Below are 55,448 nucleotides of genomic sequence, written 5' to 3' on the forward strand. Positions count from 1 at the left end.
ATCGAGAACATCACCATGAGGTACGCCACGAAGGCGAAGGTGATGAAGATGAACCACACAATGTCCCAGAACGACATCCCAGATTCCTTTCGTGTGACGAGAGACCCCCGTAACCGAAGTCTCGCCTTATGCCCGCACGGCCGCCTCATCTCCAGCGGATGACTCCACGGGCACGAAGGTCAGCAGCTGTCGGCCACGGCCGAGCCGAGCTCCTGGACCGCGGTGCCGAGGGCGCTGAGGTCACCGCGGACGTCGGCCAGAGCGGCGGCCGAGGGCGTCTCCGCGGTCGTCTTGATGCCCTCCCTCAGCTCGGTGGCGCGGGAGCGCACCTGGCTGATCTGCTCGGAGTACTCGTCCTGCGCGTCCTCGCTGAGCTGGTCGAGCTCGCTGCGCATCGTCTGCAGCTCGGTCGTGATGGCGTCGAGCCCGTTCTCGCCGAGGTTCGCGGACTGGAGGTTGTCGAGGGAGGCGCGCAGGGCGTCGACGTCGTCGCAGACCGCGGGCGAGTCGCCGCAGGCCGTGAGGCCCGCCGCGAGGGCGAGCAGGCAGGACAGGGCGGCCGTCGTACGTCGAGCTCGTGTCATGGGAGCCAGGCTGCGCGGTGGACCAGACATCCCGCATCCCCCTCGGAGGACGAGTGGTGCCGGCGCTACGCGGTCACGATCGAGTTGACCTGCATCACCACGAACAGCGCGATGACGGCCTCGCTGACCACCCACGCGTTCGTCTGCATCCAGTCGCGCGTCGCAGGCAGCACGGTGTCGGCACGCCTGCCCATCAGCAGCAGGACCAGGAGCGGGGAGCCGATCAGCAGCGCCGTGAGGCCCAGGAACCCGGCGGAGTGCCACAGCGCGAGGTCGTGGCCGGCGAGGTACGCGCCCACCGTGAACTCCATCATGATGTCGGTCGGCATCAGCAGGAACAGCAACAGTCCCAGCCGGAAGGCGCCGCCGGGGGACTCCCCCTGGAGCTTGCTCATCCACGCGGGCGGGTCCGACGTCTTCCGTCCGGTGAAGACCATCACCGCCGCGGCCAGCAGCACGACCAGGAGCACCCAGTCCACCGCCGTGTGCGAGGCTCCCCCGCCGGCCGCGAGCCCGAGTGCCCGAGCGAGGAAGAAGAACAGGCAGGTGTTGAACACCGCGGCCAGCATCGCGCCGCCGACGTACCCGGACGAGTTCGCCCGGGGCCGAACGCTCGTGGCGAGCATGATGGCCGTGATGATCTGGGGTCCCGCGACCATCACGACCGCCAGCGGCAGCACCTTCAGAAAGTCCGTCATCGGCCACCTCGCAGGGCACCTCGGCAGGGCACGTCGGCAGCGCCCGCGTCGTCGACCCTGACCGCACGCGGGGGACGGCGCATCATCCACCCCGGACGAGTGCGCGGCGCCACGCGTCACGGGCCGGGCCTGCACGCCGGTTCACCCCGGACGGGGGATGCGCCCCCTCCCCCGGACCAGTTGGGTGAGGCCATGATGACCGAGAAAGTCACCCACCCCTCGGCTGCCGAGACGCGCGCGCGTCTGGGCGCCCAGATGCGCACCCGCGTCCCCGCCGAGACCCACGCGGAGCTCAACACGACCGGTCGCCCCGACCCGGTCCAGGTGCTGGCCGACGAGACCCCGTCGCGCCTCCAGGAGCTGGTGCCGCTGCGCCACAGCCGCATGCTCACCTCGCCGTTCGCCTTCTTCCGGGGCGGCGCCGGGGTGATGGCGGGCGACCTGGCCCGCCAGCCCAACACCGGTCTCACCGCCCAGCTGTGCGGCGACGCGCACCTGTCGAACTTCGGCATGTTCGCCTCCCCCGAACGGCACCTCCTCTTCGACGTCAACGACTTCGACGAGACCCTGCCCGGCCCGTGGGAGTGGGACGTCAAGCGGCTGGCGGCGAGCCTGGCCGTCGCCGCCCGGCAGAACGGATACGCGGACAAGCAGGCCCGCAAGATCGTGCTCGCCGCCGTACGTCGCTACCAGCTCGCGATGCACGCCTTCGCCGAGCTCGGGAACCTCGCCGTCTGGTACGCACGGGTCGACGTGGACGAGCTGCAGGCCGAGCTCGGTGCGGACCTCTCGAAGACGATGTCCAAGCGGCTCGACCGCACGGTCAAGAAGGCCCGGGGCCGGGACCACCTCCGCTCCCTGAACAAGCTGACCGCGGTCGTCGACGGCCGGCGCCGCTTCGTCGCGGACCCCCCGTTGCTCGTTCCCCTCTCCCAGGTCGTGACGGACCGGTCGGAGGAGGAGGCGGCCGCCCAGGTGAAGGGCATGGTCCGGCAGTACTCCGGCACGCTCCCGCCCGGCCCGCGCGAGCTGGTCCGCTCCTACGACTTCGTGGACATGGCCCGCAAGGTGGTCGGGGTCGGCAGTGTGGGCACCCGGTGCTGGGTGATCCTGCTGATCGGACGCGACGAGAACGACCCCCTCTTCCTCCAGGTCAAGGAGGCCGGGGCCTCGGCGCTGGCGCCGTTCCTGCCCCGGGCGAACTCGGGGAGCCAGGGCGTGCGGGTGGTGACCGGCCAGCGGATCATGCAGGCCACCAGCGACATCTTCCTCGGCTCCCAGACCGTCGTCGGGATCGACGGCGTCAGCCGGGACTTCTACCTCCGCCAGCTCCAGGACTGGAAGGGCTCCCTGCCGGTCGAGGCGATGATCCCGAAGGGGATGCGGCTGTACGGCGAGCTCTGCGCCTGGACCCTGGCCCGGGCCCACGCCCGTTCGGGGGACCGGATCGCGATCGCCTCCTACCTCGGCCACGACGACGCCTTCGCCCACGCCGTCGAGGCCTTCGCGCAGGCCTATGCGGACCTCAACGAGCAGGACTACGCGCGGTTCGCCGCCGTCGCCCGCCGCGACCTCTTCCTCGGCCGTCCACACCCCGACGCACCGTCCGACGCGACGCCGGAGCCGCTGACCCAGTCCTGAAGCCGCGGCCGACACGGCCGGCCAAACCCTTGCCGTCTCTCCCCAACTCGGACATTCTGACCGGGAACTACTCGGCTCCAGCACGTCCACTTCTCGGGAGACGGCATGACAGAGACCCGGACCACCCCTGCCCGGGGGACCGACGAACGACACCGGCTTCCGGTCAAGACGCTGGTCGCGGCCAGTGTCGGCAACGCGGTCGAGTGGTACGACTGGACGGTCTACGCGACGTTCTCGATCTACTTCGCCACGCAGATCTTCCCCAAGGAGAACGAGTCGCTGGCGCTGCTCAGCACCTTCGCGACCTACGCCCTCGCCTTCTTCTTCCGTCCGCTCGGCGGCTACCTGCTCGGCCGCTACGCCGACCTGCGGGGCCGCAAGAAGGCGATGATGCTCACCATCACGCTGATGGCCGGCGGGTCCATGGCGATCGCGCTGCTGCCGACGTTCGACCAGGCCGGCTGGCTGGCGCCGATCCTTCTGCTGGCCGCGCGGGTCGCGCAGGGGATGTCCCTCGGCGGTGAGGTCTCCAACGCCTCGGCGTACCTGGCCGAGATCGCCCCACCGGAGCGGCGCGGCCGCTACTCGGCGTTCTTCTACACCTCGACCGGCAGCGCCGTGCTGCTCGCCTCGCTGCTCGGCGCCGTCCTCGCCAGCCAGATGAGCGACGACGCGCTGGCGAGCTACGGCTGGCGGATCCCGTTCGTCGTCGGCGGCCTGCTCGGTCTGGTCGGCCTCTGGCTGCGCCGCGACATGGCCGAGACCGAGCACTTCGAGGAGAGCAAGGAGAAGGCGGAGGCGCTCAAGCACCCGCTGAGGACCACGCTGCGCGAGCACCCCAAGGCCGTCGCGCAGCTCATCGGCTTCACGATGCTCTCGACGCTCTGCTACTACACGTTCTTCTCGGCGCTGGCGCCGTACGCGGTGAAGTCCCAGGGCGCCGACGACGGGCAGGTGTTCACCGCGCTGTCGATCGCCACCGCGCTGTTCGTGGTGCTGCAGTACCCCTTCGGCTGGCTCTCGGACCGGTTCGGCCGCAAGCCGCAGATGCTCGTGTGGACCGCCGGGATCGCCGTGCTGATCGTCCCGCTGTCGACGGTGGTCTCCCCCGGCGTCGGCATGGGCGGGCTGCTGCTGGTGTTCTGCACCGGGCTCGGGCTCTACAGCCTGCTCAGCTCCATCGCCCCCGCGATCATGAGCGAGCTCTTCCCGACCGAGCTCCGCGGCCTGGGCATCGGCGCCTGGTACAACCTCACCGTCGCGGTGTTCGGCGGCACCGCGCCGCTGGTGATCCAGGCGCTCAGCGACGCCGGGCACGCGAGCTGGTTCTTCTGGTACGTCGCCGCCGGGGCTGTGATCGGCTTCCTCACCGTGCTCACCCTGCCGGAGACCAAGGGCTCGGACCTCCGATGACCTCCGAGGCCGTGGCGCTCCTCGCCGACCTCGTCCGCGCACGGTCGGTCGCGTCCGGGGAGGGCGAGCTCGCCCGCTCCTGCGCCGGTCTGCTGGAGAAGGCGGGGCTCTCCACCGCCCTGGTCGACTTCGAGGGCGGCCGCGAGCAGCTCGTCGCGAACCTCGGCGACCGGACGGCGCCGCTCACCCTCACCGGGCATCTGGACACGGTGCCGGCCACCCCGGCGGACTGGTCGGTGGACCCCTGGTCCGCCGCGCGGGACGGCGACCGGATGGTCGGCCGCGGCACCAGCGACATGAAGTCCGGAGTGGCCGCCGCGCTCGTGGCGGTCACCCGTCACGGCGGCCGCCCCCACGACTGCCGCGGGGTGCAGGTGGTGCTCACCGCGGGCGAGGAGACCGGCTGCACCGGGGCGCTCCGGATCCCCCGCACGGCACTGCGCACCGGTGGCCCGCTCGTGGTCGCCGAACCCACCCGGAACCGGCTGGTGCCCGCACACAAGGGGGCGCTGTGGCTGCGGCTCACCGCAGCGGGCGTGGCGGCTCACGGCTCGGCGCCGGAGCTCGGCGACAACGCCGTGGTGCGGCTGGCCCGGGCCGCGGTCGCGGTCCACGACCACGCCGGCTGGCCCGTCCAGGACGGGTTCGGACCGGTGACGGCGAACGTCGGTGTGCTCCGCGGCGGCGTCCAGCCCAACGTCGTACCCGACAGCGCCGAGATGTACGTCGACCTGCGCACCGTGCCGTCGGTGGACCCGCAGGCGCTGCGTGACCTGGTCGGCTCGCTGGCCGGCCCCGGCGTGACCGTGGCCGACCACGTGGACCTGCCGCCGCTGGACACCGCACTCGACGACCCGTTCCTGGCGCTGGTCGCGGAGTCGCTGGAGGCGGTGGGCCTGCCCGCCGAGCCGGCTCCCCCGGCCCGCTACTTCACCGACGCCTCCGCGCTCGGGCCGCTGCTGGCCGAGCAGGGCTCGAGCGTGCCGACCGTGGTGCTCGGACCCGGCGAGCCCGAGCAGTGCCACGTCGCCGACGAGTGGTGCTCGGTCAGCCGGGTCGACGAGGCCGTCGCGGTGTACGCCGAGCTGCTCGACCGCTGGTGTGGTCTCGGCCATTGACACCCCGTCCCGGCGGACCTCCGGAGCCGCGCGAGGTACGTTCTCGCTCGTGAAGATCTGGACCAGGTACGTCGCCCTCGGCGACTCGTTCACCGAGGGCATGTCCGACGCCGACCCGTCGCACCCCGACCGCTACGTCGGGTGGGCGGACCGGCTCGCTGCGCTGCTCGACGAGCGGGCCGCGGCGGCCGGACGGGACTTCGGCTACGCCAACCTCGCCGTGCGTGGCCGGAAGCTCGACGACGTGGTGGGCCGCCAGCTCGACGAAGCGCTGCGGCTCGACCCGGACCTCGTCTCGGTGGTCGGCGGCGGCAACGACATCCTGCGGCCCCGCGCCGACGTCGACGCCCTCGCCGCACGCCTCGAGCGAGCCGTCGCCACCCTCCGCGCGACGGGCGCCGACGTGCTGATGGTGACCCCGGTGGACCCGAAGGGTGCCCCGGTGATCAGGCACACCCGTGGCCGGGTGGCGACGTACACCGCGCACATCCACTCGATCGCCCGCCGGCACGGCGCCTACGTCGTGGACCAGTGGGGCATGACCGCGCTCCAGGACTGGCGGATGTGGGCCGAGGACCGGCTGCACCTGACCGGCGAGGGACACCGGCGGGTGGCGCTGCACGCCTTCAGCGTCCTCGGCCACACCCCGGAGGGGACGGACTGGGCGGAACCGCTGCCGGCCGCCGCGTCGCTCCCCCGCCGCGACGCGGTCCGGGGCCACGTCGAGTGGACGCGCGACCACCTCGGCCCGTGGGTGGTGCGGCGACTGCGCGGCCGGTCGTCGGGCGACCTGGTCCAGCCCAAGCGGACCGTCCTGGGCCCGGTGCGGCAGCCCGACTGACCCCGTTCTCCCGGCACGGCCGCGCCGCGTCAGCGCATCGAACCCCTGCGGTGGCAGGCAGCGCGTGCGGGCGCGTGGATCGGGCACCGCGCCGTGGCCGGTACGGCGCCCTGCGGCGTGGACTAACCTGACACCTCGTGCCCCGCCGTGGGCGGACCGCGAGAGGCGGACCGTGATGACCGATGACGCCGCCGAGCCGGGCCGCGACACCCACCCCTTCCGGGTGGCGTTCGCCCCCGGGGTGACCCCCGGGAAGTGGGCGCGGACCTGGGAGCAGCGGCTGCCCGGCACCCCGCTCGAGCTCCTGCCGACCCCTGCCGAGGACCAGCTCGGGGTGCTGTACGACGGGCGCGCCGACATGAGCTTCGTCCGGCTACCGGTGGACCGCGAGGGGCTGAGCCTGATCCCGCTCTACCACGAGGTCCCGGTGGTCGTCGTCCCCACGGACCACGTCGTCGCGGCGTTCGAGGAGGTGTCGGTCGAGGACCTCGCCGACGAGCACCTGCTGCAGGACCCCGACGACGTCCCCGAGTGGCGTGACGTGGCCACCGAGCTCCGCGACGGCAGCCGGCTGCCGCTCCCGGACATGACGCTGCGCGAGGCGGTCGAGGTGGTCGCGAGCGGCGGCGGGATCGTGGTCGTGCCGATGTCGCTGGCCCGGCTGCACCACCGCAAGGACGTCACCTACCGGCCGGTGACCGGTGTCGCCGAGTCGCAGGTCGGCCTGGCCTGGCCCGCGGACGCGACGGACGAGCGCATCGACACGTTCATCGGCATCGTCCGCGGACGCACCGAGCGCAGCTCCCGCGCCGCGGAGCCCGCCGCACCGACGGACCGGGCGTCGAGCGGCAAGGCCGCCGCGAGGGGCGGCGGGACCAAGGGCGGGAAGGCGGGCGGGAGGTCGGCCCGGCAGACCGGCTCCCGGTCTGCCGGCAAGCGCCCCGCCGGCGGAGGCCGCAGCGGTCGCGGCGGCCGGCGCGCCGGGGGCCGCTGACCCGGGCGACCGGTCACCAGAACGAGGTGCCCTGCTCCCCCTTGAACGGGCCGACGACTGCCGAGGTGATCCAGCCGCCGTAGAACCCGCCGGGCTGCGGCACGACGGTCTCGCCGTCGACGAGGCAGCGGTCCATCAGCCCGGGGTAGACCGCGACGTGGCCGATCAGCTCGGCGAACGCCGCCGTCGGCTGCGGGTAGTGCCAGGCCGCCCGCTCCGCGACGACGTCGCCGGCGAGGACGTCGAGGTAGGACGCCGTGCCCTTCCACTCGCAGAACGACCTTCCCTCCGCCGGGCGCAGCGCGCCTTCGACGAAGGAGGTGGCCGGCAGGTAGTAGGTGGGCGGGTGGCTGGTCTCCAGCACCCGGAGCGGCGTGCTGGTGCGCGCGACGGTCATCCCGCCGAGCACGACCTCGACCGTCGCCCGCGAGCGCTCGATCCGCGGCGGGCGCGGGTAGTCCCACACCGACTCCTGGCCCGGGCCCGGCGGCTCCGGCTGGGGACGACGCATCGAGCTCCTCCTCAGGCGAGCAGCGTGCGCAGCCGCGCGGCCTGCCGACCCACGCTACCCGGCGGCTTCCGGCGGTGACCAGGGTTGCCCGCCTCACCGACCTCGACCTCGTGCGTCGCAGACCGGTCAGCGGGCGAGCTGCTCCTCGAGCCAGGCGCCGAGGGCGCGGGCGCTCGCCGCGACCGCCGAGGGCCAGTCCAGCGCGGACTCGTCGGCGTTGTCGGAGACGTGCTTGACCAGCCGGACCGGCACGCCGTACTGCCGGCAGGCGTAGGCGACCGCGTAGCCCTCCATGTCGACGAGGTGCGCCCGGGCGGCGAGCGCGGCCCGGACCACGGGGTCGGTGACGAACACGTCGCCCGACGCCAGCACGGTCTCGTCCCCCTCGTCGATGACCAGCAGCTCCTGGGGGTCGTACCCGAGGGCGCGGACCGCGTCGGCGTTCATGTCGTGGTTCAGCGCGGTGCCGGGCAGGTGCAGCCCGCTCAGCCCGTCCCGGAGGGCGCCGGCGGTGCCGATGTTCACCACCAGCGTGCGCTCGGGGTCGCGCTCGGAGAGGGCGCGGGCGGTGGCGACGGCCGCGGCGGTCTTCCCGAGCCCGGTCACCACGAGCGGCAGGTGATCGGGGACGTGGGCGGCCTCCGCGTGGGTGGCGGCGACGACGAGCGGCTGACGGTTCACGCGTCGCAGCCTATGAGATGCGCCCGGGGCCGGCCCGTCGTCCCGCCGCGTCGGGACGAAAAACACTCCCGGGGGTGTCCCCGAACCCCTACCGTGAGGCTGTGGCTGGCATCGCGGCACAGGCGGTGGTCGTGCTCCACCTCGGCTACCTGCTCTTCGTGCTACTCGGTGGGTTCCTCGGTCTGCTCGACGTGCGCTGGCTCGTCCCGCACGGGCTCGGCGTGATCTGGGGCGTGGTCGGCACCGTCGCGGCTCGCGCCTGCCCGCTGACCCTGCTCGAGAAGGACCTGATCGAGCTCGACGGCGGCGCGCCGTACGCCGGCACGTTCATCTCCCACCACGTCGCCGGCGTCTACTACCCCGCCGAGTGGCAGGAGGCGGTCTGGCACCTCAGCGCGGTGGTCGTCCTGACCTCGTACGTCGTCGTCGCGGTCCACCACCTGGGGCGCCGCGCCGACCGTCCCGCGCTCCCCCTCTGAGCCGTCCGCACCCCCGCCCCGGACGGCCGGGTGACGTGAGTGGCCCCACACACGTTTGGATACCACCGGTACGTGGGTAAGCCTAGGAGGCTGTGCCTGGACCCAGCCGCCGCGAGGACCGCGCCGGGGCCGGCACCGCCCAGGAACTCGACCACCACGAGAAACGGAGGGGCGCCGCGACGCGGCGTCGACACGCAGTGGCGATAGACACCAACACACAGACCGATCCGACCGGGGAGCGCTCACCGAACGACGAGCCCCACCCCGCGCTCGATGCGCCCGTGAACGAGACCCGCGACCGCCACTACGGCAAGGTCGACAAGGTCGTCTTCGGCGTCACCGCAGCCCTGGCCGTGGGCTTCCTGCTGTGGGGCTTCCTCAGCACCAAGTCACTGGCCTCGGCCTCGTCGACCTCGCTCGACTGGACCGTGCACAACATGGGCTGGCTGTTCGTCGTGCTCGCCTCTGGCTTCGTCGTCTTCGTAATCTGGCTGGCGGCCGGCCGGTTCGGCAGCATCCCGCTCGGCACCGACGACGAGGAGCCGGAGTTCAGGACCGTCTCCTGGATCGCGATGATGTTCAGCGCCGGGATGGGTATCGGCCTGATGTTCTACGGCGTGAGCGAGCCGCTCACCCACTTCGTGACCCCCCCGCCCGGGACCGGCGGCGCCGGCAACCCCGAGGCCGTCCAGACCGCGATGGCCACCACGCTGTTCCACTGGACCCTGCACCCGTGGGCGATCTACGCCGTCGTCGGCATCGCCGTCGCGTACGGCGCCTTCCGCAAGGGCCGCTCACAGCTCATCTCCTCCGCCTTCATCCCGCTGATCGGTGAGCGCCGCGCCAAGGGTGGCGCCGGACGCGTCATCGACATCCTCGCGATCTTCGCGACGCTGTTCGGCTCGGCCGCCTCGCTGGGCCTCGGCGCCCTGCAGATCGGCAGCGGCCTCGAGATCGTCACCGGGCTCGGCAAGGTCGGCAACTCCCTCCTCGTGATCCTCATCGTGGCGCTCACGATCGCCTTCATCGTCTCGGCGGTCTCCGGTGTCGCCAAGGGCATCCAGTGGCTGTCCAACATCAACATGGTGCTCGCCATCGCGCTCGCGGCGTTCGTCTTCGTCGCCGGCCCGACGGTGTTCATGCTCGACCTGATCCCGACCGCGGTCGGCAGCTACTTCCAGGACCTCGCGATGATGTCCGCCCGGACCGACGCCGCCGGCGGCGACGGCATGGCCACCTGGCTCTCCGGCTGGACCGTCTTCTACTGGGCCTGGTGGATGTCCTGGACGCCCTTCGTCGGCATGTTCATCGCCCGGATCTCCCGCGGCCGGACCATCCGCCAGTTCGTCACCGGCGTGCTGCTGGTGCCGAGCCTGGTGAGCCTGGTCTGGTTCGCGATCTTCGGTGGCGCGGCGATCCACATCCAGCGCGCCGGCACCGACCTGGTCGGCGACGGGTCCGCCGAGGGCCAGCTGTTCTCGATGCTCGGCGAGCTGCCGCTGGCCACCATCACCAGCGTGCTCGTGATGGTGCTCGTGGCGATCTTCTTCGTCTCCGGCGCCGACGCCGCCTCGATCGTGATGGGCTCGCTCTCCGAGCGGGGCACCCACGAGCCGAGCCGCAAGACGGTGATCTTCTGGGGCGCCGCCACCGGCGGGGTCGCGGCGGTGATGCTGCTCGTCGGCGGCGACTCGGCGCTGACCGGGTTGCAGACGATCACGATCGTCGCCGCCCTGCCGTTCGCGCTGGTGATGATCGGACTCGCCGCCGCGCTGGTCAAGGACCTGCGCAACGACCCGATGATGGTCCGCAAGCGCTACGCGGCCGAGGCGATCGAGCAGGCCGTGGTCACCGGTGTCACGCTGCACGGTGACGACTTCGCGCTGACCGTGGAGCCGAGCGACGAGTCGGTCCTCTCCGGTGGGGACACCACGCCGAGCAGGGCCGGCGACATCGTCCGCTGACCCACCGCTCGACACCCACGACGTCCGGGTGAGGGTGCGCTACGGCGCACGCTCACCCGGACGACTGGTGTCCGGGGGTCCCCGAGATCACCAGCCCGAGGGCAGCGGCCGTCCCTCGTGGAAGCCGGCGGCCGACTGCACGCCGATGACGGCCCGGTCCTGGAGCTCCGCCAGCGAGCGGGCCCCGGCGTAGGTGGCCGCGGAGCGCACGCCCGCGCAGATCTGGTCGATCAGGTCCTCGACGCCCGGCCGCTCCGGGTCCAGGTACATCCGGCTCGAGGAGATGCCCTCCTCGTACAGCCCCTTGCGGGCGCGGTCGAACGCGGTCTCGGTGCTCGTCCGGTTCGCCACCGCGCGGGCCGAGGCCATCCCGAAGCTCTCCTTGTACGCGCGGCCGTCGGCGTCGACGTGCAGGTCGCCCGGCGACTCGTAGGTGCCGGCGAACCAGGACCCGACCATCACCGCGGACGCACCGGCGGCGAGGGCCAGCGCGACGTCACGCGGGTGGCGCACTCCCCCGTCGGCCCACACGTGCTTGCCCAGCTCACGGGCGGCCTCCGCGCACTCCATCACCGCGGAGAGCTGCGGACGGCCCACGCCGGTCATCATCCGGGTCGTGCACATCGCACCCGGTCCGACCCCGACCTTGACGATGTCGGCGCCGGCCTCGACCAGCTCGCGCACGCCCTCGGCGGAGACCACGTTGCCGGCGGCGACCGGGACCTGCGGGTCCAGCGACCGTACGGCGGCCAGCGCCTCGACCATCCGGTCCTGGTGACCGTGCGCGGTGTCGACCACGAGGCAGTCGACGCCCGTGGCCAGCAGCTCCTCCGCCCTGGACCGGACGTCCCCGTTCACGCCGACCGCAGCCGCCACGCGGAGGTGCCCGGCGGCGTCGACCGCGGGGGTGTAGAGCGTGGAGCGCAGCGCCCCGGTGCGGGTCAGCACGCCGACCAGGCGGCCGTCGGCGTCGACCACGGGGGCGAGCCGGCGGCGGACCTCGTCGAGCCGCTCGAAGGCGGTGCGGGGGTCGACGTCGTCGGGCAGCGTGACCATCTTGGCGGTCATCACCTCGTGCACCTGGGTGAACCGGTCCACGCCGAGGCAGTCGTCCTCGGTGACCACGCCGACCGGCCGGCCGTCCTCGACCACGATGGCGGCACGGTGGGCGCGCTTGGGCAGCAGCGCGAGGGCGTCGCCCACGGTCAGATGGCGTTCGAGGGTGATCGCGGTGTCGAAGACGAGGTGGCGCGACTTCACCCACGACACCACGTCCGCGACGACGGGCAGCGGGATGTCCTGCGGGATGACGGAGATGCCGCCGCGGCGGGCCACGGTCTCGGCCATCCGGCGGCCCGAGATCGCGGTCATGTTGGAGACGACGAGGGGGATCGTGGTCCCGGTGCCGTCGGAGGTGGAGAGGTCGACGTCGTACCGCGACCCCACGTCGGAACGACGCGGGACCATGAAGACGTCGTCGTAGGTCAGGTCGTAAGGGGGCCGGGACTCGTTGAGGAAGCGCACGAGCTCAGGAGTCTACCCCTCGGCGCGGGCGCACGTCCCGGCTCGCTGCTCACAGGGTCCGCAGCGCGGCGAGGGCCTCGTCGGCGTGCACGTCCATCCGCCACTCGCTGGCGACGACCCTGTGCACGACCCGGTCGGTGCCGATCACGAAGGTGGCCCGCTTCACCGGCGTGAGGTACTTGCGGCGCACGCCGTACGACGTCGCCACCGCACCGTCGGGGTCCGACAGCAGCGGGTAGCCGAGGTCGTGCGCGCGGTCGAACTCCCCCTGCCGCTCGACGCTGTCGGCGCTGATCCCGACCCGCTGCGCGCCGGCCGCGGCGAACTCGGCGGCGAGGTCGCGGAAGTGGCAGCTCTCCTTGGTGCAGCCCGACGTCAGCGCCGCGGGGTAGAAGAACAGCACGACGGGCCCCGCGAGGAGCAGGTCGCTCAGCCGGACCGGCTTGCCGTCCTGGTCGGGCAGCTCGAAGTCGGGCGCCGGGGAGCCTTCGGTGAGGGTCTTCATGGGTGCTCTCTCCTCCTGGGTGGCAGCGGGACGAAGCCGCTGGTGCGACGGACGTAGTCGACGTAGCCTGGCCGGCGCTCGGCCATGTCCTTCTCCAGCAGCGGCTTGCCGGTGCCCTTCGCGAGCAGCCAGGTCATCACCACCGGCGACAGGACGGTGAGGATCCCGGGCCAGGCGTCGAAGGCCACCAGCGAGATCCCCCACCAGACGCAGGCGTCGCCGAAGTAGTTGGGGTGCCGGGTGTAGCGCCACAGGCCGGTGTCGAGCACCTGGCCCTTCGTCGCGGGGTCGGTGCGGAAGCGGTGCAGCTGGTGGTCCCCGACGGTCTCGAACGCGAAACCGAGAGCCCACACCCCGACGCCGATCCAGGCCAGCCGGCCGGGCCCGACGGTCTGGAACATCGCCAGCTGGACCGGGAGGGAGACGAACCACATCACCGCGCCCTGGGTGAGGTAGACCTTCCGCAGCGCGTAGAGGTTCGGGTTGCCCGGCGCCTTCGCCATCAGCGCGGCGTAGCGGGGGTCCTCCCCGTGGCCGCGGGAGCGGCGGGCGATGTGCCAGGCCAGCCGCAGGCCCCACACCGCGGTCAGCGCCAGCACCAGGGTCCGGCGGACGCCGTCGCCGTCCCCGGCCGAGAGCAGGTACGCCGTCGCGGCGACCGCGACGAACCCCAGCCCCCAGGCCACGTCGACCACCGCGTGCCGGCCGACCCGTAGCGCGACGGCGAAGGTCACCCCGAGCACCAGCACCACGGTCAGCGCCGTGAGCGGGAGCGCCGCCAGGAACGACCCGGTGTCGAGCTCCACCATCACACCTGCCGCACCGGGTGGAGCCCGCTGCGCCCGTCGGTGGACGGCCGGACCGCGAGGATCTGGTCGACGCCCATCCGGCCCTCCTCGAACGCGAGGGCGCCACCGACGAGGTAGAGCCGCCACACGCGGGCCACCTCCTCGCCGACCAGGGTGACCACGCGGTCCCAGTTCTCCTCGAAGGTGGCGTACCACGCGTCGACGGTGCGGACGTAGTGCTCGCGCATCGCGTGCACGTCGCGGACCTCGAGGCCGGCACGCTCGAGGAAGCCGACGGTCTCGCCGACCGGGCGCATGTGCATGTCGGGGGCGATGAACGCCTCGATGAAGGGGCCGCCGCCGGGTCGGGTGGTCCGCGACATCTGCTGGACCAGCATCCGCCCGCCGGGGCGGAGCAGCCGGTGGATCTGCGCGGCGTACACGGGGTAGTTCCTCTCCCCCACGTGCTCGCCCATCTCGATCGAGGAGATCGTGTCGAACGGCTCGTCGGGCACGTCGCGGTAGTCCTGGAGCCGGATCTCGACCCGGTCCTCCAGGCCCCGCTCGGCGATGCGCGCGTCGACGAAGGCCTTCTGCTCCCGGGAGATGGTGACGCCGACCACCGAGACGCCGTACTCCTGCGCCGCGTGCAGGGACAGCGAGCCCCAGCCGCAGCCGATGTCGAGGTGCCGGCCGCCGGTCTCGAGGCCGAGCTTGCGGCAGACCAGGTCGAGCTTGTCGCGCTGGGCGTCCTCGAGCGTGTAGCCGGGGTCCGCGCTGGTGAAGTAGGCGCACGAGTAGGCCATGTGCGGGTCGAGGATCAGCGCGTAGAAGTCGTTGGAGAGGTCGTAGTGGTGCGCGATCGCGTCGCCGTCGCGGCGCAGGCTGTGCAGCCGGCCGCGGAGCCGGGCCTGCGAGCGCGGCGGCGCCGGGGGCAGGCCGACCGCGCCGAGGCGGAAGGCGGTCCGCACGCCGGAGGTCACCGCGGCGGGGTTGAGCCGCGGGGAGGCGCCCTGCTCGCGGGCGGCCCGCCACACCCGGCGGAAGCCGTCGAGCAGGTCGCCCTCGACGTCGATCTCCCCGGTGACGTAGGCCTGGGCGAGACCGAGCTCGCCGGGGGCGAAGACGAGCCGGCGCAGCGCGGCCGGGTCCTTCACGACGACGGTCGGGGCGTCCTCCGGCCCGACGCTGCTCCCGTCCCACGCGCGCAGACGCAGCGGCAGGGTGCCGCCGAACAACGGCAGCAGGACCGCGCCGAGCTCGGCGGCGACGGAGCCGGTGTCCGGGGTGCGGTCGGTCCGGGTGGGGGGCGTGGTCGGGGTCATCTCGGCCCTTCTGGCAGGTGGCGGCGCTCGGTTCGGGTTCGTCCTCCGCGGTACCCCGGATTGGTCACGGCTCACCTGCTCGCGGCCCGGGCTACCCGAGAAGCCCGCTGGTGCCGAACATCGCCGCGGTCTCCCGCGCGCTCGGCGTCCCGGCGTCCGGGTCTGCGCCGGCCGCGACGAGGGCGGCGACCACCTCGGGCTCGGCCTTGAACACCGCGCCCGCGAGCGGGGTCTGGCCCCGGTCGTTGGCCCGGTCCACGTCCGCGCCGAGCCCGGCGAGCACCTGCACGGTGTCCGTGTGCCCGTGGTACGCCGCGAGCATCAGCAGCGTGTTGCCGGACGCGTCGGTGAGGTCGACCGGGACCCCGGCCCGGACGTAGGCCTCGAGCTGGTCGGCCTCACCGGCCCGCGCAAGGTCGAACATCTGGTGCGCGAGCTCCACGAGCCGCTCGTCGGGTCCCTCGGTCTCCTCTGCCATGGACCGATTCTCGCAGCCGTCGCGCGGCCCGGTCACACCCCCGGTGGACACGTGCGGACCGCTCGTCGTACGCCCGTAGAGTGACGCGCATGAGCATCGAGCACGTGGCCGCCGGCGACCCCGGCGAGATCTCCGACGCCCTGACCACGCGGTTCACCGCGCTGCACGGCCGCGCCCCGGTGGGCGTGTTCGCGGCGCCCGGGAGGGTCAACCTGATCGGCGAGCACGTCGACTACAACGACGGCTCCTGCCTGCCGATGGCGCTGCCGCACGCGACGTACGCCGCCCTCGCGGTCCGCGACGACGACCGGGTCACGGTGAGCAGCGTGCAGCAGGAGTCCGGCTGGGCCGGCACGCTCGGCACGCTCCGTCCCGGCCGGGTCGACGGGTGGGCCACCTACGTGGCCGGCGTGGTCTGGGCGCTGCAGCAGGAGGGGTGGACGTTCCCGGGGCTCGACGTCGCCGTCGACTCCCGGGTGCCCGTCGGCGCCGGCCTGTCGAGCTCCGCGGCCCTGGAGTGCTCGGTGGCGCTCGGGCTCGCGCACGTCGCCGGGGTCGAGGTGGACGACGAGGTACGACGCACGCTGGTCCGGGCGTGCATCCGGGCCGAGGTCGAGGTGGCCGGGGCACCCACCGGCGGGATGGACCAGACGGTCGCGATGTTCGGCCTCGCCGGGCACGCGCTCCTGCTCGACTGCCGCGACTGGACCACCACCCAGCTGCCGTGGGACCCCGCCGCGCACGACCTCGAGCTCCTCGTCGTGGACACCCGGGCCTCCCACGAGCTGACCGACGGCGGCTACGCCTCGCGGCGGGCCGACTGCGAGGAGGCCGCGCGAGCGCTCGGCGTCTCCTCGCTGCGTGAGGTCGAGGACCGGGACGGCGCGCTCAAGGGGATCTCCGACGAGCGGGTACGGCGTCGCGCCCGCCACGTGCTCACCGAGATGACCCGGGTCGACGAGGCCGCCGAGGTGCTGCGCGCCGGCGACTACGCCGCGCTCGGCCGGCTGTTCGAGGCCTCCCACGAGTCCATGCGCGACGACTTCGAGATCTCCTGCGACGAGCTCGACGCGGTCGTCGACACCTGCCGCGCGCACGGCGCCCTCGGTGCCCGGATGACCGGCGGCGGGTTCGGCGGGTCCGCGATCGCGCTGCTCCCCCGGGCGGGGGTCGACGCCGCGGCGGCCGCGGTGGCCGAGACGTTCGCGACCCGCGGCTGGCCGGCACCCGGGTTCCTGCACGGCGTCCCGAGCGACGGCGCGCGCCGGCTCAGGTAGCGGTCACGCCGCCGATCTCACCCTCGCGGAACGCGTCGACGAACAGGCTGTGGTCGCGCCGCGCCTTGGTGGCGTAGGAGAGCGCGAACTCGGTCACGTCCTCGGTGAGCTCACGGCGGCGTCCGTCGAGCACCCGGGCGATCGCGGCCTCCACCTGGAAGTCGACGAGGTCCTGGTCGCTGTCCTCGTCCGAGGCGCAGTGCACCTTCGCGGTGGCGCGGCCGAGGCTGTCCACGACCATCGCCATCTCGTCGGGCTCGTTGATGTCGGACCAGTCGAGGTCCACCTCGTAGGGCGACACCTCGGAGACGACGTACCCGACGCCGTCCATGCTGGTGTAGCCGAGCAGCGGGTCGGTGTGCACCTGCAGCGCCCGCTGGCTGACCACGGTGCGGTGCCCCTCGTGGTCGAAGAACCGCTCGACGTCCGAGGTCTCCACGAAACGGCTCAGCGCCGGGACGTTGGCCTGCTTCATCGACAGCACCACGTCGTTGTCGAGCGCCTGGCTGTAGCCCTCGACGAGCACGTTGTAGGCCGGCAGCCCGGCGCTGCCGATCCCGAAGCCGGACTTCCCGACCACGTCGCGCACCTCGTAGAACAGCTCCCGGTCGAACTTCTTCGACTCCGGGATCGTCGCGAGATAGTCGTCGAACGCCTTGAGAACCGTGCGCTCCTCGGCCTTCCCGAGCCGCCGGGTGGTGGCGTCCTCGCGGAACACCCGGGACTCCTCCTCCATCCGGGTCACCTTGTCGAGCAGGCCGGCCCGCCGGTAGCCGCGGGCCTTCACGAGCCGCTCGTGCACCGGGCCCTCGGTGTTGTGCAGGTACAGCGCGAAGTCGTCGTCGGTCTCGGAGGTGACGTAGTGGTCGACCTGGGCGAGGTAGGAGCGCACGTACTTGCCGATCAGCGCCCGGATGTCGCTCTCCGGCAGCGCCTTCTGCCAGCCCATCAGCGCCAGGCTCGCCGCGAACCGGCGCAGGTCCCAGGAGAAGTGACCGATGTAGGCCTCGTCGAAGTCGTTGACGTCGAAGACCAGCCGGCCGTCGGAGTTCAGGTAGGTGCCGAAGTTCTCCACGTGCAGGTCGCCGTGGATCCAGATCGCGTCGGCCTGGTCGTCGGCGAACCGGTCGCGCATCTTCGTGACGTCGGCGTAGAACAGGCACGCGGTGCCGCGGTAGAAGGCGAACGGGTCGGCCGCCATCTTCCGGTACTTCACCCGGAAGGCATGGGGATCGGCCTTCATCAGGTCCGCGAAGGCGTCTTCGAGGACGTCGATGATCAGCCGCTTGCGGGACTCGTTGCTCTCCATCCCGCGATGCTAGCGGGGTGCGCTCAGCGCCCCATCGCCGCGAGCACGTCGCGCGTGGCGTCGGCGAACGTCGAGGACCAGACGAAGTAGGCGACCAGAGCACCCAGCGTGGTGAACGGGATCTTCATGACCCCAGCGTGGCCGACCCCGTGGGACGCCGGGTGAACGCCGGGTGGCCGTTCCCCCAGGGCTCGGGGACGGGCGTACGGCGTCGCGCGTGCACCGTCCGCGGGCGGGCCGCTCAGCCCAGGTGGTCCGGGTGCGCCCCGGTCCGCCCCTCGCGGTCCAGCGAGGCGAGCACGGCCATGTCGTCCTCGTCGAGCGCGAAGTCGAAGACCGCGATGTTCTCCGCGATCCGGGCCGGCGTGACCGACTTCGGGATGACCACGTTGCCGAGCTGCAGGTGCCACCGCAGCACGACCTGCGCCGGGGTCCGCGCGTGCTTGTCGGCGAGGCCGAGCACCACCCGGTCGGCGAGCAGCTCCCCGCCGCGGGCGAGCGGTGCCCACGCCTCGGTGAGCAGCCCGAGCTCCTCGTGCGCGACGCGCAGCTTCTCCTGCTGCAGGTAGGGGTGCAGCTCGACCTGGTTCACCACCGGCACCACGTCGGTGCGGTCGAGGAGGCGGCGCAGGTGGTCGGGCTGGAAGTTCGAGACGCCGATCGCGCGGACCCGTCCGTCGCGGTACAGCTGCTCCAGGGCTCGCCAGGTGTCGACGTACCGGTCGAGCCGCGGCACCGGCCAGTGGATCAGGTACAGGTCGAGCACGTCGAGCCCGAGCCGCTCCATGCTCGCGTCGAAGGCACGCAGGGTGGCGTCGTACCCGTGGTCGTCGTTCCAGACCTTGCTGGTCACGAACACCTCGTCGCGCGGCAGCCCGGACTCGCGGACCGCCTCGCCGACCCCGCGCTCGTTGCGGTACAGCGCCGCGGTGTCGATGTGCCGGTAGCCGGCCGCGAACGCGGTGAGGACCGCGTCGCGGGTGGCGGCCTCCGGGATCTTGTAGACGCCGAAGCCGAGCTGCGGGATCCGGACGCCGTTGTTGAGTACGAGCGGGTGCACGTCGTGGCTCATGCCGCCCACCCTAGCCAGGCGACGCAGCGGGACGCCGGGCTCAGCCGAGCAGCGCCCCGAACAGCTCGACGTACTGGATCAGGTGACGGTCGCCGAGGAACTCGTCCTGCACGCGCACCCGCGCGGCCTCGCCGAGCCCGGTGGCCAGCACCGGGTCGCGAACGACGCGTGCGAGGGCCTTCGCGAACGCGTCGAGGTCCGTGGGGTCCTCGAGCAGCAGCCCGTGCACCTCGTCGTCGATCTGGTCGAGGATGCCGCCGACCGCGGACGCCACGACCGGCTTGGCCTTCCACATCGCCTCGGTGACGGTCAGCCCGAACCCCTCCACGAGGCTCTTCTGCACCACCACCGTGGCCCGGTGCTGGAGGGCGTTGACCAGGCGGGCGTTCTCGTCGACGTCGCCCATCGGCAGGCACACCAGGTGCACCCGGCGGCGGGCCTCGTCGGGCAGCGCCTCCCACAGCGCCCGGCACTCCTCGAGGACCTGGGCGCCTTCGGGGTCGTCGCTGACGCCCGACGTCTCGGGGCCGACCAGGGCCAGGTGCACGTCGTCGGGGAAGATCGCGAGGTTGTCGACGAACCCGGCGAGCACCCCGACCATGTCCTTGAGCCGGTCCCACCGGCTGACCTGGACCGCGAGGCGTACGTCGCCCGGGATCGGTCCCGAGCCGAGCACCAGGCCACTGTGCGTGCGCAGCCGGCCGGTGGAGCCGTCGCGGCGGGTGAACTCGAGGTGCTCCTGGCTGTAGGCGGTCTCCACGAGGCCGGCCTGGCCCAGGGCGGCGCGGGTCTCGGCGTCGGTGAGCCGGATGTTCTTCGCGCTGAACGGGTCCACCGACGGTGGGATGATCACCACCCGCTGGTGCGGGACCCAGTCCGGGACGTAGGCCTGCCGGGAGAAGATGAACCCGTCGGCCCGCTCGAGGTGGGGGCGCAGGAACGCCCACCCGCGGTCGGTCAGCTCGGTGGTGGTGTCCCGGCCGACGTGGCAGCGCCACACCACGTTCGCGCCGAGCTCGCGCAGGCCGTCGACCATGCCGGCGGTCTGCGGGTCGTGGAGCAGCACGATGTCGCCGGGGCGGACCACCCGCTTGGCCATCGGCAGGTTGTAGTCGAGCAGCCGGGTGTAGTGCTCGTGCTCCTTCTCCCCCAGCTCGCCGCCGTCCCCCGGCGAGCCGTGCAGGTAGTTGTGCAGCCGCTTGGTGATGGCGAAGAAGTCGGAGTCGCCGTCGAGGACCAGCCACCGCGTGTCGACCTGGGCGCCGCGGCCGTAGGCGAGCAGCGTCTGCAGCATCTCCGCGACACCGCCGCCCCGGCCCGTGGCGTTGATGTTCCACACGGTCCGGTCCCGGAGCAGGTGGCGCGCCCGCTGGGCGTACTTCTCCAGCCGGTCCGCCCGCTGGGGCGACAGCAGGTCCGCGAGCCGCTCGAGCGGGACCGGCTGGATCTCGATCTCCCACATGAGGCCATGCTCCCGCCTGGCGGGCGCCCTGTCAGCGATGTGGCCGGTTCAGCGGTCCGGGACGCTCAGCCCGCTGTCACGCAGCTCCAGGGCGGCCAGCGCCCGCACGACCTCCGGCTCCTGCCGCCGCCAGGCGCCCGCCGGGTCGTCGCTGATCCGGGCCAGCCGGTGCATCGGCTGCCGTGCCATCGCCCGGAGCGCGAACAGGTCCAGGTCGTCGACGCTGTCGATGAACCGACGGCCCGCGGTGGCCTCGCGCACGAACCGCCAGCGCAGCGGCAGGTACACCGCGAGCGCGATCAGCACGGGGATCGCGCCGACCGCCAGACCCAGCCAGAACGCCAGGTCCTGCACCGCGGCCACCTGGGCGTCACCGGCCGCGGCGAGGCGCTCGGCCGCGGAGCCCGCCCCGTCGAACGGGCCGCGGACCTCGTCCCCCACGAGCGGGACGTTGGCGACGGTGTCCCCCGCCTCGCGCAGCCGGTCCGCGAGCCCGCCGCCGGCGTCGGAGATCTCCTCCCCCGGCCGGGCCAGGGTCAGCGTGGCGTCGTGGACGACGGACGCGACCTTCACCCAGGCCCAGATCCACAGGAGCAGGAGCAGGTCGCCGGTGACCTGGCGGGCGCGGCGTACGGGCGCGTCAGCGTAGAGCTTCATGCCCCCACGTGTACCCCGACTCGTTGAGAGGTCACTCGTGCGGTGTCGAGAGGTCACTCGTGCGGCGACGAGACGCCGCCGAGCGGGGGTACGGCGTCCGCGCGGACGCCGTACCCCTCGTCGGCTACTTGAGCTCCGCGGAGGTCTTGCCGAGCAGGCGTCGCGCCACGATCAGCTGCTGGATCTGCTGGGTGCCCTCGAAGATGTCGAGGATCTTGGAGTCGCGCGCCCACTTCTCGAGCAGCTCGTGCTCCGAGTAGCCGATGCTGCCGGCGAGCTCGACGCAGCGCAGGGTGATGTCGCTGCCGACCCGGCCCGCCTTCGCCTTGGCCATCGACGCCTCGAGCGAGTTGGGCCTGCGGTTGTCGGCCATCCACGCCGCCTGGAGGGTGAGCAGGTAGGCCCCCTCCCAGTCCGCCTCCATCTGCAGGTACGTCGCCGCCGCGGCCGACTGCACCTGCGCGGGACGGTCGTAGTCGATCGCGACCCCCGCCTTCTCGAGCAGCTCGCGGGTCAGCTCGAGCGAGGCGCGGGCGCAGCCGACGGCCATCGCCGCGACCAGCGGGCGGGTGTTGTCGAAGGTCGCCATCGCGCCCGCGAAGCCCTGCTTGACGTCCACCTCGGGGCTGCCGAGCAGGTTCTCCTTCGGCACCCGGCAGTCCTCGAACCGGATGGTCGCGGTGTCGGATGCCTTGATCCCGAGCTTGTGCTCGAGACGCTCGACGTTCATGCCCGGCGTGCCCTTCGGGACCACGAACGACTTGATCGCGGCGCGACCCAGGCTCTTGTCGAGGGTCGCCCACACGACGACGGCGTCGCAGCGGTCACCCGCGGTGACGAAGATCTTCTCGCCGTTCAGGACGTAGTGGTCACCGTCGAGCACCGCAGTTGTCTGGATGTTGGCGGAGTCCGAGCCGCAGCCGGGCTCGGTAATGGCCATGCTCGCCCAGACACCGTCGAAGCGCTTGTGCTGCTCCTCGTTCGCGACCGAGGCGATCGCGGAGTTGCCGAGGCCCTGCCGGGGCATGGAGAGCAGCAGGCCGACGTCGCCCCAGCACATCTCCGTGATGGAGAGCACGGAGGCCAGGTTGGAGCCGTTCTTCGTGCCGGCGGCGGCCTCGTCCGGCGTACCCTCCTCGCGCCGCACGCCGGAGGCGCCCGCCCCGCTCGCGGCGCCGGACTCGCTGAGCCCGTCGATCATCGCCGCCAGCATGTCGAGCTCCTTGGGGTACTCGTGCTCGAACTGGTCGTACTTGCGGGAGTTGGGGCGGAGCAGGTTCATCGCGACCTGGTGCGCCTGGCCGACCAGCGGCCGGAACTTCCTGGGTGTCTCGAGATTGATCATGACGGGTGCCTGTCGTGAGCCGAGGCTCAGACCAGGACGCCTCCTTCCATCACACCGATGGCCCGCAGGTCGCGGTACCACCGTTCGACGGGGTGCTCCTTGACGAAGCCGTGGCCGCCGAGCAGCTGGACCCCGTCGTTGCCGATCTGCATGCCGCGCTCGGCGCACAGCTTCCGGGCGAGCGCGACCTCGCGGTCGAACGGCTTGCCCTGGGCGGCGCGGCTGGCGGCCTTGTAGGTGACCAGGCGCATGGCCTGCAGCTCGATGCCGATGTTGGCGACCATGAACGCGACCGACTGGCGGTTGCTGATCGGCTCCCCGAACGCCTGGCGCTCGTTGACGTAGGGGACGACGTAGTCGAGGACCGCCTGCGCGGTACCGAGCGCGAGGGCGCACCAGCCGAGGCGTGCGAGCCGGACGCACTCGGCGTAGGCCTCGCCCCGGGTGTCCCCGAGCAGCGCGATCGGTCCGACGCGTACGTCGTCGAGCAGCACGCGGCCGAGGCCGGCGGCGCGCACGCCCATCGACGGCTCCGACTCGATCCGCAGGCCCTCGGTCGACGACTCGACGAGGAACAGCGCGGGCGCGCCGTCGAGCAGCGCACCGACCACGAACAGCTCCGCGTCGGCGGCCCGCGGCACGAGGGACTTCACGCCGTTGAGCACGAACCCGTCGCCGTCCCGGACCACCGTGGTCTCGGGGGCCAGGGCGTCGTACAGGGGGCGCGGCTCGGTCAGCGCGAGCGCCGCGGCGGGGACGTCGTCGCCGGTGAACGCGGGCAGGTACGTCGCCTGCTGCTCGTCGCTCCCCCACAGGGACAGCGCGGTGCTCACGGCGCCGGGGGCCAGGCACGCCACCGCGAGGCCGAGGTCGCCCTTCGCGAGCGCCTCGGCGACGAGCGTGCCGGCCATCGCCGAGCGCTCCGTGGAGATGCCGCCCAGGTCCTCGGGGACACCGAGGATCGGCAGCCCGATCTCGAGGCTGGAGCGCAGCAGCTCCTCCGGGGCGGCGCAGGCCTCGTCGGCCTCGGTCGCGGCCGGACGGACCACCTCGGCGGCGAACTCGCCGACCACGTCGACGAGCATCTGCTCGTCCTCGGTCGGGGTGAGGTCGAAGCGACCGGTCGCGGCGGCCGCGGGCAGGCGGACCGGCGTACCGTCGCTTCGGCCCTTGCGGGCGAAGGCGCGGCTGACGTTCCCCACGGTGCGGAACCCCGCGCGGGTCGTCTCGAACACCACCCGCTCGGTGGGTCTGCGCAGGCCGAACCGGTCGAGCGCGGAGGTCTGGGCGAGCTTGTTCAGGACCGCCACGGCGATGCCGATCGGGTCACGGCTGTCCGCGGACGTGACGCCGTGCCGGCTGCGGGAGCCGCCGGGTGCCGTCGCGTCGCGGGTGCTTCGGGTCGTGGACATGCGGTAACTGTAACTGCGAGTTACACATTCGGCCACAGGTGCCCGGCGTGGCCCGGGTCACGCCTAGGATGTCCGGCATGCCTGATGCCGAGCCGAGCGTCCCCTCACTGCTGCCGAGCGGCGGCACCGTCCGCCCGATCACCCGCTGGGGGTCGCCGGTGATGCACCGGACCCAGGAGCCGGTGACCGTCTTCGACGAAGAGCTGCGGACGCTCGCCGCGGACATGGTGGCCACGATGTACGCCGCCGACGGGGTCGGTCTGGCCGCCTGCCAGATCGGCGTGGACCGCTCGATCTTCGTCTTCGACTGCCCCGACGAGCAGGGCGTGCACCACCAGGGCGTGGTCTGCAACCCCGAGCTGTTCCTCCCCGAGGGGCGCGACCGCCGGCTGGACGAGGACGACGAGGGCTGTCTGTCCCTGCCGGGCGCGTTCGTGGACTGCGCCCGGCCCGACTTCGCCCGGGTCGAGGGCCAGGACCTCGACGGGAGCCCGGTCAGCTACGGCGGACGGGGCCTGCTCGCCCGGTGCCTGCAGCACGAGACCGACCACTGCAGGGGCACGGTCTTCGGCGACCGGCTCGGGCGACGTGCCCGGAAGAAGCTGTTCAAGCAGGCCGACGACCTCGCCGACCGCTTCCCGGAGACCTGGCCCGCGACCTGACCGCGCGGGTCAGCGGCGGGCGACCACGTAGCAGGCCACCGCGGTCGCAGCCGCGACGTTGAGCGAGTCGACGCCGGCCGCCATGGGGATCACCGCGCGTACGTCGGCGGTCTCCATCCACCGGCGGGACAGCCCCGGCCCCTCCGAGCCCATCAGCAGGGCCACCCGGTCCCGTCCGGCGACGGCGTCCTCGATCTCGACGGCGTCGTCGGCCGGGGTCAGTGCGACGGTCGTGAAGCCCAGCCGCGACAGCGTCGTCACCCCGTCGTACCAGTCGTCCATCCGGGCGTAGGGGATCGTGAACACCGCGCCCATCGCGACCTTGATCGACCGGCGGTACAGCGGGTCGGCGCAACGCGGCGAGAGCACGACCGCGTCCACGCCGAGGGCGGCCGCGCACCGGAAGATCGCGCCGACGTTTATGTGGTCGAGTCGCGCAAATCAGATCCACTAGCCCGGGCACTCCATCCCCTACACTTCCTGAGGCGAATTCGAGCCATCGGTCGACCACGGAGGATCTGTGTCGGAGCACCAACATCTCCTCGAACAGTTGCGGCTACCGTCACGCTTCGAGTCACTTGTGGCTGCGATCGGCCCGGAAGTAGCCCAGATTTTGGTCGCACCGGAGGATCACGTACTCGATGTCTTTCGAGAGTGTGCGCTCCACATCAAGGCCCGGGGTAGGGGCTTGTTCCTTCCGCTTTACGCGCGCTCGGGCACCGGAAAGACCACCCTGGTCACCAGCGTCGGGTCCTGGCTGCCTGAGGAGTTCGGTCCTACGGCCCGCCTTGCCGGGGGTGACGTTTCTGCGGATCGACTCCGGCAGATCGCGGAAGCACTGTCCGACGATCACGGTCTCCCGGCGAACGAGAAGCGTGTCTTGGTAATCAACGTCGATGACCGCGAGAGCGACCCTCCCTCGGATAAAGAATTGAGCCAGATCAAGTCGTTCCTGCGAGAGAACGGCGTGGGTTCACGTTCACTTGTTGTTTGGCCCGAGACCTCCTTAACGACCGCGACGAAGATGGCAACTGACTTCGAGGAACGGGCCGGCAAGTCGCCTGTCTCGATCCCGGCGCGGGTCTCCGGACCGCCTATCGAGTCCTGGCAGGACACCGCCGTCGCGACCCTGAAACTAGTCAATGGCCTCGACAGCCTCGAGGAGTTGGGCGTCGACCCGCGGACTTACGACCCGTGCACCGAGAAGACATTGGGCGACTTCCTGGACCGGATCGGGAACGACTTCGTCGCTCTACTTGCCAAACTGCTGGCTGAAACCCGCAAGCCCTTGCGGGTAATCATCGGGATGGCCAGCGAGAGCGGAAAGGCTGGCGTACTCGGCGAACTGACCGGTAGTTCTCGTTATGGTTTCTTGGACGCGGATAAGTTGCTTGGAGCGACCCCCAACAGCGTTATTGGGAAGTGGTGGTCGACTCGACGAGGCCTGCTTGTGCAGACCATCGTTCGGCTCGACGCGAGAATCGTGCACCTATCCCCATCCCTGACTGTGCCAGTCGTGAGGCGTTTCGGACCAGAAGCCGCATCGTCCGTGCTTGAGAAGCTGGGGATCAACTCCCGTCCGCCGAGTGACATCACCAACTACTTCGAGAGGGCCGATTTCGGCCGGCTACTGCTCGGTACGGATTCGGCGACCGCGGAGATCCGCGGGAATCCGGCGCACGATGCACGCGCAGCGTTCGAACTCCTTGCCGAGGACTACGGCTTCGGCTCAGGAAACGACAAGAAGCTCAACCAAGCGCTGGGCGACTACCTGACGCAGGGAAAGCCGGACCTGGGCGAGGTGTTCATCGAAAAGAAGTTGCCGTACATGCCTCTCATCCCCGACATAGCAATCGATACAGAAGAGCTTGTGACCGGCGTCGAGTTGCATTGGCGATCGGGCGACTTCTTGACCACCGCGAACAGGTCAGAAATCGCGCAGTACACGCTCAGGAAGTTGAAGGCCTACGCCATCGAGTCCGGGTGGGCATCCGACTAGCCGTGTGATCGCAGGCCGCTACTCATCTGATGCTCTGCCCCGCCCGTACGGGTCAGCCTCGTCCCAACGACTCCGGAGGATTCGGAGTTCGTCGTTCGCTCGGTCTAGCTTCCGGCGCAACAGATCGAGGTGCTCGACAACATCGCTGGCCTCGCGGCGCAGCGGTGCGGCCCGCCGGATGGCCGACCGCGCACGCTGAAACGCCATGGAGCAGTCTTCGAGAGCGGCGTGCACTTGGCGCGCGTCCTCTGGAGTTAGCCTCGCGCGATTCTCAGCCCACAAGCGCCTACGCGCCGCGATGCGGGCGCGTACCTGGTCGATGGCATCTTCGAGGGGATGCCTTGTGGACATGACTTATGAGTCTATCGACTCATAGTCTGTTGCGTGTCTACCGTCACCGTTCGTGACTGCCGACCCCCAGCAAGCCCGCGAGTGGCAGGAAGGCTTCGGTCATCGACTGCGCACACTCCGCAAGGAGAGTGGCTTGTCGCAGATGGCCCTAGCCAACGCCGTTGGGCTTCATCCGACCTACATCTCGGAGATCGAGCGCGGCCAGCGGAACGTTTCGCTGGTGAACATTCGAGCCCTGGCCGCGGCCCTGCGGGTCCCAGTCGGGTCACTCTTCGACTGAGCGCCCACTGCGCCAGTATCCGTTTCTCAGAGCCCAGTCTGGTTGACGCCATAGGTGGCCTGCTCCGTGGTGAAGCCCTCGTACTTCAACTGATCGATCAGACCGGAACGGGAGTAGGCGCTGTAGTCGAGGTAGTCCTTGGCAGACGCAGCGGCCTGCACCTTCCAGTCGACCTTGATGTGATCGACCGCGAACGTGGCGTCCTTGGCAGAGAACCCCTCGTACTTCAACTGGTCGATGAGGCCGGAGCGGGAGTAGGCGCTGTAGTCGAGGTAGTCAGCCGCCAAAGCAATCGCGTTCTCCTGCGCGACGGAGTACTGCGGGGCCTCCGGCTCGTTGGCCTCCTTGACCTCGCCGCTGGGCTTGTCCTTCGACTGCGCGGCCTGCTGCTCCTTGACGACCCTCTCCGCGTGGGTGGTGCCGTCGTCCTCGGGAACCTCGCATGCACCGAGCGCGAAGACGAGAGCGATGACGGTTCCGATGACGAGCTTCTTCTTCATGGACGGATCTCCTTCTATCTTTTCTTGTGCTGTTGGGCCTGTCCTTCGGGCATGACAGATCACCCGAGAGGGAGGGAGGGAGAGACAATCGTCCCCCCCGGAGAGGACTCGGGGTGGGAGAACTCGAAAAGTTCTTAGACCAGTCCGGCGCACGCGGAGCCGATGCCCCGCTCGATGGACGTGCGTCCGTCGCCTTGCAGGTCAACCCCGGCACCTGTGGCCTTGCCGTCGGGAGACCGATAGGCGAGGAACTCCACACGAGGAAGTAGACCGAGTCGTCAATTGTTGCGCCGGACTCACACTGGCTCGACGGGTATCAAACCCTTGCAGGCACGCGGGACGCCCATGGGAATCAGCGGGTGGCGTAGAAGGCGACTGCCGTTGCAGCGGCAACGTTAAGGGAGTCGACACCGGCAGCCATTGGAATGCGAACACGCAGGTCTGCCATGGACGCTGTCTCTGGGGTTACCCCCGAGCCCTCGGTGCCGAACACAAGAGCCAGTCGCTCCGGTTCCATCGAAACCAGTTCGTCGAGGTCAACCGCGTCCTTGGCGAGCGTCATCGCGACGACAGTGAACTCGTGCTCCATGAGTGCTGCGAGGCCATCAGGCCACGGGTCAACCCGCGTCCACGGGATCTGGAGAACCGCCCCCATGGATACCTTGATGGCCCGACGGTAGAGCGGATCGGCACAGCGAGGCGAGAGCAGAACACCCTCAACTCCAAGTGCCGCGGCATTCCTGAAGGCGGCTCCAACGTTTGCATGGTCAACCAGATCCTCAAGCACGGCGATCCGCCGTCGAGTGGGGGGCAGTCTAGTGAGCCCGACGTCGGTGTGGTCCACGACGTCCTCAGGCACGACCACGGTCCGGGCACCGGCGACGACCTCCTCGACCGAGCGCAGCGGCGTCCGCTCCAGCGACGCCAGCGCTCCGCGGTGCACGTGGAAGCCGGTGACCGCCTCCGCGAGGTCCTCGCTGACCACGTAGCAGGGCGCGTCGCTCGAGGCCAGCACCTCCTCGAGACCGTCGAGCCAGCGCGGCGCCATCAGGAACGACCGGGCGGCGAACCCGCCCTCCACGGCGCGCCGCACCACCTTCTCGCCCTCGGCGAGGAACAGCCCGTGCTCGGCCTCGAGGTGCTTGCGCAGCTCGACGTCGCGCAGGTCCCGGTAGTCGGCCAGGCGGGGGTCGTCCGGGTCCGTGACCTCGATCAGCGCTGCCACGGGTACCTGTCCGGGTTGGCCACCGCGACCACGTCGCCGACCACGACGATCGCCGGCGGGCGGACCTGCTCCCGCTCGATGTCCTCGGCGACCTCCGCGAGGGTGGACAGCACGGTCCGCTCCCCCGGCATCGTGCCCTCGCAGACCACCGCGACCGGGGTCCGCGGCGAGCGCCCCGCGGACGTGAGCCGGGCCGCGATCGCCGGCAGGTTCTCCACGGCCATCAGGAGTACGACGGTGCCGCGCATGCGGGCCAGGGCGTCCCAGTCGACCAGCGAGGTGTCGTGGTCGGGTGGCACGTGGCCCGAGACCACGGTGAACTCGTGCGCGACGCCGCGGTGCGTCACCGGGATCCCGGCCACCTCGGGCACGGAGATCGCGCTGGTCAGGCCGGGCACGACCGAGCAGGGCACTCCCGCCTCGGCGCAGGCGATGACCTCCTCGTAGCCGCGGCCGAACACGAACGAGTCGCCGCCCTTGAACCGGACCACGCGCTTGCCCGCCTGCGCCCGCTCGACGATGACCCGGTTGATCTCGTCCTGGGTGGCGGACCGGCCCCGGGGCAGCTTCGCGACGTCGATCAGCTCGACGTCCGGCGACAGCTCGCTGAGCAGCTCGCGCGGGGCGAGCCGGTCCGCGACCACCACGTCGGCCTCGCTGAGCGCGCGGCGGGCGGCGACCGTGACCAGCTCCGGGTCACCGGGGCCGCCGCCGACGAGGATCACGCCGGGCGTCTTGTCGCGGTGCGCGGTGGCGTCGAGCACGCCGTCGCGGAGCGCGGAGATGATCTCGTCGCGCAGGGCCGAGGACCGCTGCGGCTGCCGGTTGCCGAGGACCGCCACCGTCGCACCGGCGTGCCGGCCGACCGCGGGGGTCCACGCGGTGGCCCGGGTGGCGTCGTCGGCCCGGACGCAGAAGATCCGGCGCCCCTCGGCCGCGGCGCTGACCTGCTCGTTGACCGCGGTGACGTCGGTCGCCGCGATCACGTACCAGGCGCCGTCGAGGTCGTCCGGCTCGAAGCCACGCTCCCGCCAGGCGACCTCACCGGAGCCGACGAGCCCCTCGATGGCCGGGGTCACCGCCGGCGAGACGACCAGGACGTCGGCGCCCACGGCGAGCAGGGCGGGCACCCGGCGCTGCGCGACGTGCCCGCCGCCGACCACGACCACCCGGCGGCCGCCCAGCATCAGTCCCGAGGGGTAGGGGGCGAAGCCGTCGCTCATCGCCGGCCGTCCTTCCGTGCGACGCCGGCGGAGTCGAAGGTGGCCATCTCCCGCAGGGTGGCCCCGGCCGCCTGGACGATGGGCAGCGCGAGCACGGCGCCGGTCCCCTCACCGAGGCGGAGGTCCAGGTCGACGAGCGGACGCAGCCCGAGCCGTTCGAGTGCCACGGTGTGGCCCGGCTCGACGCTGCGGTGGCCCGCGAAGCAGTACCCGACCGCGTCGGGCGCGAGGGCCTGGGCCACGAGCGCGGCGGCGCCGGCGATGACCCCGTCGAGGATCACCGGGACCCCCCGGGCGGCGCCGCCGAGCACGAGGCCGGCCAGCCCGGCGTGCTCGAACCCGCCGAGCGACGCGAGCGTCTCGACCGGGTCGTCCCCGACCGGGCGGGCGCGGAGGGCGCGGCGTACGACGTCGACCTTGCGCTCGTGCGTCGCGTCGTCGACCCCCGTCCCGCGACCGGTGACCGCGGCCGCGTCCGCCCCGGTGAACGCGGCGACGAGCGCGGCCGACGGGGTCGTGTTGCCGATCCCCATGTCACCGGTGAGCAGGACGTCGTGGCCGCGGTCCACGAGCAGGTGGGCCACCTCGATCCCGGCGGCGAGTCCCCGCTCGGCCTCCGCCCGGGTCATCGCGGGCCCGGTCGCCAGGTCCGCCGTACCCCGGCCGATCTTGCGGTCGAGCAGGTCGGTGCCCGGGTCGAGGTCGGCCGCGACCCCCATGTCGACCACGAGCACGTCGGCGCCGACCTGGCGGGCGAGCACGTTCACCGCCGCCCCGCCGGCGCGGAAGTTGGCCACCATCGCGGCGGTGACCTCCTGTGGCCAGGGGCTCACGCCCTGGGCGTGCACCCCGTGGTCGCCGGCGAACACCGCGACGACGGGGCGCACGAGCGGACGCGGCGGGCAGGTGCCCTGGATGCCGCACAGGGCGAGGGAGGCGTCCTCGAGGACGCCCAGCGCGCCCGGGGGCTTGGTGAGCTGGGCCTGCCGCAGGCGGGCGTCGGAGATCGCGGCGGGGTCCGGGGGGACGACGGCGGCGACCGTCCGGCGGAGCAGGCCGCTGTCGGCGGAGGAGGCGCTCATGTCCCCCATTCTCCCGGCCCCGTCCGGGTCCCTGGAACGCGCCCACAGAGCGGACTAGGGTGCGAGAACGCCCACCACAGGAGGTACCGCATGAGCCTCGACCGTCCGGTCAGCCCGAACCCGTACGAGCTCCTCCCGTCCGTCCCGTCGTTCACGTTGACCAGCACGGACGTCCGTGACGGGGAGCCGCTCGACGCCGCCCAGGTCGCCCACGAGGGCAACACCTCGCCGCAGCTGTCCTGGTCCGGGGCTCCGGAAGGCACCAAGAGCTTCGTGGTCACCTGCTTCGACCCGGACGCTCCCACCCCGTCGGGGTTCTGGCACTGGGTGCTCGTGGACCTCCCGGCCGACGTGACCTCGCTCGACACCGGCGCCGCCTCCCGTCACCTGCCCGGCAAGGCGTTCCACTGCCGCAACGACGGGGGCACCATGGGCTTCATGGGTGCCGCCCCGCCGCAGGGCGACCAGCCGCACCGGTACTTCTTCGTGGTGCACGCGGTCGGCGAGGAGACGCTCGGCGTGGACTCCGACGCCTCCCCCGCGGTGGTGTCGTTCAACCTCGCGTTCAAGACGCTCGGCCGCGCCATCCTGCACGGCACCTACCAGCACTGACCGCGACACCCGGAGACACCCCGACCCGCCGCATCCCGCTGCCAGGACGCGGCGGGTCGGCGCGTCGACCCCGCCCAGCACGACGGGTCAGCGGAGCATGCCGCGGTAGGTCTCCGAGTCCAGGAACAGCGGCAGCACGTGCTGCGCCGACAGCGCGAGGTCGAGCTCGCGGCGCCGGATCCGCTCGGGGTCGACGAACACGATCTGCCGGCCCTCGCCGAGGGTGATCTCGTGGTCGGTCAGCTCGGTGCGGGCCACCCAGATCTGCCACCGGTCCGCGAGGTGTGAGGAGCTCTTCGGAGAGTGCTGGACGATCTCGTCGAACCACAGCTCGTACCCGTCCGCGCGGACGCCGGTCTCCTCCTCGACCTCCCGGTGCAGCGCGGCCTCCCAGGTCTCCCCCTCCTCGAGGTGCCCGCCGACGAGCCCCCACTGGTTAGGGGACACGCTCGCGTGCTCGTCGCGCTCCTGGAGCAGGACCCAGCCGCGGGCGTCCACCAGCAGGGCGCTCGCGACCCGGCAGTTGCGGTCGAAGCAGGGGGTCTCGTCCTCGACGGGCGCGGCGGCGTTGCTGCGGGTCACGGGGCCTCCGGTGGTGAGGGGGGTCGGTCGCTTGGCAGAACGCCAGGGCGTGCTGCACACTAACCAACCACAAAACCACACAACGGCTCACCCACTCCCCCGGTCGGCGCGACCTGGGGTTTCTTGCGTGCGCCCACGTGCCGACGAGCTCCAGGGGGACCCGTGCTGTACGCCGCGATCGCCGCGCGTGCCTTCCGGCGCTACTCGACGTACACCGCGGCCACCCTGGCCGGCATCTTCACCAACTGCGTCTTCGGCGCGATCATCACCTTCGCCTACATCGCCGTCTGGAGGCAGAACCCGACCGCCGGCGGGTACGACGTCACCGACGCCGTGACCTACGTGTGGCTGGGCCAGGCGATGATCATGACCGTCGCGGTGTGGAACGGCGGCGCCACCGACGACCTCGCGGCCCGGATCCGCACCGGCGACGTCGCGATCGACCTGTACCGGCCGGTGAGCTTCCTCGGCTGGTGGCTGGCCTCGGACCTCGGCCGCGCACTGTTCCACCTGCTGACCCGGGGCGTCGCGCCCACCCTGGTCGGCGGGCTGCTGTTCGACCTGCGCTACCCCGCGGGGCTCACGGCCTGGCTGCTGTTCGCGGTCTCGGTGCCGCTGGCGGTGGTGGTCAGCTTCGCGATCCGGATGCTGGTCAGCGCGAGCGCGTTCTGGCTGCTCGACGACACCGGTGTGCGCAACCTCCAGGCGGTGTTCGCGATGTTCTTCTCCGGGCTCGTGGTGCCGCTGGTGATCTTCCCCGGCTGGACCCGCGACCTCGCGATGGCGCTGCCCTGGGCGTCCTACCTCCAGGTGCCGGCCGACATCTGGCTCGGCCAGCGGACCGGCGTCGACGCGCTCGCAGGACTCGGCTTCCAGGTCCTCTGGGCCGGCGTGCTGCTCGCCATGTGCGCGGCAGTGCTCCGGCTCGCGCAGCGCAAGGTGGTGGTCCACGGTGGCTAGCCCCACGACGCGGACGGCCCCGAGCACAGGCCCGGCACCGACGCCGGCCCCTGCCCCGCTGCGCCGGCTCGGCGGCAACCTGCGCTGGGGCTTCCGCGCCTACGGCCTGCTCGCGCTGATGTGGATCCGGGTGTCCTTCACCTACCGCACGTCGTTCGTGCTGCTCACCCTCGGGCAGCTGTTCATCACCGCGCTGGACTTCGTCGCGATCGTCATCATGTTCGCCAACGTCGACGTGCTCGGCGGGTTCGGCCTGGCGGAGATCGCCTTCCTGTACGGCGGCTCGAGCCTCTGTCTCGGGCTGGCCGACCTGGCCCTCGGCAACATCGAGCGGCTCGGCAACCGGATCCGGATGGGAACCTTCGACGCGATGATGGTGCGCCCGGTCCCGTTGTTCGCCCAGGTCTGCGCCGACGAGTTCGCGCTGCGCCGCCTGGGCCGGATCGCGCAGGCGGCCGCCGTGCTCACCTGGGCCACCGCGAGCGTGGACGTCGACTGGACCGTGGGCCGGGCGCTGATGGTGCCCTACCTGGTGGCGTGCGGCACCGTGATCTTCCTGGCCATCTTCACGCTCGGGGCCGCGCTGCAGTTCTGGACCACCGACGGGTCCGAGGCCGCGAACGCGTTCACCTACGGCGGCAGCACGCTCACCCAGTACCCGCTGACGATCTACCCGGTGGAGGCGGTCAAGGCGCTGACGTTCATCGTCCCGGTCGCCTTCGTCAACTGGTACCCCGCGCTCTACATCCTCGACCGGCCCGACCCGTTCGGGCTCCCCGCCGCGCTCCAGTTCTCCTCCCCGGTGGCCGGCCTCGCACTCTGCCTGCTGGCGGGCCTGGCCTGGCGCACCGGTGTCCGCCGCTACCGATCGACGGGAAGCTAGCCATGTCACTGATCGAGGTCACCGACCTGTCCCGCACGTTCGAGGTGCGCCGGAAGGTCTCCCGGTTCCGCCGCGAGGTGCACGAGGTCCGCGCGGTCGACCACCTGTCGTTCGCGGTGGGGGCCGGCGAGATGGTCGGCTACATCGGCCCGAACGGCGCCGGGAAGTCCACGACGATCAAGATGCTCACCGGCATCCTCGTGCCCTCCTCCGGGTCGCTGTCGGTGGCGGGCATCGACCCGTCGCGGAACCGGGTGGAGCTCACGCGGCGGATCGGCGTGGTCTTCGGGCAGCGCACCACGCTCTGGTGGGACCTGCCGCTGCGCGACTCCTTCGAGCTGCTGCGCCGGATCTACCGCATCGACCGGGACCGCTACCGGCGCAACCTTGCGGAGTTCACCGAGCTGCTCGAGCTCGGCGACCTGCTCGACACCCCGGTCCGGCAGCTGTCGCTGGGCCAGCGGATGCGCGGCGACATCGCGGCGGCCCTGCTGCACGACCCGGAGATCCTCTACCTGGACGAGCCGACGATCGGGCTCGACGTGGTGAGCAAGGGCCGGCTGCGGGAGTTCCTGCGCACGCTCAACGCGGAGCGCGGGGTCACCCTGCTGCTCACCACGCACGACCTGCAGGACATCGAGCAGCTGTGCTCGCGGGTGATGGTGATCGACCACGGGTTCCTGGTCTTCGACGGGTCGCTCGAGCTGCTGCACGAGCGGGGTGGGTCGACCCGGACGCTGGTGGTGGACCTCGTCGACGAGGCCCCGCCGATCGACGTACCGGGGGCGGAGGTGCGCAAGGTGGAGGGCCCGCGGCAGTGGCTGTCGTTCCCGGCCAAGGCGAGCGCAGCCCCCGTGGTGGCGGCGGTCGCGGCGTCGTACGACGTGGCGGACCTGTCCATCACCGAGCCCGCGATCGAGGACGTGATCCGGGCGATCTACACGCGGTAGACACACCCCCCGCTTTTCTTGACTCGTTCCAGAAACGGTGTTTGGGTGGGACGCATGTTCGTCGACCCGGCCACCGTCCTGCGCGACTCCGGTCTGCGCGTGACCAAGCAGCGGGTCGCCGTGATGAGGGCGCTCGCGGAGGCTCCTCACTCGGGGGCCGACGCGGTCCTCGAGCGAGTACGCACCGACGTCGGCCAGGTCTCCACCCAGGCCGTGTACGACGTGCTCAACATCCTCACCGACCGTGGCCTCGTCCGGCGCATCCAGCCGGCGGGCTCCACGGCGCGGTACGAGCTGCGAGTCGGCGACAACCACCACCACGTGGTCTGCCGCCGGTGCGGAGCCGTCTCGGACGTCGACTGCGCGACGGGGTCCGCCCCGTGCCTGGAACCGCAGGACCTCCCCGGCACGGCCCCCGGCTTCGTCGTCGACGAGGCCGAGGTGACCTACTGGGGCGTCTGCGCGACCTGTGCGTCGCAGCCCGCTACCGAGACACGCACGTCCTGACCACCACCGCACACACGTGGCCCCACCCGGCCGCAGAAGATCTGGAGGAAGGCATGTCCCCCAACGAAGCCCTCAGCAACGGTGGTTCCACCACCGGGAGCGGCGCCCCGGCCCAGAGCGACCGCAACTCGCTGACCGTGGGCCCCAACGGGCCGATCCTGCTGCACGACCACCACTTCGTCGAGCAGATGGCGCACTTCAACCGCGAGCGGGTGCCGGAGCGCAACGTGCACGCCAAGGGTTCCGGTGCGTTCGGTGTCTTCGAGACCACCGAGGACGTGTCGCGGTACACCAAGGCGGCACTGTTCCAGCCCGGCGTGAAGACCGACATGCTCGCGCGCTTCTCCACCGTCGCCGGTGAGCAGGGCAGCCCCGACACCTGGCGCGACCCCCGCGGCTTCGCGCTGAAGTTCTACACCAGCGAGGGCAACTACGACCTCGTCGGCAACAACACCCCGGTCTTCTTCATCCGCGACACGATGAAGTTCCCGCACTTCATCCGCTCGCAGAAGCGGCGCGGCGGCAGCGGCCTGCGCGACAACGACATGCAGTGGGACTTCTGGACCCACAACCCCGAGTCGGCCCACCAGGTCACCTGGCTGATGGGCGACCGGGGCATCCCGAAGACCTGGCGCCACATGAACGGGTACGGCTCGCACACCTACATGTGGATCAACGCCGCCGGCGAGAAGTTCTGGGTGAAGTACCACTTCAAGTCCGACCAGGGCGTGGAGACGCTGACCCAGGAGGAGGCCAACCGGATCGCCGGCGAGGACTCCGACTTCCACCGCCGCGACCTCAACGAGGCCATCGAGCGCGGCGAGCACCCCTCGTGGACGCTGCACGTCCAGGTGATGCCGTACGAGGACGCGAAGACCTACCGGTTCAACCCGTTCGACCTGACCAAGGTGTGGCCGCACGGCGACTACCCGCTGATCAAGGTCGGCACGATGACCCTGAACAGGAACCCGGAGAACTTCTTCGCCCAGATCGAGCAGGCCTCGTTCGCCCCGAGCTCGGTCGTCCCGGGGATCAGCTTCTCGCCGGACAAGATGCTGCTCGGCCGGGTGTTCGCCTACGCCGACACCCAGCGCTACCGGATCGGCCCGAACTACCAGCAGCTGCCGGTCAACAAGCACCGTGTCGAGGGCGCCTACACCTACCAGTTCGACGGCCCGATGGCCTACGAGCACACCGCGGACGCCCCGAAGTACGCCCCGAACTCCTACGGCGCCCCCTACAGCGACCTGACCGGTCCGGTGGAGGACAGCTGGGAGGTCGACGGCGAGATGGTGCGCACGGCGTACACGCTGCGCCCCGAGGACGACGACTTCGGGCAGGCCGGGACGCTGGTCCGCGAGGTCTACGACGACGCCGGCCGTGAGCGCTTCGTGCAGAACGTGGCCGGTCACATCCTCGGCGGCGTGAAGGACCACACGCTCCTGAGGGTCTTCGAGTACTGGAAGAACGTCGACGCGGAGATCGGCAAGCGCATCGAGGAGGCCGTCTACGCCGGCAAGGCGAAGGACGTCGCTCCCCACCCGACCGAGGCCGACCCCTCGGAGACGGTGGAGAGCTCCACGATCAACAAGGGCTGAGCTACGACCGCCCCTTCCGGGCGGTCGACGCGGAGCACGCGGCGGCGCGGGACCCACGGGGGTCCCGCGCCGTCCTGCTTCTCCGCCGGTGCACGTCGCACGACCGCGCATGAGCGAGAATCGAGCCATGACGCAGCACCGGGACCCCACACTCGAGGTCGACGTCCTCGGCGACCCCTACTTCGCCGAGACCCTCCAGCTGGCCGACGACGACGAGGGCGAGGTCGTCGCCACGCTCGTGTCCCGCCGCGCGGCCGGCCCCACCACGCGCGCCGTCCTGCACCTGCACGGCTTCGCCGACTACTTCTTCCAGACCCCGGCCGCGGACTACTGGACCGGGCGCGGCTACGACTTCTACGCGCTCGACCTGCGCAAGTACGGCCGCTCGCTGCGCCCGCACCAGACCCCCAACTTCGTCACCGACCTCGCGCACTACTTCGAGGAGGTCGACGAGGCGATGCGCCGCGTCACCGAGCGCGACGGGCACGACCACGTGATCGTGACCGCGCACTCCACCGGCGGCCTCATCGCCCCGCTGTGGGCCGACGCCCGCAAGCCGCCTATAGCCGGGATGGTCCTGAACTCCCCCTGGCTCGACCTCCACGGCAGCTTCCTGCTCCGCACCGCGGGTACCACGGCGATCGACCAGGTCGGCGCGCGCCGGCCCTACCTGACCATCCCCCGCAACGTGTCGGGGCTGTACGCCGAGAGCCTGCACCGCGACCACCGCGGCGAGTGGGACTTCAACCTCGACTGGAAGCCCCTGGAGAGCTGGCCGGTGTACGCCGGCTGGCTGCGCGCCGTACGCCGCGGCCACGCCAAGGTGCACCGCGGGGTGGACGTCGGAGCGCCGGTGCTCGTGCTCACCTCGGGCGCGAGCTCCTACCCCAAGGAGTGGGACGAGAGCGTCGAGCAGCACGACATCGTGCTCAACGTCGAGCAGATCCGGAAGTGGGCGCACAAGCTGGCCGAGCACGTGACGCTGACCCGGGTCCCGGGCGCGCTGCACGACGTCACGCTGTCCGCCGAGCCGGTCCGGCGCCGGGCCTTCGAGGAGGTCACCCGCTGGCACGACGCCTACGTCGAGTAGGGCCGCTCCCGCGCCGAAAGCCGTGGGCGACTGTCGGTCGCGGCCCCTAGGGTGACCGGCATGACCCTCGCCAAGGACGCCTGCCTCGCCGCGATCGCCGAGCACAGCGCCGGGTTCGCCGCCGCCAGCCGCGACAACCTCGCCGCCCCCGTCGAGCACTGCCCCGGCTGGAGCGTGGCCGACCTGGTCTGGCACCTGACCGAGGTGCAGTGGTTCTGGGGGACCATCGTGGAGCAGCGGCTCGCGGCTCCGCCGGACGAGTCCCTTCGCCCCGCCCGACGCCCCGACGGCGAGCTCGTGGCAGCGTTCGAGCAGGGCGCCGAGCGGCTCGTCAGGGCGCTCGCGGCCGCCGACCCGGCCGACCCGGTGTGGACCTGGGCCCCGGCCCAGGCCGACGTCGGCTTCGTGCTGCGGCACCAGGTGCAGGAGGCCGCGGTGCACCACTGGGACGCAGCCCACGCCGCCGGCTGCTCGTTCACGGTCGACCCGGCCGTGGCAGCCGACGCCGTCGAGGAGTTCCTGACCTTCTCGGTCTCCAGCGACGCCGACCCCGCGGAGCCCGGCCGGCCGGCGCTCGACGGGACGCTGGTGCTGCGCGCCACGGACGTCGGCACGGCCTGGACGGTCACCGACGGAGCGGCCCCCGGCACCACGCGGTGGGAGCGCGGGTCCGACGACGGCGCACCGGCGGTCACCGGCACCGCGTGGGACCTGCTGCTCTGGCTCTACGACCGGGTCGCCCTCGACACAGGCACGCTCCCGGGCGACCTCCTCGACCGCTTCCGGGGGCTCTGCTTCACCGACTGACGACCCCTTTCCGCAGGTCCAGACCGGTGCGCGTACCGGCCCGGCCCCGCGCACCAGGTGGGACAATGGGAGGTCGGAACACCCCACGGGGGTCGGTACCATGAGCGCACGTCGCCGCCTCCTGGCCCTGCTGCTCCCCTGTCTGCTGGTCGTGGGCTGCGCCGGTGGTGAGTTGGCGCCGAAGCCGGAACCGGCCCGGGACCGCGTCCGGGCAGCCGTCACGGGCACCGAGCCGCTGGCCCGGATCCGAGGGCCGCTCGTGGTCGCCGCCGGCGACATCGCCTGCCCGCCGGGGGAGTCCGTGACCGAGGACGGCTGTCGGCATCGCAAGACCGCGCGGCTGGCCAGGTCCTTCAAACCCCGCCGAGTGCTGCTCCTGGGCGACACGCAGTACGACGACGCCAAGCCCGCCGAGTACCGGAAGTCGTTCGACTCCTCCTGGGGCACGATGCGGGGGCTGCGGCCCGTGCCGGGTAACCACGAGTACCACACCCACCACGCGCGGGGTTACTACCTCTACTTCCGGGATCAGTCGCCCTCGCACCCCGGCTGGTACTCCTTCCGGGTCGGCAGCTGGCGCATCTTCGCGCTGAACAGCAACTGCGGCGAGGTGAGCTGCCACAAGCAGAGCCGCTGGCTCAACTGGGCGATGAAGCGCTTCGACAGACGCTGCTCGGCGATCATGATGCACCACCCGAGGTACTCCTCCGGCGACGTCCACGGGAGCACGACGGAGGTCAAGGCGCTCTGGGAGGTCGCCCTGCGGCACCGCACCGACGTCGCCCTTGCCGGCCACGATCACGTCTACGAGCGCTTCCGGCGGATGAACGCCGCCGGCCAGCCGGCGAAGCACGGGATCCTGTCCTTCGTCGCGGGTGCCGGCGGCAGGAGCCTCTACGGTTTCGACCGGCCGGAGCAGGGGTCGCTCGTGCGCGACAACCGGGCGGCCGGGGTCCTCGCGCTACGCCTCGGCCAGCGCGGGTTCGCCTGGAAGTACCGCACCATCGACGGCCGCACCGTCGACGCGGGCATGCGCCGCTGCGTCTGACCGGCGTCCGGGCGCGTCAGCCGACGAGGAAGGCGGTCAGCGCGGCCACGCCGACGAGCACGATCACGATCCGCAGCGCCAGGGGCGGCAGGCGGCGTCCCACGGTGGCACCCACCTGGCCGCCGACGACCGAGCCGACCGCGATCAGCGCGGCGACGACCCAGTCGACCTCGGCGACGGCCATGAAGATCACCGCGGCCACGCCGTTCACCAGTCCGGCGAGCACGTTCTTGACGGCGTTGAGCCGCTGCAGGGTCTCCTGGATGCCGATGCCCATCACGGCCATCAGCAGCACGCCCTGCGCCGCCCCGAAGTAGCCGCCGTACACGCCGGTCGCGAACACCAGCACCCACACCCAGAGCGGGCCGTGCTCGTGCACCGTTCCGCGGCCCTCCCTGCGCAGGGCAACCCGGCGGCTGATGGTCGGCTGCAGCACGACCAGCAGGCAGCCCAGGCCGATGAGGACGGGCACGATCGCGCTGAACGCCTCCTCGGGAAGGGCCAGCAGCAGCACCGCCCCGACGATGCCGCCGAGCAGGGAGGCGCTCGCCAGCCGGATCAGCCGTGCCCGCTGCCCGACGAGCTCGCGGCGGTAGCCGATCGCGCCGGACACCGAGCCCGGCACCAGGCCGATCGTGTTCGACACGTTGGCCGTCACCGGCGGCACGCCGAACGCGAGGAGGGTCGGGAACGTGATCAGCGTTCCCGACCCCACCACGGTGTTGATGGTGCCGGCCGCGACCCCCGCGAGGAGGACCGCGGTCATCTCCAGGAGCGTCACTGCGGCGGCGTGCTCCCGGCTCCGCCGTCGGTGGTCGGGGGCACGTCACCGGCCGCCGGCGACCTCGTACCGCGCTCGGACTCCTGCGCGGCCGCGATGGCCTCCTCGACGGCGCTGTGCGTGTCCGCGAGGGCGCGCCTGTTGTCCGCCTCGATCGTCGCCACGTCGGGCACCGTGGAGCCCATGTCGACCCGCTTGGCGGGACCGTCCACGTCGTCCGGGATACCCCGCATGCTGTTCATCGTGGAGCCGAGACCCTCGAGGGCCTTGCCGATCTCGCTGGGCACGATCCACACCTTGTTGGCGTCGCCCTCGGCGATCTTCGGCATCATCTGGAGGTACTGGTAGGCCAGCAGCGACTGGTCCGGGCGGCCGTCGTGGATCGCCTGGAACACCGTCTGGATCGCCTGCCCCTCACCCTGCGCGCGGAGGATCTGCGACTCCCGGTCGGCCTGGGCGCGGAGGATCTGCGACTCCCGGGCACCCTCGGCGTTGAGGATCGCGGACTGCTTCGAGCCCTCCGCGGTGAGGATGGCGGCCTGGCGCTGCCCCTCGGCGGTGAGGATGACCGCGCGCTTCTCGCGGTCGGCCCGCATCTGCTTCTCCATCGAGTCCTTGATCGACGGCGGCGGGTCGATGCCCTTGAGCTCGACCCGGTTCACGCGGATGCCCCACTTGCCGGTGGCCTCGTCCAGGACGCCGCGGAGCCGGCTGTTGATCGCGTCGCGGCTGGTCAGCGTCTCCTCGAGGTCCATGCCGCCGACGATGTTGCGCAGCGTGGTCATGGTCAGCTGCTCCACGGCCTGGATGTAGTTGGCGATCTCGTACGTCGCCGAGATCGGGTCGGTGACCTGGAAGTAGATGACCGTGTCGATCGAGACCACCAGGTTGTCCTCGGTGATCACCGGCTGCGGCGGGAACGAGACCACCTGCTCGCGCAGGTCGATCATGTACCGGACCTTGTCCACGAACGGGACCACGACGTTCAGCCCCGCGGGCAGCGTCGCCTTGTACTTGCCGAACCGCTCGACGATCCCGGCCCGGGCCTGCGGCACGATGCGGATCGTCTTGGCCATCACGGCCACGGCGAACAGCACCAGCAGGACGATCAGCACCAAGATGCCTACGCCGTCCATGGTGTCCCCTCTCTGTCACTCTTTCGTTGGTGCGGTGCCACGTCGTGGCACCGATCTCAGGGACCGATCTCCGGCACCTTGTGCACGTAGGCGGTCGCGCCCTTGATCTCGAACACGTCGACCTTCGCCCCGGGCTCGATCACCGCGGTGTCGTCGTACGGGCGGGCGGTCCACAGCTCCCCGCCGATCCGGACCTGGCCACCTTGCGAGGAGACCTCGTCGACGACCACGCCCTGCTTCCCGACCAGGGCGGCGTGGCCCAGCGTCAGCTCGGGACCGGAGTGGAGCCGCTTGACGATGTTGGGGCGGACCAGGGCGAGCATGCCGACGGCAGCGGCGACGGCGGCCAGGGCCTGGATCGCGAACGGCAGCCCGACCAGCGCGGCGGCCATGCCGACCACGGCACCGACCGCCATCATCAGCAGGACCAGGTCGAGGCTGAACAGCTCGGCCACGCCGAGGGCGATGGCCACGCCGAGCCACGCCTGCCATTCTTGGAACCACTCCGGGAGCATGCTCCCAAGACTAGTCAGTCCGTACGGTGCCGGACGCGACGGCGCGCGGCCCAGCGCCCGTCGTCGTGATGCAGCTGCAGCGGCATGCCGAACGTGGCGGCCAGGATCTCCTCGGTCATCACGTACTCCAGCGGCCCGGCCGCGACCGCCCGCCCCTGGCGCAGCAGCAGCGCGTGGGTGAACCCGGGCGGGATCTCCTCGACGTGGTGGGAGACGAGCACCGTCGCCGGGGACGTCTCGTCCATCGCCAGCACCGACAGCGTGGACACCAGGTCCTCGCGGCCACCGAGGTCCAGTCCGGCGGCGGGCTCGTCGAGCAGCAGCACCTCGGGGTCGGTCATCAGCGCCCGGGCGATCTGGACCCGCTTGCGCTCGCCCTCGCTCAGGGTGCCGAAGGTGCGGTCGAGCAGGTGCCCGGCGCCGACCTCGGTGAGCAGCTCCGCGGCCCGCGCGTGGTCGAGCTCGTCGTAGTGCTCGCGCCAGCGGCCGATCACGCTGTACGACGCGGAGACCACCACGTCGCGGACCAGCTCGTGGCGCGGGATCCGGTCCGCGAGGGCGGCGCTGGTGAGGCCGATCCGCGGCCGCAGGTCGAACACGTCGACCGTGCCGAGCACCTCGCCGAGCACCCCGGCCACCCCGGACGTGGGGTGGATCTGCGCGGAGGCGACCTGGAGCAGCGTGGTCTTCCCTGCGCCGTTCGGGCCGAGGACCACCCAGCGCTCGTCCTCCTCCACCGTCCAGTCGATGCCCTCCAGGAGCGTCGCCTGACCACGTGTGACGGTGACGTCGGCGAACTCGATTACGGCGTCCATGGATCCCTCGTGTGGTCGGTGCGTCCGGCAGGATGGCGGGCTGTCCAAACCTACGTCACCGGCCCGCGGCGCGCCCAGGCGGACACACGTAGCCTGGGGCGCGTGAACGACCGCGCCACCTTGCCGATGTCCGCGAACCTCGCCCTCTGGTTCTCCGCGTGGGTGTCGGGACGGGTCAGCCTCGACGACGCCCGCGACGCGATCGTCGGCGACGACACCGCCCACCACGTGGCCGGCCTGCCCGGCGAGGACGACGCCGTCCCGCTGATCCTCGCGCTCGGCCGGCTGCGCGCGGAGGGCGCCACCGGCGCCGGGCTCGCCCTGCCCGTCCCCGGCGACCCGCTCGGGCTCGCCGGCCCGGTCCCGTTCAACAACGACGTGCTGGAGGCCGGCGAGGGGGTCGTGCTCTCCGGCTGCGACGGCGGCCTGGTCCCGCACCGGGCCGGGGTCGGCGTGGTGTGGACCTACCACCGGGCCACCTCCCGGCGCCAGGTGCCGGACCCGGGTGAGGCGGACACCTCCCTGCGCCGGGCCCTGCTGACCGCGGCGAACACGCTCGCCGAGCTCGAGGTGGCACGGTGGCGTCCCGAGGTGGCGGACGAGCTGATGGCGCTGCGCAGTACCTCGGACCTGCGCTTCCCGCCGGAGACCGGGGCCCGGGCGGTGAAGCTGGCCTCGCTGTCCGTGCGGTGCATCCGCATCGTCGACCTGGCCCTGGCCGACGACGGCGCCGCGGTCTCCGCGTCCGAGGCCGACCGCCGCCGGGCGGCCCTGTCCCCGCTGGACCACGCTGCGAGACGGGGCCTCGTCGCCGCCTGCTCGGCCCCGTGGGGGAGATAGCCTTCAGCCCGTCATGAGAACCGACGACGCCGCCGCGCCCCGCCCCCAGACGCTCCTGATCACGCTCACCGGCAAGGACCGGCCGGGGGTGACCTCCACGGTCTTCTCCACCCTCGCCGGGTTCGGGGTCGAGGTCCTCGACATCGAGCAGATCGTGCTCCGTCGCCGCCTGGTGCTGGGTGTGCTGGTCTCCCTGCCGCGGGACGTGAAGGCGCTCCGCGCGGCGATGGACCGGGTGGCCGCCGAGCTCGACATGCACGTGGAGGTGGACCGCGGCACCGGCGACAACCGTGACCGGCCGCAGGGTCGCAGCCACGTCACGGTGCTGGGCATGCCGCTCAGGCCCGCCGCGGTCGCGGCGATCGCCGGACGGATCGCCGACACCGGCGCCAACATCGACCGGATCGAGCGGATGGCCCGCTACCCCGTCACCGCGATCGACCTGCACGTCTCCGGCGCCGACCCCGACCGGTTGCGGGTGCTGCTCTCCGAGGAGGCGGCCCGGCAGGCGGTCGACGTGGCGGTGCAGCCGGCGAACCTGCTCCGGCACGGCATGCGGCTGATCGTGATGGACGTCGACTCCACGCTGGTGCAGGGCGAGGTCATCGAGATGCTCGCCGAGCACGCCGGCTGCCTCGAGGAGGTGGCCAAGGTCACCGAGGCCGCGATGCGCGGGGAGCTGGACTTCGAGCAGTCCCTGCGGGAGCGGGTCTCGCTGCTCGCCGGCCTCGACGCGTCGGTGCTCGACCGGGTGTACGCCGGAATCCAGCTCGCCCCCGGTGCGCGCACCATGGTCCGCACCCTCAAGCGCCTCGGCTACCGGTTCGCGATCGTCTCCGGCGGGTTCTCCCAGGTGACCGACCAGATCGCGGCCGACCTCGGCATCGACTTCGCCTCGGCCAACGAGCTCGAGGTCGTCGACGGCAAGCTCACCGGTCGGATCGTCGGGCCGGTCGTGGATCGGGCCGGCAAGGCGACCGCGCTGCGCCGGTTCGCCGAGCGGGCCGGGGTGTCCACCGCCGCGACCATCGCGATCGGCGACGGCGCGAACGACCTCGACATGCTCGCCGCGGCCGGGCTCGGCATCGCCTTCAACGCCAAGCCCGTGGTGCAGCAGGCCGCCGACACCGCGGTGAACGTCCCCTACCTCGACTCGATCATCTACCTGCTCGGCATCAGCCGCGAGGAGGTCGAGGCCGCGGACGCGGAGATGGGGATCGTCACGCCCGCCCCGCCGCTGGCCTGACCCGCGCCCCCGTCGTACCCCTTGCCCGGCTCGTCACCGGTCCGGCCCGGCCGACCTGCCGGGTAGTTCGTGAGCAGAGCGCCTGACCCGCGTCCCGGCCGACCTGCCCGGGTAGTGCGTGAGCAAACGGCTGTCCGCACCCGGGAAGACAGCCATCTGCTCACGAACCGAGCCGTGCCAGCCGGTCTAGCCGAGGAGTACCGCAGGCCGGGCCCGGCCTTCCTCCCGGCCGACGACCTGCCGCCCTCGGTGCTCGCGCTCGCCTGGGACCCGCGCCGTACGACGGACGCCGCGACCCGGCTCGCCCGTCTCGCCGGCAGCCGGCGCGAGAGCTAGCCGCGGCCGACGTAGAAGTCGACCAGCCGGCCGGTCTCGGGGCCGAGCTCGGCCCAGGGCACCTCCACCTCGAGCACGGCCAGGCATCCGGGCGGGTACCCCTGGAGCAGCTGGGCCTGCGCGTCCGGCTCTCCCTCCCCGTCCTCGAGCAGGTGCGCGAGGTAGGCCACGGTCGGGTTGTGCCCCACGAAGATCACCGTCCCGGCCGACTCCGGCACCGCGCTCAGCGCCTCCATCACGACGTCGGGGCTGCCGGTGTACGTCGCGTCGTCGAACACCGGCCCGAGGTCCGAGCCGGCCCCCTCGGCCACCGCGGCCCAGGTCTCCCGGGCGCGCTTCGCCGAGGAGACCAGCGCGTGGTCGGGCAGCATGGAGCGCTCGGCGAGGTGGCGTCCCGCGTCGGCGGCGTCCTTCCTGCCGCGCTCCGTGAGGACCCGGTCGTGGTCCGTGGTCGCGAACGGCTCGGCCTTCGCGTGCCGCATGAGGATGAGTCGCCGCCGGTTGGTCACGAGCCCCACTTTCTCACCACGTAGGCTGCCCTGCATGCCGAATGGACTCGATGAGCAGGATGCAGCCGCGGACAGGGATCCGCAGCCCGGCGTCACCCCAGGACCCGGACCGCTGATGGCCATCGGAGGCGCGGAGGACAAGCTCGGGAAGCGCACCGTGCTGGCCTCCTTCGTCGAGCACGCGGGCGGTGAGCACGCCCGGATCGCGGTGGTGCCGACCGCCTCGTCGCTCGGCCCGGAGGTCGTCGAGGTCTACGACGCGCTCTTCCGCAAGCTCGGCGCCGCGGACGTCATCGCCGCACGGCCGGAGACCCGCGAGGAGGCCAACGACCCCGGGCTCGTCGCCCGGCTCGACACCGTGACCGGCATCTTCATGACCGGCGGAAACCAGCTGAAGCTGTCCGCGGTGATCAGCGGGACCGCGTTCGGCGACGCGATCAAGGCCGCCCACGAGCGCGGCGTCGTGGTCGCCGGCACCTCCGCCGGCGCCAGCATCCAGTCCTCGCACATGGTGGCCTTCGGCCCCGGCGGCCAGACCCCCAAGCAGCGGATGACCCAGGTCGCCGCCGGGCTCGGCCTCGTCGACAGCTGCGTGATCGACCAGCACTTCGGCCAGCGCAACCGGTACGGTCGGCTGCTGATGATCGTCGCGCAGAGCCCCAGCCTCCTCGGCATCGGCGTCGACGAGGACACCGCCGCCGTGATCACCCACACCGGCGGCGAGGACCTGCTCACCGTCGAGGGCCGCGGAGCGGTCACCATCTTCGACGGCCGCGCGATCGTGTCCAACGCCCACGAGGCCCGCAAGACCGCACCGCTGCTGGCCTCCGGCGTGGTGATGCACGTCCTGCCGGAGGGCTCGGTGTTCGACCTCACCGAGCGCCGCCTGGTCCGCCAGCAGGCCGAGGTCGACCCTTCCGAGGCCGAGGAGCTCGCGGTTGCGGGCCGGGACCTCAGACGCTTGGCTCGTGACATCGCCGCGGGCGACGTGTCCCCCACCCAGCTGCGCCGCCGCCGCGCCCGTCAACACCCCGAAGGAGAGCGTGCATGACCGAGCAGGTCCGTCCCGCCACCCGCCCGTCGCCCGACCTGGCCATCCTGGAGACCCGCGTCTACCGGGGCGCCAACGTCTGGTCCTACGACAAGGCGATCCACCTCGTGGTCGACCTGGGCTCACTGGAGGACTTCCCCACCAACACGCTGCCGGACTTCACCGACAACCTGCTGCAGATGCTCCCGGGCCTGCGTGAGCACTCGTGCTCCCGCGGCCGCCGCGGCGGGTTCGTCGAGCGCCTGAACGAGGGCACCTGGCTCGGCCATGTCGCCGAGCACATCGCGCTGTCGCTGCAGCAGGTCGTCGGCCACGACATCCGCCGCGGCAAGACCCGCTCGGTCAAGGGGCAGCGCGGCCGCTACAACGTCATCTACGGGTACGTCGACGAGCAGGTCGGGATCGCGGCGGCCCGGCTCGCCGTACGCCTGGTCAACCACCTGGTGCAGGCCGACCCGGAGTTCGACTTCGAGGCCGAGCTCGAGCAGTTCATCCTCCGCGCCGAGCGCACCGCCTTCGGGCCCTCGACGCAGGCGATCCTCGACGAGGCCGTCTCCCGCGACATCCCCTGGATCCGGCTGAACAAGCACTCGCTCGTGCAGCTCGGCCAGGGCGTGCACCAGAAGCGGATCCGCGCCACGATGACCTCGGCGACCAGCGCGATCGCGGTCGACGTGGCCTCCGACAAGGACCTCACCACCCGGCTGCTCGGCGCCGCCGGCCTCCCCGTCCCGAAGCAGGAGTCGGTGCGCACCGCCGACCAGGCCGTCGCGGTCGCGAACCGGATCGGCTACCCCGTGGTCTGCAAGCCGCTCGACGGCAACCACGGCCGCGGCGTGTGCCTGGACCTCCAGGACGCCGACGACGTCCGCGCCGCCTTCCCGGTCGCGCAGGACCAGTCGCGCCGCGGCTGGGTCATCGTCGAGTCGTTCATCACCGGCCGCGACTACCGCTGCCTGATCATCGACGGCAAGCTCGCCGCGGTCGCCGAGCGCGTGCCCGCGCACGTGGTCGGCGACGGGCACAGCACCGTCGAGCAGCTCGTCGAGCTCACCAACGCCGACCCGCGCCGCGGCGTGGGGCACGAGAAGGTGCTCACCCGGATCAAGGTCGACGACGCCGCGGTCGGGCTGCTCGCCGACCAGGGCTACAAGCTCGGGGACGTCCCGCCGGCCGGCGAGATGGTGAAGCTGACCCTGACGGGCAACATGTCGACCGGCGGCATCTCCATCGACCGCACCTTCGAGGCGCACCCGGAGAACGTCGAGATCGCCGAGGAGGCGGCCCGCGTGATCGGGCTCGACATCGCCGGCATCGACTTCATCTGTCCCGACATCACCGAGCCGGTCCGCGAGACCGGCGGCGCAATCTGCGAGGTCAACGCCGCCCCCGGCTTCCGGATGCACACGCACCCGACCATCGGCGACCCGCAGTTCATCTCCAAGCCGGTGGTGGACATGCTCTTCCCGCCGGGCGCCGCGAGCCGGATCCCGATCGTCGCGGTCACCGGCACCAACGGCAAGACCACCACCTCGCGGATGATCTCCCACATCTTCAAGGGGATGGGTCGCAAGGTCGGGATGACCTCCACCGACGGCGTGGTCATCGACGAGCGGCTCGTGATCCGCGCCGACGCCTCGGGCCCGAAGTCGGCCCGGATGGTGCTGCAGAACCCCCGCGTGGACTTCGCGGTGTTCGAGGTGGCCCGCGGCGGCATCCTGCGCGAGGGCCTCGGCTACGAGCGCAACGACGTCGCGGTGGTGCTCAACGTGCAGCCCGACCACCTCGGCCTGCGCGGCATCGACACCGTCGAGCAGCTCGCCGACGTCAAGGCCGTCCTGGTCGAGGCCGTGCCGCGCGACGGCCACGCGGTGCTCAACGCCGACGACCCGCTGGTGCGGGAGATGCGGCGACGCTGCTCGGGCCAGGTGGTCTGGTTCAGCATGGAGGAGCCCGGCTCCGAGGCCCGCGAGATGATCGACAAGCACTGCCGCCGCGGCGGCAAGGCCCTGGTCCTCGAGCCCAGCGAGCGCGGCGAGATGATCGTGGTCAAGCACGGCCGCCGTGAGATGCAGCTGGCCTGGACCCACCTGCTGCCGGCCACGTTCGGCGGCCGGGCCCGGATGAACGTGCAGAACACCCTGGCCGCGGCGGCTGCGGCGTTCGCCTCCGGCGCCCCGCTGCACGACATCCGGCAGGGCCTCCGGTCGTTCTCGACGAACTACTACCTCTCCCCCGGCCGGCTCAACGAGGTGGAGGTCAACGGCACCCACGTGATCGTCGACTACTGCCACAACGCCCCGGGCATGCGGATGCTCGGCGACTTCGTGGACCGGGTCGGTGAGTCGCTGAGCAGCACGAGCGAGCTGGGCAAGCCGTCCCGGATCGGCGTGATCGCCACCGCGGGCGACCGCCGCGACGACGACATGCGCGAGCTCGGGTCGGTCGCCGCCCAGCACTTCGACGTGCTCGTGGTCCGCGAGGACGTCGCCCTGCGCGGCCGGGATCGGGGTCAGACCGCCGAGCTGGTCGCCGAGGGCGTCCGGTCGGCGATCGCGGACGGTGCCCGCTGCCGGCAGGTCGAGGTCATCCACGAGGAGATCGAGGCCGTGCACCACGCGATGTCGCGGGCCAACCCCGGCGACCTCGTCGTCCTGTGCGTCGACAAGCACTCCGCGGTGATGGGCGAGCTGGAGAGCTGGTCCAAGCAGGCCCAGGCCGGGTCCGGCCCGGACGACACCACGGTCGGCGACCCGGACTTCAGCCCGCCGAGCCCTCCCGCGCAGCCTTGACCTTCACGCGCAGGGTGTCGGGGTCGTCGACCGTGAAGCCCTGCGCGGCCAGCCAGTCGTAGACGCCCTGGCGGTCCTCGTGGCACATCAGCCCCACCACGTCACCGGGTCGGGCCTGGGCCACGAGGGCCTCGAGGCCGGCGACCTCGGTCGGGTACGACGGCACGTCGGTCACCCCGACCCGGGCCGCACCGGCGCGGAACAGCGCGTCGAGCTCGTCGGTGGTGCGCCCGCGCAGGTAGCCCGCCTTGTGCGCGACCGCCACCACGTCGGCGTCGCGGGCGCCCATCTCGCCGAGCCGGTCGACGAGGTCGTCGGTGCGGTCGCCCACGGCGCCGAGGCCGAGCAGCAGCCGGCAGCCGGGGCGCCGTACGCCGTTCATGATCTCGGTGAGCGCCTCGAGCCCGGCCTCGTTGTGCGCGAGGTCGACCACGACGCTCACGTCCTCGCGGGAGAAGAAGTTCATGCGGCCCGGGTTGTGCTGCGGGTCCGGCCGGAACGTGGTGAGCCCCTCTCGCACCACCTCGCGTGACAGGCCCACCGCCAGCGCGGCCGAGGCAGCGGCGAGCGCGTTCTCCACGTTGAACCGGGACAGCCCGGCCAGGGTCATCGGGATGTCGACGACCTCGACGATCGGGTCGGGGTCGCCGTCGGCGGTGAGCACGCTCAGCCAGCCGTCGATGACCGTGGTGGCCCGGCCGCCCTCGCTCAGCACCTCGCGCACGGCGGGCGAGTCGGGGTCGCGGGAGAACACCCAGGGCCGGGCGCGCAGCGTCGTACGCATGGCGAGCACCCGGGGATCGTCGGCGTTGAGCACCGCCCAGCCGTCGGCGCGGGTGATCCGCGGGACCACGCCCTTGACCTCGGCGAGCTGGTCGAGGGTGTCGATGCCGTGCAGCCCGAGGTGGTCGGCGGAGACGTTGGTGACCACGGAGACGTTGTTGTAGGCCAGGCCGATGCCCTTGAGCAGGATGCCGCCGCGGGCGGTCTCGGTGACCGCGAGCTCGACCTCCTTGTGCGCGAGGACCCTCCCCGCGCCGCTCGGGCCGGAGTAGTCACCGGGCTCGACCAGGACCCCGTCGACGTAGATCCCGTCGGTGCTCGACCAGCCCACGTGCATGCCCTGGGTGCGCGCGATGTGCGCGACCATCCGCGAGGTGGTGGTCTTGCCGTTGGTGCCGGTGATCGCGACCACGGGCACCTTCGGCTTCAGCGTCGTGGGCCCGGGGCCCGGCTCGGACTCCCGGACCTTCCGTGCCGCTTCGTCCACCAGGCCCTCGAGGTCGGCGGTGGGCAGCGCGTCGAGCACCTCGGCGACGGCCCGGCCGAGCGCCTGCGCACGCAGCCGGTTGCGCCACGGGTAGGCGACCACGATCCGGTGCACGTCGTTCGTGGTGCGCACCCGCACGCCGAGCCGGCTGGTGCCGGCCTCGACGGCGACCGCCCGCACCAGGCGGGCCACCGCGCGGGTGGCGAACCGCTGCCGGAACCCGGTGCCCGCAGCCCCGGGACGGGCCTTGGTCAGGCCGATCCGCGAGGCGAACCGGGAGGCCCGGGCCTCGTCGGCCTCGACCAGGCCGGTCAGGTCCAGCGTCAGCTTGATCGCTGCGCGCGGGAAGTAGAGGTTGGGCCCCTCGAGGACCCGGAGCTCGACGAGTGAGGAAGACACCCCGGCACGCTACCCGAGCGTCTCCGGCGATGTTCCGGCGGTCAGGCCCCCATCGCGTGGTAGCCGCCGTCGACGTGCACGATCTCGCCCGTCGTCGCCGGGAAGAAGTCCGAGAGCAGGGCCACGACGGCCTTCGCCGTCGGCTCGTGGTCCTTCTCGTCCCAGCCGAGGGGCGCGCGGTCGCTCCACATGGACTCGAGCTCCTCGAAGCCCGGGATCGCCTTCGCCGCCAGCGTCTTGAGCGGGCCCGCGGACACGAGGTTGACCCGGATGCCCTGGGGGCCGAGGTCCCGGGCGAGGTAACGCGAGCAGGACTCCAGCCCCGCCTTGGCGACGCCCATCCAGTCGTACGCCGGCCACGCGACGGTCGCGTCGAAGGTCATCCCGACCACCGAGCCGCCCGAGCCCATCAGCGGCAGGCAGGCGTTGGAGAGCGAGGCCAGGGAGTACGCCGACACCTGCACGGCCTGCGCCACGTCCGGCCACGGGCCGGTGAGGAACTTGCCGCCGAGCAGCGTCTCGGGGTTGCCGTAGGCGATCGAGTGCACGACCCCGTCGAGCCCGTCCACGTGCTCGCGGAGCAGCTCGGGGAGCCGGTCGAGGTGCTCCTGGTCGGTGACGTCGAGCTCGACCACCGGCGTCTCCTTGGGGAGCCGGCTCACGATCCGCTTGGTGATGCCCAGCGCGCGCCCGAAGTTGGAGACCACGACCGTGGCCCCCTGCTCCTGCGCCACGCGCGCCACCGCGAACCCGATGGAGGTGTCCATCGTGACGCCGGCGACCAGGATCCGCTTCCCGTCCAGAATGCCCATGCTCGTCGTACTCCCTCGTCAGGTGCTGCTGTCGGTGCTGCTGTCAGGTGGCCGCGCGTCGCGCGGCCGCGGCCTCCGGGCCGGGGTCGGTGACCGGGGTCAGTGGCCCATGCCGAGGCCGCCGTCGACGGGGATCACCGCGCCGGTCACGTAGGCGGCGCCGTCCGAGGCGAGCCACACGACCGTGGAGGCGACCTCGTCGGAGGTGGCGTAGCGCCCCAGCGGGATCTGCGCCTTGTACTCCGCCTTCTTCTCCTCCGGCAGGACCTCGGTCATCTCGGTCTCGACGAAGCCGGGGGCGACCACGTTCGCGGTGATCGAGCGGCTGCCCAGCTCGCGCGCGAGCGAGCGGGCCATCCCGACCAGGCCGGACTTGCTGGCCGCGTAGTTGACCTGGCCGGCCGAGCCGAGCATGCCGACCACGGAGGAGATGAAGACGATCCGTCCGCGACGCAGCCGCAGCATGCCCTTCGCGGCGCGCTTGGCGACCCGGAACGAGCCGGTCAGGTTGGTGTCGATGACCGAGGACCACTCGTCGTCGCTCATCCGGAGCACGAGGGTGTCCTTGGTGATCCCGGCGTTGGCGACGAGCACCTCGACCGGGCCCTGCTTCTCCTCGATCTCGGCGAACGCGGCGTCCACCGCGGCGGCGTCGGTGACGTCGCACTGCACCGCGAGGAAGCCCTCGGGCGGCTCGCCGCTGCGGTAGGTGATCGCCACCTGGTCGCCCGCGGCCTTGAACGCCTCCGCGATGGCGCGGCCGATGCCGCGGTTTCCGCCGGTCACCAGAACCGATCTGCTCACAGCCGTTCCCTCTCGTCGCCGCGTCCCCCGTGGGGCAGGTGCCTCGGACGCTATCGGCTACTGATGGGTACTCCGAATCACCGGGCCCGGAGCGGGCGTCAGTCGTCCTCGAGGCGGAACCCGAGCTTCAGGCCGACCTGGAAGTGCTCGACGGTCTCGTCCTTGACCTGGCCGCGGATCTGGGTGACCTCGAACCAGTCGAGGTGGCGCAGCGTCCGCGACGCACGCTCGATGCCGTTGCGGATCGCCTGGTCGATGCCGTCGGGAGAGGTGCCGACGATCTCGGTGACGCGGTAGGTGCGGTTGGTCATGGCTGCTCCTCGTGTCTGGGCGTGCGGTCAGGGCCGATGCTAGTGGTCTGGCACCCGGTGAGGCATGACCACCTTCGACGTACGGTGGGGTCATGGGCAGGCACGACTCCGACGCTGTTCGGATCACCTCGGCCACGCGAAGCCACAGCGACGACATCGCCTCGCGGCAGCGTCGCTACGTCATCTCCATGACCATCCGCACCGTGTGCTTCCTGCTCGCCGTCGTCTTCGCGGGCGGCTTCCTCATGTGGATCTTCATCATCGCGTCGTTCGTGCTGCCCTACGTGGCCGTGGTCGTCGCCAACGCCGGAGCCGCGCCGGATCCGGGCGGGCCGGAGGACTTCGACCCGGGCCGCAAGCAGATCGAGCCGCCCCGCGAAATGTAGTGGTCCAGACACCTATAAAGGGCTTGCGCGTGTATGCCCTGCGTTGGTGGAAATGCCAGGGGGGCCGTGCAAGAATCGTCGTCGCGCGGGCTCAGCCTCCCCCGTCTGAGTCCGCGCCCCACAGTGCCGGACGACTTCCCCCGTGGTCGTCCGGCACTGTTCTTTCTCCGCCGGTCCCCCGCCCGGACGGGGCCTCTTCCGGCGCCGGTTAGGGTCGGGTCATGGACAAGGTCTGCTCCGCGAAGGGGTGCCAGCACGACGCCGGCTGGGCGCTGCTGTGGAACAACCCGAAGCTGCACACGCCGGACCGGCTCAAGTCCTGGCTGGCCTGCTCGGAGCACCGCGAGAGCCTCGGCGACTTCCTGAAGGCGCGCTCGTTCCTGCGCGACGTGGTGCCGGTGGACGACCCCCGTGCGGGGGGTGTCGGCGAGCCGGGCACCGGCCTCGGTCCCCGCTAGGCGGACGGGCGACAGCAGCGGGCGGAGACGCCCTGGGTCAGCCGCCGATCGCGGACATCGGCCGGGTCGGCTGGAGGAAGCTCGTGTCGTCGATGCCGTGGCCGGGCCGCTTGGTCATCATCGCCGCGCGCCAGCGGTCGGCGATCTCCTCGTCATCGGCCCCGCCGCGAAGCGCCGCGCGCAGGTCGGACTCCTCACGAGCGAAGAGACAGTTGCGCACCTGGCCGTCGGCGGTGAGCCGGACCCGGTCGCAGTCGCCGCAGAACGGCCGCGTGACCGAGGCGATCACGCCGACCGTGGCCGGGCCGCCGTCGACCGTGAACAGCTCGGCGGGGGCGCTCCCCCGCGGCTCCTCGGCCGGGGTCAGCTCGAACTGGGACTCGAGCGAGGCGAAGATCTCGTCGGCGGTGACCATCGTGTCGCGGCGCCAGACGTGCTGGGCGTCGAGCGGCATCTGCTCGATGAAGCGCAGCTCGTAGCCGCGCTCGAGGCACCACCGGAGCAGCTCGGGGCCCTGGTCGTCGTTGACGCCGCGCAGCAGCACCGCGTT

The 55,448-nt window shown here is 71.8% G+C and carries 58 protein-coding genes and 1 pseudogene (2 of these 59 cut by a window edge); 27 read left to right on the forward strand and 32 right to left on the reverse strand.

The window, feature by feature from the left end:
- The 3 genes from K1X13_RS01115 to K1X13_RS01125 all read right to left on the reverse strand — a co-directional run.
- On the reverse strand, positions 1-77 hold the 5' portion of the coding sequence (locus K1X13_RS01115) for an SHOCT domain-containing protein (protein ID WP_221023210.1). 301 nt of this gene lie to the left of the window's left edge; 77 of the gene's 378 nt are visible here — the first part of the coding sequence; its start codon is at positions 75-77; its stop codon lies beyond the left edge, outside the window.
- Positions 78-179: 102 nt separating this feature from the next.
- Positions 180-584: a hypothetical protein gene (locus K1X13_RS01120; protein ID WP_221023211.1), complete on the reverse strand. Its 405-nt coding sequence runs from the start codon at positions 582-584 to the stop codon at positions 180-182.
- Between the two features lie 65 nt (positions 585-649).
- The gene (locus tag K1X13_RS01125) at positions 650-1,282 is read right to left on the reverse strand and encodes a GAP family protein (protein WP_221023212.1); all 633 of its coding nucleotides are present in this window, start codon (positions 1,280-1,282) and stop codon (positions 650-652) included.
- A gap of 192 nt (positions 1,283-1,474) precedes the next feature.
- On the opposite strand from K1X13_RS01125, the gene K1X13_RS01130 reads away from it, so the two are divergent.
- The 5 genes from K1X13_RS01130 to K1X13_RS01150 all read left to right on the forward strand — a co-directional run bounded on the left by K1X13_RS01130 (position 1,475) and on the right by K1X13_RS01150 (position 7,289).
- Positions 1,475-2,923: a DUF2252 domain-containing protein gene (locus tag K1X13_RS01130; RefSeq protein ID WP_221023213.1), complete on the forward strand. Its 1,449-nt coding sequence runs from the start codon at positions 1,475-1,477 to the stop codon at positions 2,921-2,923.
- Positions 2,924-3,028: 105 nt separating this feature from the next.
- Complete coding sequence (locus K1X13_RS01135) at positions 3,029-4,336, forward strand: MFS transporter (protein ID WP_221023214.1); 1,308 nt, start codon at positions 3,029-3,031, stop codon at positions 4,334-4,336.
- Positions 4,333-5,454: a M20 family metallopeptidase gene (locus K1X13_RS01140; protein ID WP_221023215.1), complete on the forward strand. Its 1,122-nt coding sequence runs from the start codon at positions 4,333-4,335 to the stop codon at positions 5,452-5,454. Before K1X13_RS01135 ends, K1X13_RS01140 begins: the two co-directional genes overlap by 4 nt.
- Positions 5,455-5,503: 49 nt before the next feature.
- Positions 5,504-6,295: an SGNH/GDSL hydrolase family protein gene (locus tag K1X13_RS01145; protein ID WP_221023216.1), complete on the forward strand. Its 792-nt coding sequence runs from the start codon at positions 5,504-5,506 to the stop codon at positions 6,293-6,295.
- Positions 6,296-6,470: 175 nt separating this feature from the next.
- Positions 6,471-7,289, forward strand: coding sequence for a LysR substrate-binding domain-containing protein (locus tag K1X13_RS01150; protein WP_221023217.1), 819 nt, complete (start codon positions 6,471-6,473; stop codon positions 7,287-7,289).
- A gap of 13 nt (positions 7,290-7,302) precedes the next feature.
- Here K1X13_RS01150 and K1X13_RS01155 read toward each other — a convergent pair whose 3' ends face one another.
- The gene (locus K1X13_RS01155; protein WP_221023218.1) at positions 7,303-7,800 is read right to left on the reverse strand and encodes a DUF427 domain-containing protein; all 498 of its coding nucleotides are present in this window, start codon (positions 7,798-7,800) and stop codon (positions 7,303-7,305) included.
- Positions 7,801-7,926: 126 nt separating this feature from the next.
- Positions 7,927-8,481, reverse strand: a complete 555-nt coding sequence (locus K1X13_RS01160; protein ID WP_221023219.1) for a nucleosidase — start codon at positions 8,479-8,481, stop codon at positions 7,927-7,929.
- Positions 8,482-8,582: 101 nt separating this feature from the next.
- Between K1X13_RS01160 and K1X13_RS01165 the strand changes: the two genes are divergently transcribed.
- Entirely contained in the window at positions 8,583-8,960 is a 378-nt protein-coding gene (locus K1X13_RS01165; protein ID WP_221023220.1) for a DUF2784 family protein, read from the forward strand.
- Positions 8,961-9,241: 281 nt separating this feature from the next.
- Complete coding sequence (locus K1X13_RS01170; protein ID WP_308249323.1) at positions 9,242-10,924, forward strand: BCCT family transporter; 1,683 nt, start codon at positions 9,242-9,244, stop codon at positions 10,922-10,924.
- 87 nt (positions 10,925-11,011) lie between these two features.
- Here the strand turns inward: K1X13_RS01170 and K1X13_RS01175 are convergent, their stop codons facing one another.
- From K1X13_RS01175 to K1X13_RS01195, 5 genes are all read right to left on the reverse strand, one after another.
- Positions 11,012-12,448 carry a GuaB1 family IMP dehydrogenase-related protein gene (locus K1X13_RS01175; RefSeq protein WP_221023222.1) on the reverse strand — a complete coding sequence of 479 codons (1,437 nt, stop codon included), beginning with the start codon at positions 12,446-12,448 and terminating at the stop codon, positions 11,012-11,014.
- 49 nt (positions 12,449-12,497) lie between these two features.
- A complete protein-coding gene (locus tag K1X13_RS01180) occupies positions 12,498-12,953 on the reverse strand; it encodes a peroxiredoxin (RefSeq protein ID WP_221023223.1) in 456 nt (151 codons plus the stop codon).
- The gene (locus K1X13_RS01185) at positions 12,950-13,762 is read right to left on the reverse strand and encodes a DUF1295 domain-containing protein (protein WP_221023224.1); all 813 of its coding nucleotides are present in this window, start codon (positions 13,760-13,762) and stop codon (positions 12,950-12,952) included. The genes K1X13_RS01180 and K1X13_RS01185 overlap by 4 nt, the downstream gene beginning before the upstream one ends.
- Positions 13,762-15,066, reverse strand: a complete 1,305-nt coding sequence (locus K1X13_RS01190) for a class I SAM-dependent methyltransferase (protein ID WP_221023225.1) — start codon at positions 15,064-15,066, stop codon at positions 13,762-13,764. Before K1X13_RS01190 ends, K1X13_RS01185 begins: the two co-directional genes overlap by 1 nt.
- Positions 15,067-15,157: 91 nt before the next feature.
- Positions 15,158-15,544 (reverse strand): ankyrin repeat domain-containing protein, encoded by a 387-nt coding sequence (locus K1X13_RS01195; RefSeq protein WP_221023226.1) that lies wholly within the window; start codon positions 15,542-15,544, stop codon positions 15,158-15,160.
- A gap of 89 nt (positions 15,545-15,633) precedes the next feature.
- On the opposite strand from K1X13_RS01195, the gene galK reads away from it, so the two are divergent.
- Positions 15,634-16,821, forward strand: coding sequence for a galactokinase (gene galK, locus K1X13_RS01200; protein ID WP_221023227.1), 1,188 nt, complete (start codon positions 15,634-15,636; stop codon positions 16,819-16,821).
- Here galK and K1X13_RS01205 read toward each other — a convergent pair.
- The 6 genes from K1X13_RS01205 to K1X13_RS01230 form a co-directional block, all read right to left on the reverse strand.
- Positions 16,814-18,130: a DUF2252 domain-containing protein gene (locus K1X13_RS01205; protein WP_221023228.1), complete on the reverse strand. Its 1,317-nt coding sequence runs from the start codon at positions 18,128-18,130 to the stop codon at positions 16,814-16,816. The two genes, galK and K1X13_RS01205, sit on opposite strands and share 8 nt — an antisense overlap.
- 241 nt (positions 18,131-18,371) lie before the next feature.
- Entirely contained in the window at positions 18,372-19,202 is an 831-nt protein-coding gene (locus K1X13_RS01210) for an aldo/keto reductase (RefSeq protein WP_221023229.1), read from the reverse strand.
- 40 nt (positions 19,203-19,242) lie between these two features.
- Complete coding sequence (locus K1X13_RS01215) at positions 19,243-20,664, reverse strand: glycosyltransferase (RefSeq protein ID WP_221023230.1); 1,422 nt, start codon at positions 20,662-20,664, stop codon at positions 19,243-19,245.
- 48 nt (positions 20,665-20,712) lie between these two features.
- The gene (locus K1X13_RS01220) at positions 20,713-21,321 is read right to left on the reverse strand and encodes a hypothetical protein (RefSeq protein WP_221023231.1); all 609 of its coding nucleotides are present in this window, start codon (positions 21,319-21,321) and stop codon (positions 20,713-20,715) included.
- A gap of 124 nt (positions 21,322-21,445) precedes the next feature.
- On the reverse strand, positions 21,446-22,666 hold the full coding sequence (locus tag K1X13_RS01225; RefSeq protein ID WP_221023232.1) for an acyl-CoA dehydrogenase family protein: 1,221 nt from the start codon (positions 22,664-22,666) through the stop codon (positions 21,446-21,448).
- A 26-nt stretch (positions 22,667-22,692) separates the two neighbouring features.
- Entirely contained in the window at positions 22,693-24,078 is a 1,386-nt protein-coding gene (locus K1X13_RS01230; RefSeq protein WP_221023233.1) for an acyl-CoA dehydrogenase family protein, read from the reverse strand.
- 77 nt (positions 24,079-24,155) lie between these two features.
- Between K1X13_RS01230 and def the strand changes: the two genes are divergently transcribed.
- Entirely contained in the window at positions 24,156-24,740 is a 585-nt protein-coding gene (def, locus tag K1X13_RS01235; RefSeq protein WP_221023234.1) for a peptide deformylase, read from the forward strand.
- 9 nt (positions 24,741-24,749) lie between these two features.
- Here the strand turns inward: def and K1X13_RS01240 are convergent.
- Positions 24,750-25,172 (reverse strand): annotated as a pseudogene (locus K1X13_RS01240) (TrmH family RNA methyltransferase); the annotation flags it as partial.
- An 88-nt stretch (positions 25,173-25,260) separates the two neighbouring features.
- On the opposite strand from K1X13_RS01240, the gene K1X13_RS01245 reads away from it, so the two are divergent.
- Positions 25,261-26,739 carry a hypothetical protein gene (locus K1X13_RS01245; protein ID WP_221023235.1) on the forward strand — a complete coding sequence of 493 codons (1,479 nt, stop codon included), beginning with the start codon at positions 25,261-25,263 and terminating at the stop codon, positions 26,737-26,739.
- A gap of 403 nt (positions 26,740-27,142) precedes the next feature.
- On the forward strand, positions 27,143-27,370 hold the full coding sequence (locus K1X13_RS01250; protein ID WP_221023236.1) for a helix-turn-helix domain-containing protein: 228 nt from the start codon (positions 27,143-27,145) through the stop codon (positions 27,368-27,370).
- Between the two features lie 26 nt (positions 27,371-27,396).
- Here the strand turns inward: K1X13_RS01250 and K1X13_RS01255 are convergent, their stop codons facing one another.
- From K1X13_RS01255 to cobT, 4 genes are all read right to left on the reverse strand, one after another.
- Positions 27,397-27,870, reverse strand: coding sequence for an Ltp family lipoprotein (locus tag K1X13_RS01255; protein ID WP_221023237.1), 474 nt, complete (start codon positions 27,868-27,870; stop codon positions 27,397-27,399).
- Between the two features lie 352 nt (positions 27,871-28,222).
- Positions 28,223-29,095 (reverse strand): TrmH family RNA methyltransferase, encoded by an 873-nt coding sequence (locus tag K1X13_RS01260; protein ID WP_221023238.1) that lies wholly within the window; start codon positions 29,093-29,095, stop codon positions 28,223-28,225.
- On the reverse strand, positions 29,083-30,318 hold the full coding sequence (cobA, locus tag K1X13_RS01265) for a uroporphyrinogen-III C-methyltransferase (protein WP_221023239.1): 1,236 nt from the start codon (positions 30,316-30,318) through the stop codon (positions 29,083-29,085). The genes K1X13_RS01260 and cobA overlap by 13 nt, the downstream gene beginning before the upstream one ends.
- Positions 30,315-31,400 (reverse strand): nicotinate-nucleotide--dimethylbenzimidazole phosphoribosyltransferase, encoded by a 1,086-nt coding sequence (cobT, locus tag K1X13_RS01270; RefSeq protein WP_221023240.1) that lies wholly within the window; start codon positions 31,398-31,400, stop codon positions 30,315-30,317. Before cobT ends, cobA begins: the two co-directional genes overlap by 4 nt.
- A 90-nt stretch (positions 31,401-31,490) precedes the next feature.
- Here cobT and K1X13_RS01275 point away from each other — a divergent pair, with 90 nt between their 5' ends.
- Complete coding sequence (locus tag K1X13_RS01275; protein ID WP_221023241.1) at positions 31,491-32,012, forward strand: YbhB/YbcL family Raf kinase inhibitor-like protein; 522 nt, start codon at positions 31,491-31,493, stop codon at positions 32,010-32,012.
- Between the two features lie 87 nt (positions 32,013-32,099).
- On the opposite strand, the gene K1X13_RS01280 is transcribed toward K1X13_RS01275, so the two are convergent.
- Positions 32,100-32,594: an NUDIX domain-containing protein gene (locus K1X13_RS01280; protein WP_308249325.1), complete on the reverse strand. Its 495-nt coding sequence runs from the start codon at positions 32,592-32,594 to the stop codon at positions 32,100-32,102.
- A 162-nt stretch (positions 32,595-32,756) separates the two neighbouring features.
- Here K1X13_RS01280 and K1X13_RS01285 point away from each other — a divergent pair, with 162 nt between their 5' ends.
- From K1X13_RS01285 to K1X13_RS01320, 8 genes are all read left to right on the forward strand, one after another.
- Complete coding sequence (locus tag K1X13_RS01285) at positions 32,757-33,554, forward strand: ABC transporter permease (protein WP_221023242.1); 798 nt, start codon at positions 32,757-32,759, stop codon at positions 33,552-33,554.
- Complete coding sequence (locus K1X13_RS01290; RefSeq protein WP_308249326.1) at positions 33,547-34,437, forward strand: ABC transporter permease; 891 nt, start codon at positions 33,547-33,549, stop codon at positions 34,435-34,437. The genes K1X13_RS01285 and K1X13_RS01290 overlap by 8 nt, the downstream gene beginning before the upstream one ends.
- Before the next feature lie 2 nt (positions 34,438-34,439).
- Positions 34,440-35,387: an ABC transporter ATP-binding protein gene (locus K1X13_RS01295; protein ID WP_221023243.1), complete on the forward strand. Its 948-nt coding sequence runs from the start codon at positions 34,440-34,442 to the stop codon at positions 35,385-35,387.
- Between the two features lie 54 nt (positions 35,388-35,441).
- Positions 35,442-35,894, forward strand: coding sequence for a Fur family transcriptional regulator (locus K1X13_RS01300; RefSeq protein ID WP_221024497.1), 453 nt, complete (start codon positions 35,442-35,444; stop codon positions 35,892-35,894).
- 53 nt (positions 35,895-35,947) lie between these two features.
- Positions 35,948-37,492 (forward strand): catalase, encoded by a 1,545-nt coding sequence (locus tag K1X13_RS01305; RefSeq protein ID WP_221023244.1) that lies wholly within the window; start codon positions 35,948-35,950, stop codon positions 37,490-37,492.
- Positions 37,493-37,619: 127 nt separating this feature from the next.
- A complete protein-coding gene (locus K1X13_RS01310; protein WP_221023245.1) occupies positions 37,620-38,582 on the forward strand; it encodes an alpha/beta hydrolase in 963 nt (320 codons plus the stop codon).
- Between the two features lie 60 nt (positions 38,583-38,642).
- A complete protein-coding gene (locus tag K1X13_RS01315; protein ID WP_221023246.1) occupies positions 38,643-39,389 on the forward strand; it encodes a maleylpyruvate isomerase family mycothiol-dependent enzyme in 747 nt (248 codons plus the stop codon).
- A 100-nt stretch (positions 39,390-39,489) separates the two neighbouring features.
- The gene (locus tag K1X13_RS01320) at positions 39,490-40,437 is read left to right on the forward strand and encodes a metallophosphoesterase family protein (RefSeq protein ID WP_221023247.1); all 948 of its coding nucleotides are present in this window, start codon (positions 39,490-39,492) and stop codon (positions 40,435-40,437) included.
- 16 nt (positions 40,438-40,453) lie between these two features.
- On the opposite strand, the gene K1X13_RS01325 is transcribed toward K1X13_RS01320, so the two are convergent.
- Genes K1X13_RS01325 through K1X13_RS01340 form a run of 4 tightly spaced genes read right to left on the reverse strand, consistent with a single transcriptional unit; the run spans position 40,454 to position 43,684 of the window.
- Positions 40,454-41,203 carry a sulfite exporter TauE/SafE family protein gene (locus tag K1X13_RS01325; protein WP_225914487.1) on the reverse strand — a complete coding sequence of 250 codons (750 nt, stop codon included), beginning with the start codon at positions 41,201-41,203 and terminating at the stop codon, positions 40,454-40,456.
- Between the two features lie 11 nt (positions 41,204-41,214).
- The gene (locus K1X13_RS01330; RefSeq protein ID WP_221023249.1) at positions 41,215-42,354 is read right to left on the reverse strand and encodes an SPFH domain-containing protein; all 1,140 of its coding nucleotides are present in this window, start codon (positions 42,352-42,354) and stop codon (positions 41,215-41,217) included.
- A 56-nt stretch (positions 42,355-42,410) separates the two neighbouring features.
- Entirely contained in the window at positions 42,411-42,869 is a 459-nt protein-coding gene (locus K1X13_RS01335) for an NfeD family protein (RefSeq protein ID WP_221023250.1), read from the reverse strand.
- Between the two features lie 14 nt (positions 42,870-42,883).
- Positions 42,884-43,684, reverse strand: coding sequence for an ABC transporter ATP-binding protein (locus K1X13_RS01340; RefSeq protein ID WP_221023251.1), 801 nt, complete (start codon positions 43,682-43,684; stop codon positions 42,884-42,886).
- A 102-nt stretch (positions 43,685-43,786) separates the two neighbouring features.
- On the opposite strand from K1X13_RS01340, the gene K1X13_RS01345 reads away from it, so the two are divergent.
- From K1X13_RS01345 to K1X13_RS01355, 3 genes are all read left to right on the forward strand, one after another.
- Positions 43,787-44,524, forward strand: a complete 738-nt coding sequence (locus K1X13_RS01345) for an Rv1486c family protein (RefSeq protein ID WP_308249327.1) — start codon at positions 43,787-43,789, stop codon at positions 44,522-44,524.
- Positions 44,525-44,537: 13 nt separating this feature from the next.
- On the forward strand, positions 44,538-45,770 hold the full coding sequence (serB, locus tag K1X13_RS01350) for a phosphoserine phosphatase SerB (RefSeq protein ID WP_221023252.1): 1,233 nt from the start codon (positions 44,538-44,540) through the stop codon (positions 45,768-45,770).
- A 174-nt stretch (positions 45,771-45,944) separates the two neighbouring features.
- Positions 45,945-46,106: a hypothetical protein gene (locus tag K1X13_RS01355; RefSeq protein ID WP_221023253.1), complete on the forward strand. Its 162-nt coding sequence runs from the start codon at positions 45,945-45,947 to the stop codon at positions 46,104-46,106.
- Here K1X13_RS01355 and K1X13_RS01360 read toward each other — a convergent pair.
- Positions 46,103-46,615, reverse strand: a complete 513-nt coding sequence (locus tag K1X13_RS01360; protein ID WP_221023254.1) for a SixA phosphatase family protein — start codon at positions 46,613-46,615, stop codon at positions 46,103-46,105. The genes K1X13_RS01355 and K1X13_RS01360 overlap by 4 nt on opposite strands.
- A 34-nt stretch (positions 46,616-46,649) precedes the next feature.
- Between K1X13_RS01360 and K1X13_RS01365 the strand changes: the two genes are divergently transcribed.
- Positions 46,650-47,666, forward strand: a complete 1,017-nt coding sequence (locus K1X13_RS01365) for a cyanophycinase (protein WP_221023255.1) — start codon at positions 46,650-46,652, stop codon at positions 47,664-47,666.
- Positions 47,663-50,458 (forward strand): cyanophycin synthetase, encoded by a 2,796-nt coding sequence (cphA, locus tag K1X13_RS01370; protein WP_221023256.1) that lies wholly within the window; start codon positions 47,663-47,665, stop codon positions 50,456-50,458. Before K1X13_RS01365 ends, cphA begins: the two co-directional genes overlap by 4 nt.
- Here the strand turns inward: cphA and K1X13_RS01375 are convergent.
- From K1X13_RS01375 to K1X13_RS01390, 4 genes are all read right to left on the reverse strand, one after another.
- Positions 50,427-52,127 (reverse strand): Mur ligase family protein, encoded by a 1,701-nt coding sequence (locus K1X13_RS01375; protein WP_221023257.1) that lies wholly within the window; start codon positions 52,125-52,127, stop codon positions 50,427-50,429. The genes cphA and K1X13_RS01375 overlap by 32 nt on opposite strands.
- 41 nt (positions 52,128-52,168) lie before the next feature.
- On the reverse strand, positions 52,169-52,939 hold the full coding sequence (gene fabI, locus K1X13_RS01380; protein WP_221023258.1) for an enoyl-ACP reductase FabI: 771 nt from the start codon (positions 52,937-52,939) through the stop codon (positions 52,169-52,171).
- Positions 52,940-53,038: 99 nt separating this feature from the next.
- Positions 53,039-53,743 carry a 3-oxoacyl-[acyl-carrier-protein] reductase gene (fabG, locus tag K1X13_RS01385; RefSeq protein WP_221023259.1) on the reverse strand — a complete coding sequence of 235 codons (705 nt, stop codon included), beginning with the start codon at positions 53,741-53,743 and terminating at the stop codon, positions 53,039-53,041.
- A gap of 98 nt (positions 53,744-53,841) precedes the next feature.
- Positions 53,842-54,054 carry a dodecin gene (locus K1X13_RS01390; RefSeq protein ID WP_221023260.1) on the reverse strand — a complete coding sequence of 71 codons (213 nt, stop codon included), beginning with the start codon at positions 54,052-54,054 and terminating at the stop codon, positions 53,842-53,844.
- Positions 54,055-54,146: 92 nt separating this feature from the next.
- On the opposite strand from K1X13_RS01390, the gene K1X13_RS01395 reads away from it, so the two are divergent.
- Both K1X13_RS01395 and K1X13_RS01400 read left to right on the forward strand, forming a co-directional pair.
- Positions 54,147-54,440 (forward strand): DUF3099 domain-containing protein, encoded by a 294-nt coding sequence (locus K1X13_RS01395; RefSeq protein WP_221023261.1) that lies wholly within the window; start codon positions 54,147-54,149, stop codon positions 54,438-54,440.
- Between the two features lie 221 nt (positions 54,441-54,661).
- On the forward strand, positions 54,662-54,898 hold the full coding sequence (locus K1X13_RS01400) for a hypothetical protein (protein WP_221023262.1): 237 nt from the start codon (positions 54,662-54,664) through the stop codon (positions 54,896-54,898).
- Between the two features lie 37 nt (positions 54,899-54,935).
- Here the strand turns inward: K1X13_RS01400 and moaA are convergent, their stop codons facing one another.
- A protein-coding gene (gene moaA, locus K1X13_RS01405) for a GTP 3',8-cyclase MoaA (RefSeq protein WP_221023263.1) crosses the window boundary here: on the reverse strand, positions 54,936-55,448 show its 3' portion. It continues 486 nt past the right edge of the window; 513 of the gene's 999 nt are visible here — the last part of the coding sequence; its start codon lies beyond the right edge, outside the window — the gene reads right to left on this strand; the stop codon is at positions 54,936-54,938.

The organism is Nocardioides jiangsuensis, assembly GCF_019679455.1.
In the GTDB taxonomy this organism is placed as follows: domain Bacteria; phylum Actinomycetota; class Actinomycetes; order Propionibacteriales; family Nocardioidaceae; genus Nocardioides_C; species Nocardioides_C jiangsuensis.

Coding starts and splice junctions, on each gene's coding strand:
- K1X13_RS01120 (WP_221023211.1), bottom strand. CDS start 584: ATGACACGAGCTCGACGTACGACGGCCGCCCTGTCCTGCCTGCTCGCC.
- K1X13_RS01125 (WP_221023212.1), bottom strand. CDS start 1,282: ATGACGGACTTTCTGAAGGTGCTGCCGCTGGCGGTCGTGATGGTCGCG.
- K1X13_RS01130 (WP_221023213.1), top strand. CDS start 1,475: ATGATGACCGAGAAAGTCACCCACCCCTCGGCTGCCGAGACGCGCGCG.
- K1X13_RS01135 (WP_221023214.1), top strand. CDS start 3,029: ATGACAGAGACCCGGACCACCCCTGCCCGGGGGACCGACGAACGACAC.
- K1X13_RS01140 (WP_221023215.1), top strand. CDS start 4,333: ATGACCTCCGAGGCCGTGGCGCTCCTCGCCGACCTCGTCCGCGCACGG.
- K1X13_RS01150 (WP_221023217.1), top strand. CDS start 6,471: ATGACCGATGACGCCGCCGAGCCGGGCCGCGACACCCACCCCTTCCGG.
- K1X13_RS01155 (WP_221023218.1), bottom strand. CDS start 7,800: ATGCGTCGTCCCCAGCCGGAGCCGCCGGGCCCGGGCCAGGAGTCGGTG.
- K1X13_RS01180 (WP_221023223.1), bottom strand. CDS start 12,953: ATGAAGACCCTCACCGAAGGCTCCCCGGCGCCCGACTTCGAGCTGCCC.
- K1X13_RS01185 (WP_221023224.1), bottom strand. CDS start 13,762: ATGGTGGAGCTCGACACCGGGTCGTTCCTGGCGGCGCTCCCGCTCACG.
- K1X13_RS01190 (WP_221023225.1), bottom strand. CDS start 15,066: ATGACCCCGACCACGCCCCCCACCCGGACCGACCGCACCCCGGACACC.
- K1X13_RS01195 (WP_221023226.1), bottom strand. CDS start 15,544: ATGGCAGAGGAGACCGAGGGACCCGACGAGCGGCTCGTGGAGCTCGCG.
- galK (WP_221023227.1), top strand. CDS start 15,634: ATGAGCATCGAGCACGTGGCCGCCGGCGACCCCGGCGAGATCTCCGAC.
- K1X13_RS01205 (WP_221023228.1), bottom strand. CDS start 18,130: ATGGAGAGCAACGAGTCCCGCAAGCGGCTGATCATCGACGTCCTCGAA.
- K1X13_RS01210 (WP_221023229.1), bottom strand. CDS start 19,202: ATGAGCCACGACGTGCACCCGCTCGTACTCAACAACGGCGTCCGGATC.
- K1X13_RS01215 (WP_221023230.1), bottom strand. CDS start 20,664: ATGTGGGAGATCGAGATCCAGCCGGTCCCGCTCGAGCGGCTCGCGGAC.
- K1X13_RS01220 (WP_221023231.1), bottom strand. CDS start 21,321: ATGAAGCTCTACGCTGACGCGCCCGTACGCCGCGCCCGCCAGGTCACC.
- K1X13_RS01225 (WP_221023232.1), bottom strand. CDS start 22,666: ATGATCAATCTCGAGACACCCAGGAAGTTCCGGCCGCTGGTCGGCCAG.
- K1X13_RS01230 (WP_221023233.1), bottom strand. CDS start 24,078: ATGTCCACGACCCGAAGCACCCGCGACGCGACGGCACCCGGCGGCTCC.
- def (WP_221023234.1), top strand. CDS start 24,156: ATGCCTGATGCCGAGCCGAGCGTCCCCTCACTGCTGCCGAGCGGCGGC.
- K1X13_RS01255 (WP_221023237.1), bottom strand. CDS start 27,870: ATGAAGAAGAAGCTCGTCATCGGAACCGTCATCGCTCTCGTCTTCGCG.
- cobA (WP_221023239.1), bottom strand. CDS start 30,318: ATGAGCGACGGCTTCGCCCCCTACCCCTCGGGACTGATGCTGGGCGGC.
- cobT (WP_221023240.1), bottom strand. CDS start 31,400: ATGAGCGCCTCCTCCGCCGACAGCGGCCTGCTCCGCCGGACGGTCGCC.
- K1X13_RS01275 (WP_221023241.1), top strand. CDS start 31,491: ATGAGCCTCGACCGTCCGGTCAGCCCGAACCCGTACGAGCTCCTCCCG.
- K1X13_RS01295 (WP_221023243.1), top strand. CDS start 34,440: ATGTCACTGATCGAGGTCACCGACCTGTCCCGCACGTTCGAGGTGCGC.
- K1X13_RS01300 (WP_221024497.1), top strand. CDS start 35,442: ATGTTCGTCGACCCGGCCACCGTCCTGCGCGACTCCGGTCTGCGCGTG.
- K1X13_RS01305 (WP_221023244.1), top strand. CDS start 35,948: ATGTCCCCCAACGAAGCCCTCAGCAACGGTGGTTCCACCACCGGGAGC.
- K1X13_RS01310 (WP_221023245.1), top strand. CDS start 37,620: ATGACGCAGCACCGGGACCCCACACTCGAGGTCGACGTCCTCGGCGAC.
- K1X13_RS01315 (WP_221023246.1), top strand. CDS start 38,643: ATGACCCTCGCCAAGGACGCCTGCCTCGCCGCGATCGCCGAGCACAGC.
- K1X13_RS01320 (WP_221023247.1), top strand. CDS start 39,490: ATGAGCGCACGTCGCCGCCTCCTGGCCCTGCTGCTCCCCTGTCTGCTG.
- K1X13_RS01325 (WP_225914487.1), bottom strand. CDS start 41,203: ATGACCGCGGTCCTCCTCGCGGGGGTCGCGGCCGGCACCATCAACACC.
- K1X13_RS01330 (WP_221023249.1), bottom strand. CDS start 42,354: ATGGACGGCGTAGGCATCTTGGTGCTGATCGTCCTGCTGGTGCTGTTC.
- K1X13_RS01335 (WP_221023250.1), bottom strand. CDS start 42,869: ATGCTCCCGGAGTGGTTCCAAGAATGGCAGGCGTGGCTCGGCGTGGCC.
- K1X13_RS01340 (WP_221023251.1), bottom strand. CDS start 43,684: ATGGACGCCGTAATCGAGTTCGCCGACGTCACCGTCACACGTGGTCAG.
- serB (WP_221023252.1), top strand. CDS start 44,538: ATGAGAACCGACGACGCCGCCGCGCCCCGCCCCCAGACGCTCCTGATC.
- K1X13_RS01365 (WP_221023255.1), top strand. CDS start 46,650: ATGCCGAATGGACTCGATGAGCAGGATGCAGCCGCGGACAGGGATCCG.
- cphA (WP_221023256.1), top strand. CDS start 47,663: ATGACCGAGCAGGTCCGTCCCGCCACCCGCCCGTCGCCCGACCTGGCC.
- fabI (WP_221023258.1), bottom strand. CDS start 52,939: ATGGGCATTCTGGACGGGAAGCGGATCCTGGTCGCCGGCGTCACGATG.
- K1X13_RS01390 (WP_221023260.1), bottom strand. CDS start 54,054: ATGACCAACCGCACCTACCGCGTCACCGAGATCGTCGGCACCTCTCCC.
- K1X13_RS01395 (WP_221023261.1), top strand. CDS start 54,147: ATGGGCAGGCACGACTCCGACGCTGTTCGGATCACCTCGGCCACGCGA.
- K1X13_RS01400 (WP_221023262.1), top strand. CDS start 54,662: ATGGACAAGGTCTGCTCCGCGAAGGGGTGCCAGCACGACGCCGGCTGG.